The sequence below is a fragment of the Microlunatus capsulatus genome, from assembly GCF_017876495.1.
Classification (GTDB): Bacteria; Actinomycetota; Actinomycetes; order Propionibacteriales; family Propionibacteriaceae; genus Microlunatus; species Microlunatus capsulatus.
The window spans coordinates 3,296,667-3,351,813 of record NZ_JAGIOB010000001.1 but is presented as its reverse complement, the minus strand read 5'-3'; the positions used below and the strand labels follow the sequence as shown (position 1 = coordinate 3,351,813).

Genomic DNA, 55,147 nt, shown 5'->3' with positions numbered 1-55,147 from the left:
CACCGAGGTTGGCCGACTGGGCCGACGAGCGCGGCGACAGCTGGCTGCCCGTGCCGGCCTGGCTGGTGGCCAGCCGGGCGTTCGCCAGGGTGAGCCCGGCGACGGCCAGGTCGACCGCGGCCGCGTCACCGCCGGCGGCCGCGCGCCAGGTCTCGGTGGGGGGCGCCGCGGCGGCGGGCAGAGCCGCGCCGAACAGGGTGCCGATGAGCAGGAGGGCTGAGGCCAGCCACGCGACCACGCGCTTCATGGAGTTTCTCCGAGGTAGAGGAATACGTCCTCAGAAACGCCCCCGAACGTCTCCGATCACCCCCCGGTGGGCAGAACGGTAAGCGGTCGGATGGTCCTGGCAAAGCCGATCCGGTGAACTCCGGAAGGCCTGGACAACGCCGGTTCTTCGCCCTTTTTTGTTCGTTCCTGAGGCGTAAGAATGACGTAGAAACGTGCTCGAGGGGCCGAATCCCGACGACCGCGAGCGCACGCTGGGGAATTGCGCGGACGCAGGAGGAATAGCGCCCGGGTGGTTGCTGTGGCGAGATATCACGGATCACGCAGAAACCGCCCGGTGCCGGAATTCTGCGGAGCGGATCGGGCATGATGGCCGTCGTGGACGAGCTGCGCACCCTGGGCCGCGCCAGCGGTGGCCGCGGCGAGACGCTGCTGCGGGAGCGGCGCCGGGCCGACGGCACGGTGGTGCACGAGCTCGTCGTCAACGGGGTCTTCGCGATGGACAGCACCGAGACGACCAGCGAGCGCGAGCTCGCCGGGTTCGCCCGCGCGGCCCGGGGTGCGGTGCTCGTCGGCGGGCTCGGGCTGGGCTACACCGCGGCGGCCGTGCTGGACCGGCAGCCGGGACCGGAGCGCGTCGACGTCGTCGAGCTCGACCCCCACCTGGTCGGCTGGGCGCGGCAGGAGGTGACGCCCCTGCTGGGGCGCGTGGCGCGCGACCCGCGCACCCGGCTGCACGTCGGCGACGTCGCGGCCGCCCTCACCGGGCACGGCCCCGCTGCCGGCCCGTGGGACGCGGTCCTGCTCGACGTCGACAACGGCCCCGACTTCCTCATCCACAGCGGCAACGCCGGCCTGTACGAGGACGCGACGCTGGCGGCGGCGCAGGCCGCGCTGACGCCGGGCGGTGTGCTGGCCCTGTGGTGCCAGGGCCCGGCGCCGGAGCTGCTGGCGCGGCTGCACCGCCTCGACGGGACCGCCCGGGAGCACCGCTGCGCCGTCGAGCGGGAGGGCCGGCGGTTCTCCTACGTGGTGCTGACCCTCACCCGTCCACCGGTGGCCGCGCCGGGTCCAGGTGGAGGCGGGGCGGCGCGCTAGGCCAGAATGTGCGCATGGCTGAGGACTTCCGGACCGAGCACGACACCATGGGTGAGGTCCGGGTCCCCGCCCGGGCCCTGTGGAAGGCGCAGACCCAGCGCGCGGTGGAGAACTTCCCGATCTCGGGCGTCCCGATCGACCCGGCGCTGATCGCCGCGCTGGGGCAGATCAAGGGGGCGGCGGCGCTGACCAACGCCCGGCTCGGCGTGATCAGCGACGAGCGGGCGGCCGCCATCGTCGAGGCCGCGGCCGCGGTCGCCTCCGGTGCCCACGACGCCGAGTTCCCGATCGACGTCTTCCAGACCGGCTCGGGGACGTCCAGCAACATGAACACCAACGAGGTCATCGCCTCGCTCGCCTCCCCGCAGGTGCCGGACGGCGTGCACCCCAACGACCACGTCAACGCCTCGCAGTCCAGCAACGACGTCTTCCCGAGCGCGATCCACATCGCCGCCACCCAGAGCCTGGTGCAGGACCTCGTCCCCGCGCTGCAGCACCTCGAGCGCTCGCTGGAGGCCAAGGCCACGGAGTTCGCCGAGGTCGTCAAGAGCGGCCGGACGCACCTGATGGACGCCACCCCGGTCACGCTGGGTCAGGAGTTCGGCGGCTACGCCGCGCAGGTCCGCTACGGGGTCGAGCGCGTCCAGGCCGTCCTCCCCCGGGTCGCCGAGCTGCCGCTGGGCGGCACCGCCGTCGGGACCGGGATCAACACCCCGCCCGGCTTCGCGGCGTCGGTGATCGGCATCATCGCCGAGCAGACGGGCCTCCCGCTCACCGAGGCCCGCAACCACTTCGAGGCCCAGGGGGCGCGCGACGCGCTCGTCGAGGCCTCGGGGGCGCTGCGGACCATCGCCGTCGGGCTCAACAAGATCGCCAACGACATCCGCTGGATGGGCTCGGGCCCGCGCGCCGGGCTGGGCGAGATCGCGCTGCCCGACCTGCAGCCGGGGTCCTCGATCATGCCGGGCAAGGTGAACCCCGTGCTGTCGGAGGCGATGACCCAGGTCTGCGCCCAGGTCATCGGCAACGACGCGGCCGTCGCCTTCTCCGGTGCGTCCGGCGCCTTCGAGCTGAACGTCATGCTGCCGGTGATGGCGCGCAACCTGCTCGAGTCGGTCCGCCTGCTGGCCAACGTCAGCCGGCTGTTCGCCGACCGCTGCGTCGACGGCATCACGGCCAACGTCGAGCACTGCCGCTTCCTGGCCGAGTCCTCGCCCTCGATCGTCACGCCGCTGAACAAGTACATCGGCTACGAGAACGCGGCCGCCGTCGCCAAGGCGGCGCTCAAGGAGGGCAAGACGATCCGCGAGGTCGTCCTCGAGCGCGGCTACGTCACCGAGGGCCGGCTCACCGAGGACCAGCTGGACGCCGCCCTCGACGTCCTCTCGATGACGCGGCCGTCGGTCTGAGGCAGCCGCCCGCTCGGGACCGGGCGGGCGGTCAGGCCTTCGGGGTGGCGATGTTGGCCATCCAGTCCACCCCGAAGCGGTCGGTGAGGGCGCCGTAGTGGTCGCCCCACATCTGCTCCTCCAGCGGGGTGGTGACCTGCCCGCCCTCGGCCAGCCCGTGGAAGTAGCCGGTGAGGTCGTCGACGTCGTCGCCGCTGAGGCAGATGGTGATGTTCGAGCCCTCGCTGCCCGGCATGCCCTCGGGGGCGTCGGAGACCATCAGGGTGAACCCCTTCGGCGTGTCCAGCTGCCCGTGCATGACCTGGTCGGCCTGCGGGCCCTCCATCCCGAACTCGCCGAAGGTGGAGACGGCGACCTCCCCGCCGAAGACGCCCTGGTAGAACTCCAGGGCCTCCCGGGCGCGGCCGCGGAGGTTGACGTAGGGGTTGAGCACGGACGACATGGCGGAGCTCCTCTCGACGCCGGCACCGCACCGACGCTGCAACTCAGACCCCCGAAGACCCTCGAAGTGATCGGCTGCTCAGGAACCGCTGACAGCCCGCACCGGGAGCCGGCCATCGCCGACGACCCCTCAGCAGTTGCCGACCCCCGCCGGCCCGCGCGCCTGCGAGGTGAGGAGGAGCCGCGGAGACACGCTCTTCGTCTCCGCGGCGACGAACGAACCTCGGAGGATCAGAGCGCGGGCCGCGCCCGAGCGGAGCGAGGACAGACAACGCAGCGCGGAGCGAGGACAAACAACTCAGTACCAGTTGTTCGCGCTCCAGAAGCCCCAAGCCTGGCAGGGGCTGCCGTAGCGGTCGTCCATGTAGCCGACGGCCCAGATGATCTGGGTCGCGGGGTTGGTCCGCCAGTCGCCGGCGACGCTGGCCATCTTGGAGCCGGGCAGGGCCTGCGCGAGGCCGTAGGCGCCGGAGCTGGCGTTGGTGGCGTCCACCCGCCAGCTGCTCTCGCGCGAGATGATGTTGTCGAAGCAGCTGTACTGGTCGGCGCCGTAGCCGAACCGGTTCTGCAGGATCTGCCGGGCCATCGCGCGGGGGTCGGTGGTGCCCGGCTCGTAGCCCTGCTCCTTGACGCGTTCCCGCCGGGCCTCCTCCGCGGCCTCGGCCTCGGCCTTCTCGCGGGCCGCGTCCGCCTTCTCCTCGGCTCTGGCCTCGGCCTTCGCCGCCGCTCTCGCCTTCTTCTCCGCGCGGGCCGCCTCCGCCTTCGCCTGCGCCTTCTCCGCCTTGCGCTGCGCCGCGGCGGCCGCGCGCTCGGCCGCGAGGGCGGTCTGCTTCTCGGCGACGGCCTGCTGCTGGGCGCTGAGCGTCGCGCTGCGCTGGACGGCCTGCCCGACGGCGGCCTCGAGACGCTGCCGCTCGGCGCTCCGGGTGGCGGCGGCCTCGCGGGTGGCGCGCTCGGAGGCGACGGACGCCGGGTCGGCCGCGGGGGCGGTGACCGGCGCGGGGACCGCGATCGCGGTCCCGCTCACGGCCGGGCTGCCGAGGCCGGCGACGGCCGCGGTGACGGCCAGGGCGGTGCCGGCCACCCCGAGGGCGGCATGTTGGACGAGACGACGCACGGTGGACACCCTGCCACACCACCGTTACCGAGATGAAATGTTCGGCGGTGGGCAGGGTGACCGTTGCCCGACCGTGATCAGACCGGGATGTCCTCCAGCATCTCGGTGACCAGGGCGGCGATCGGCGAGCGCTCGGACCGGTGCAGCGTCACGTGGGCGAACAGCGGGTGGCCCTTGAGCTTCTCGACGACGGCGACCACGCCGTCGTGGCGGCCGACCCGGAGGTTGTCGCGCTGGGCCACGTCGTGGGTGAGGACCACTCGCGAGTCCTGCCCGATCCGGCTGAGCACGGTGAGCAGCACGTTGCGCTCCAGCGACTGGGCCTCGTCGACGATGACGAAGGCGTCGTGCAGGGAGCGGCCGCGGATGTGGGTGAGCGGCAGCACCTCGAGCAGCCCGCGCTCGACGACCTCCTCGACCACCTCCTTCGAGGCGACCGCCCCCAGGGTGTCGAACACGGCCTGGGCCCAGGGCGCCATCTTCTCGCCCTCGCTGCCGGGCAGGTAGCCGAGCTCCTGGCCCCCGACGGCGTAGAGCGGGCGGAAGACGACCACCTTGGCGTGCTGGCGCCGCTCGAGCACCGCCTCCAGCCCGGCGCAGAGCGCCAGGGCCGACTTGCCCGTGCCGGCCCGGCCGCCCAGGGAGACGATCCCGACGGACGGGTCCAGCAGCAGGTCCAGGGCCACCCGCTGCTCGGCGGAGCGGCCGTGCAGGCCGAAGGCGTCGCGGTCCTTGACCAGCCGCAGCTGCTTGCCCGGCGTCACCCGGGCCAGAGCCGACCCGCTGCTGCTCAGCAGCACCACCCCGGTGTGGCAGGGCAGGTCGCGGGCCTCCTCGAGGTCCACGACGCCGGCGTCGTAGAGGTCGGACACCTGGCCGGGCTCGACCTCCACCTCGGTCATCCCGGTCCACTCGGTCGAGACGGCCAGCTCGGCGCGGTACTCCTCGGCCCGCAGGCCGACGGCCGAGGCCTTGACCCGCATCGGCAGGTCCTTGGAGACCAGGGTGACGTCGCGCCCCTCGGCGGCGAAGTTGAGGGCGACCGCCAGGATCCGCGAGTCGTCGTCCCCCAGCCGGAAGCCGTCGGGCAGCGCCCTCGGGTCGGTGTGGTTGAGCTCGACGTGCACCGTGCCGCCGAGGTCGTTGACGGGCAGCGGCGCGTCCAGCCGGCCGGCGCTGAGCCGCAGGTCGTCCAGGTACCGCAGCGCGGTCCGGGCGAAGTAGCCCAGCTCGGCGTGGTGGCGTTTCGCCTCCAGCTCGGTGATCACCACGACGGGGAGGATGACGTCGTGCTCGGCGAAGCGCCGCAGGGCGTGCGGGTCGCTCAGCAGCACGGAGGTGTCCACGACGTAGGTGCGGCGCGAGGTCTCTGACACGGGTCTGCCCTTCTGAGGGCCGCACGCGGGTCCGCGTCCGGCCCCACGGTCACGTGGTGAGCCGGAGCCGTCCCCGGGCCGTGGCCGGCCCGGTCGTCGTGCCCGTCGTGCGACGGTGCATGCATCGCCTCCCGCACGGGCCGCTTCCCCACGGCCCGTACCCGGGACGCTACGACCGGCGCGCACCCCTCCTCCCGCGCCACGCCGCTCCTTCACGTGACCGAAACCTGCCCGACGCCCGCCCGTCGGCGGCCGTCGGCCCGCGCGACGCGCGGGCTCCACCGGCCGCCGGCCGATGAGTTCCCCGGGCGGCCGCGGTCTGAGCGGGCATGGAGCAGACCCGCACCCCTGAGTCCGTGTTCGCCGTCGTCGAGGAGGGCCCCCAGCCCTACGTCGCCGTCACCGGCGAGGTCACCATGGAGACGATCCCGGCCCTCGCCGACCGCTTCGGCGAGGTCGAGGGCTGGCTCGCCGGCCAGGGCGTCGAGCCGGCCGGCCCGCCCTTCTTCCGCTACCGCGTCATCGACATGGACCGCCGGCTGGTGATGGAGGCCGGCGTCCCGACCGCCGACGTGCTCGACGGCGAGGGCGAGGTCCGCCCGGGCGTGCTGCCGGCCGGCCGCTACGTGACGACGACCTACGTCGGCCACCCCGCCGACCTGGTCCGGGTGACGGGTGAGCTGCTGGCCTGGACCGCGGCGCAGGGCCTCGCCTTCGACGTGCGGCCCGGCGAGGACGGCGAGGTGTGGGGCAGCCGGCTGGAGTGGATGGAGACCGACCCCGCCGTCGAGCCCGACATGAGCCGCTGGCAGACCCGGCTGGCCTTCCGGCTCGACGGCTGACCCGGACCCGGGCGACGGGCTCGTCGTCCGGCTCAGGGGCCGCCGCGCCAGTGGTCGATGCGGTGGTGGTCGGGCGTGAAGCCGTGCCCGACGCCCCACAGCACCGCCTGCGTCCGGCTGCCGGCGCCGATCTTGCGGTAGACCGTCCGGATGTAGGACTTCACCGTGTTGGGGCTGAGGTAGGTGAGCGCGGCCACCTCGGCGTTGTTCTTGCCCTGGGTGATCAGCGCGAGGATCTCGGCCTCGCGGTCGGTCAGGCCCTCGGTGCGCCCCGGCCAGTTGAGGCCGCTGACGGCGCGCGCCCGGCCCGGCGCCTCGGTGAACACCTGCTCGCCGGCGTGCACCCGCTCGAGCGCGTCGACGAGCTCGCGGGCCGGCAGGGCCTTCGAGAGGTACCCGTGCACACCCGCCTCCCGCGCGGTCGCGACCAGGTCGGGGTGGAAGTTCCAGGTGTAGACGACCACGTGCCGGGCCCGCGGGTTCGCCACCAGGACCCGGATCTCCTCGTGGTCGGCCTCGGGCTGGGCGAAGGAGTCGTAGAGCACGATGTCGACGTCGTCGTGGAGGCCCTTGTTGGTGTCCAGCTCGGCGATCACCACGCGCCCCCGGTACTGCTCGAGGATGTGCGCGACGCCGATGACGACGACGTCGTAGTCGTCGACCAGGGCGACGGTGATCGGGGCGGGCGGCGGGTTCACGGGCCGACAGTAACCCACCTAGGGGTGTACCGCACCCGCCCCAGGGGTGGTTGATTGAGGAGTGCAGGGCTTCCGCCCCGCCGGCCCGGACCCCCCGGGCCGCCCCGGTACGTGACCCACGTACCCGACAGAAGGGCACATCATGCTGGGACTCATCCTGAGCATCATCGTCGTCGGCCTCATCGCCGGCGCGCTCGCACGCCTGCTGGTGCCCGGCCGGCAGGGCCTCTCGATCCCGATGACGATCCTGCTGGGGATCGTCGGCTCGTTCGTCGGCGGCTTCCTCGGCTACCTGCTCTTCGGCCAGGACTCCGGCAGCGGCCTGCTGCAGCCGGCCGGGATCATCGGCTCGGTCATCGGCGCCGTCATCGTCCTGCTCATCTGGACCCGGGTGGGCGGCCGCCGCAGCGCGCACGCCTGACACGGACCGCGGCCGGGGCCCCCTGAGGCCCCGGCCGCTCCGGCGCGTGGCGGTCCCGAGGCGGGCGGCGGCCGCCACGCCCGCCGGCTCCCCTCCCGGCCGAGCCCCTGGCCCTGGACGGGAAACACCCTTGACCCGCTCCGGGCCCCGGAGGATCGTCGGCCAGGTCCGGCAGGGACGCCGGAGGACCGGGGCGGACATGAGGGTCGGGATCATCGGGGCAGGACCCACCGGGCTGTTCCTCGCCGGCGGGCTCGCCCGCCGCGGGCACGCCGTCACCGTCGTCGACCGGGACACCGGCCCCGGCGCGGACGGCCGCTGGCCCCGCCGCGGGGTCATGCAGTTCCACCACGCCCACGCCTTCCGCGCCCCCTGCCGGACCGCGCTGGAGGCCGAGCTCCCCGGGGCCGCCGCCCGGTGGGACGAGGCCGGGGCCGAGCCCACCTTCGTCACCCTCCCGGACGGCAGCCGGCGGCTGATGACCGTGCTGTCGCGGCGGGAGACCTTCGAGACGGCGCTGCGGGCCGCCGCGCTGGCCGAGCCGGGCGTCGACTTCCGACCCGGGCACGTGGACGCCGTCCTCGTCGAGGACGGCCGGGCCGCGGGCCTCGCCGTCGACGGGACGACCGTCGCCGCTGACCTGGTGCTCGACGCGGCGGGCCGCTCCGGCCGGGCCACCGCAGCCGTCCGCCCGGCCCCGACCGCGGGCGGGGACTGCGGCATCGCCTACGTCGACCGGCAGTACCAGCTGCGTCCGGGAGCCGGCCCGGGGCCGTTGACCAACCCGATGGCCTGGCAGGCCGACCTCGACGGCTACCAGGTGATCCTCTTCCCGCACGAGCGGGGCATCTTCTCGGTGGTGCTGCTGCGCCCGACGGCGACCCGCGCGCTGCTCGGGCTGCGGCACGCGGCCGCGTTCGAGGCGGCGTGCCGGGCGGTCCCCGGCCTCGACACCTGGACCGACCCGGAGCGCTCCCGGCCGCTCACCGACGTGCTGCCCGGCGGCCGGCTGTTCAACCACTACCGGCCGCAGACCCACCCCGACGGCCGGCTGGCGCTCCCCGGCCTGGTGCTGGTGGGCGACGCCGTCGGCACCACCACCCCGAACTTCGGCCGCGGCGTCACGCTGAGCCTGCTGCAGGCCCAGCAGCTGCTCGCCCTCGTCGACGAGCACGGGCGCGACGTCGACGCCCTCGGCCACGCCTTCGACGCCTGGTGCGACGCCCGCGTGCGGCCCTGGGTCGAGGACCACGCGGTGATGGACGACGGCCTGCGCCGCCGGTGGCGCGGCGAGGACGTCGACCTCGACGGTCCGCTGCCCTCGGACCTGGTGATGGCCGCGGCGGCGGTCGACCCGGCCATCGGGGCGGCCGTCGGCCCCTACGCGGCGATGCTGGCCGGGCCCGAGGTGCTCGACCCGGTCCGGGAGCGGGCTCGCGCGGTGTACGCCAGCGGCTGGCGGCCGGCGTTCGACGAGGGCCCGGACGCCGCCGAGCTGGCCGCCGTGGTGGCGGGCGCCCTGACCTGACCGGCCGGCCGGCCGGCCGGTGCGGTGCGGTCGGGCCGCCCTCAGTCGAGCAGGGTGGCGAGCACCTCGCGGACGTAGGTCTTGTTCTTCGCGATCACCCCGAGGCTGTCGCTGCCGTAGTGCTCGCAGAGGAAGGCGCCGCGGAACCCCAGCTCCAGCGCCCGCGCGATGGCCGTCCGGTAGTTGATCAGCCCCATGTCCATCGGCACCGGGAACGTCGTCACCGTGCCGCTGGCCGGGTCCTCGTCGCGCAGGTAGTTCTTCACGTGCCAGTAGTTCGCGTGCGGCAGCACCTTCTCCAGCATCTGCGGGACCGGCTCGATCGGGCGGTGCAGGCGGATGAAGTTGCCGATGTCGGGATTGAGGCCGCACGCCGGGTGGTCGACCTCGGCCAGGAAGGCGACGGCCGAGTCGCAGGTGCCGACGTAGGTGTCCTCGTACATCTCGAGGGTGATCTGCTGCCCGTTGGCCGCCGCGTGCCCGGCGAGCTCGCGGATCCGGGAGGCAGCCAGCGCCCGCACCTCGGGCGACTCGTCGTCCTGCCAGCCCGGCTCCAGCCAGAACCACAGGGCCTTCTCCTGCGCCGGGGTGAAGGCCTGGAAGAAGCCGAAGCTCACGACCGGCACGTCCAGCGCGGCCGCCCGGTCCAGCAGCCGGTGGCTGTAGGCGAGGTATTCCTCGCCGCGCTCGGGGTCCATCACGCTGCGCCGGGAGGTGGAGACCGCGGGGATGGTCAGCCCGGCATCGGCCAGCACGGCGCGGAAGTCCTCCAGCCGGGCGTCGTCCAGGTCGCCCACCCGCACCCACGTGTCGGTCGGGTCCACCTCGGTGAAGCCCATCCGCCGGACCAGCCGGAGCTGGCGCAGCCACTCCTCCGGGTCGGCGTCCTGGATCGGGCCGCCGCGGGAGTCGGTGCCGCCGAAGGCCAGCATCGCGGCCGCGACGGGCCAGGTCTCGGCGGTCCAGGTGGAGGGGTCGGGCGCGCTCGTCATCGGGTCTCCTCGGGGTGGGTCGGGTGGGCCGGGACGGGCCGCGGTCAGCGGGGCGCGGGGCCGAGCTCGCGCAGCAGCTGGCCGAGCCGCGCGTAGGCGCGGTTGCGGTAGGCGACCAGCGGCGCCTGGTCGCCGGCCGGGGTGACGAAGCCGCCGTCCTTCTTGACGCCGTACTTGCCGGCCTCGACGAGCTCGGTGAGCATCGCCGGCGTGGCCAGCCGCTCGCCGTAGTGCTCCGAGAGCGTCTTGAAGCCCGCGGCGTAGACGTCGAGGCCCGCCATGTCGGCGATGGCGAAGGGCCCGAAGAAGGGCAGCCGGTAGCCGAAGGTCGTCCGGACGATCGTGTCGACGTCCTCGGCGGTGGCCACGCCCTCCTCGACGAGGTTGACGGCCTCCCGCAGCAGCACGTACTGCAGCCGGTTGAGCACGAAGCCGGCCTGGTCGCTGACCCGGGCGCTGAGCTTGCCGGTGGCCGCGACGACCTCCTCGGACGCGACGACGGCCGCCTCCTCCGTGCCCGCGTGCGCGATCAGCTCGACGCCCGGGATGAAGGGCGCCGGGTTGGAGAAGTGGACGCCGAGGAACTGGGCCGGCCGGCTGAGGTACGCCGCCAGGCTGCCGATCGGGAGCGTCGAGGTGTTGCTGCCGATGACGGTGCCGGGCCGGGCGACGGCCTCGATGTCGCGGAGCACCGGGCCCTTCACCTCGGTCACCTCGAGGACGGCCTCCTCGACGAAGTCAGCGCCCTCGACGGCGTCGGCCAGGCTGCTCGCGGCCCGCAGGTTGGCCTCGACCAGCGCCGCCGAGCCCGGGTCGAACAGGCCCTCCCGCTCGAACTCGGCCGCCTCGGCGTACAGCCGGTCGCGGTGCCGGAGGGTGGTGTCGGCGTCGGCGTCGGTGATGGCGACCCGGAAACCGGCCATCGCCAGCACCTGGGCGATGCCGCCCCCCATGTAGCCCGCTCCGACGACGGCGACGTCTGTGATGCCCACGGCAGCTCTCCCCCGACCAGGTCGGCGACGGCCTCGGCGCCGGTCGCGGCCGCGCCGGCAGGTGGTCGGTCCGGCCGCGGTCAGGCTCAAGGTAGCGCCCCGGTCCGACGAGCCCACGGGACGGTGCCGCCCCAGGCCGTACGGTGGCGGGCGTGACCGGTGACCAGGCCCTCCGGGCGACGCCCGCCCCGGCGGCGCGCGCCGCCGAGCTCGACGCCGCCGACCCGCTGCGCGCTCACCGGGAGAAGTTCCTCACCGGCCCGGACGACGACGTGCTGGCCTACCTCGACGGCAACTCCCTCGGCCGGCCGCTGGCCGCCTCGGCCGCCCGGCTCGACGACTTCGTCCGCACGCAGTGGGCCGGCCGGCTGATCCGCGGCTGGGACGAGGGCTGGCTCGACCTGCCGCTGCACGTCGGCGACCGGATCGGGCGGACCTGCCTCGGCGCAGCGGCCGGCCAGACCGTCGTCGGGGACTCCACGACCGTGCTGCTCTACAAGCTGGTCCGGGCCGCCGTCGACCTGCGGCCGGGCCGCGACGAGCTCGTCGTCGACACCGACAACTTCCCCACCGACCGCTACGTGGTCGAGGGCGTCGCCGCCGAGCGCGGGCTCACCGTGCGCTGGGTCGAGTCCGACCCGGCCGCCGGGGTGGAGCCGGCCGACCTGGCCCCGGCAATGTCGGAGCGCACCGCCCTGGTGGTGCTCAGCCACGTCGCCTACCGCTCCGGCCACCTCGCCCCGGCCCGGGAGCTGACCCGGCTCGTCCACGACGCCGGCGCCCTGGTGCTGTGGGACCTCTCGCACGCCGTCGCGTCGGTGCCGGTGGAGCTGGACGCCTGGGAGGTCGACCTCGCCGTTGGCTGCACCTACAAGTACCTCAACGGCGGCCCCGGGGCGCCGGCCTTCGCCTACGTCGCCGCCCGGCACCTCGACGCCTTCCGCCAGCCGGTGCAGGGCTGGCTGGGCCGGGCCGACCCGTTCGCGATGGCCGCCGGCTACACCCCGGCGCCGGGCATCCGCCGGGTGCTCAGCGGCACGCCGCCGGTGCTGTCGATGCTGGCCCTGCAGGACATGCTCGACCTGCTGGAGGAGGTGGGGATGCCCGCCGTCCGGACCAAGTCCGCGCTGCTGACCGCCTTCGCGGCCGACCTCGCGCGGGAGCAGCTGGCCCCGCTCGGCGTCGTGCTGGCCAGCCCCGCGGACCCGGCGCGCCGCGGGGCGCACCTGACGCTGGAGCACCCGGCCTTCCGCGCGCTGACGCCGCGGCTGTGGGCGCAGGGCGTCATCCCGGACTTCCGCTCGCCGCAGGGCCTCCGGCTGGGCCTGAGCCCGCTCAGCACCTCCTTCGCCGAGGTGGCGACCGGGGTCGCCGCCGTCCGCGACCTGCTGGCCGAGCAGGCCTGAGCCGGTGCCCGAGGACCCGGCCCGGCCGACGGCGGAGGTGCTGGACACCGGCGGCCCGCGCTGGTCGTCGGGTCCGCGACGGGCCGTGCTGGTCCTCCTGCTGGCCCTCGCCGTCGTCGCCGTCGCCGTGGTCGTGGACCGGACGGCACCGTCCTCGGCCCCGCAGCCCGCGCCCTCGTCCGCGCCCACCGCGCCGGGCGCCACCACCGCCGCGACCCCGGGGCCTCCCGTGGTGCTGCGCACGGCGGGCCCGGTCCCGGCCGGGCTCGGCGGGGGCGCCCTGTTCGCCCGGACCGCCGACACCGTCTTCCGCGTCGACCTGGCCACCGGCCGGGTGACGGCGACCCCGGCCCCGGTGCCGGGCGCGGCGCCGGTCAGCTTCGTGGCGGGGGCCGCCGGCGTCCTCGTCCGGCCCGCCGACGGCAGCACGGGCTGGCTGGTCCCCGACGACGACGCCGCCCGGCCTCTGGACGGCCTGCTGGGCGGCGCGGCCCAGGTGCTGCCCGCGTCGGACGGCCGGATCTGGGTGAGCGAGCTGCTGGACGGCCGCAGCTCCAGCTTCGCCCTCACCTCCTTCGACGGCACGCCGACCGGGACCTCGGTGCGGGAGAACGGCTACTTCCTGGCCGACGGCAGCGGCGGCCTGCTGCTGGTCGACGCCGGCGGCCTCTGGGAGCGGGTCGACGACCGCTGGCGGCGGCTGGCCATCGGCACGGCCCTCGCCACCGGGCCCCACCAGCACCTGCTGGCCACCTGCGCGCGCTTCGACGACTGCGGGGTCGTCACCCTGGTCCGCTACGACCGCGCCCGGCGGACGTCACGGCCGGTGCTGGGGGACACCGACCTCCAGCTGCCCGGGGGCGGGACCGTCTCGGCCGACGGCCGCTACGTCGCCTCCACGGTGAACGGCGACGACGCCCCCGACGGGCAGACCCGGGCGGTGGTGCTGGACCTCGACACCGACCGGGTGGTCAAGCAGATGGTGGTCCGGGCCCCCACGCCCGACGTGTCCGGCGTCGCGGTGTGGGTGCCGGCCCGGGACCGGCTGGTCGGGGTGGACGACGGCCAGCTGTTCGTCCTCGACGCGACGACCGGCACGACGACCCGGCCCGACCTGGGCCTGCCGCCCGGTGCCGCGGTGCTGCAGGTGGCGCTGCGGACCGGCTGAGCGGGGCGGGGTCAGCGCCCGAAGCGTCGCTCGCGCTCGCCGTAGGAGCGCAGGGCGCGGATGAAGTCGACCTTGCGGAAGTCGGGCCACAGGGCCTCGCAGAAGTAGAACTCGCTGTGCGCCGACTGCCACATCAAGAAGCCGGACAGCCGCTGCTCGCCCGAGGTCCGGATGATGAGGTCCGGGTCGGGCTGGCCCTTGGTGTAGAGGTGCTCGGCGATGTGCTCGATGTCGAGGGTGCGGGCCAGCTCCTCGATCGGGGTGCCGTTGCGTGCGTGCTGGGCCAGCAGGGAGCGGACGGCGTCGCGCAGCTCGTGCCGGCCGCCGTAGGAGACGGCGATGTTGACGACCATCCCGGGCAGCTCCGCCGTGCCGCGCTCGGCGGCCCGCAGCAGCTCGGCCGTGCTGTCGGGCAGCAGGTCCAGCGCACCGAAGGGGTGCAGCCGCCAGCGCCCCGTCTCCGCGAGGTCGGTGACCATGCCCTCGATGACCTCGAGCAGCGGCTCCAGCTCCTCGGCGCTGCTGCGGGAGAAGTTGTCGGTGGAGAGCACCCACAGCGTGACGACGGGGATGCCGATCTCGTCGCACCACTCGACGAACTCCTTGAGCTTCTCCGCCCCGGCCCGGTAGCCGGCCACCAGCGGCTGCCCCGGGGCGTTGTCGCGGGCCCACCGGCGGTTGCCGTCGGCGAGGACGGCGACGTGCTGGGGCAGCTGGCTGCGGTCCAGCTCGGCCACCAGCCGGTGCTCGTAGGTGGCGTAGAGGAGGCCGGAGGGGTGCAGCCGGTCCACGAACTCGCGCAACCGGTCCAGGCGAGCCACGCCCGCCAGCGTAACCGCCGCCGCTGTCCGCCCGGGGACGCCCGGCCCGCCGCGTCGCCGGGTCGGCGCGACGGTGGGTCGGGACGCGGCGGCGTCAGGCCGGACGGACGGCCAGCGGAAACCTACGGTTCCGTAACCTGGCGTCGTAGGCTTCCTGCGTGACCTCTGACGCCGGAGGCGGCGCGCGCCGCCTGCACCCGCGCCCGCCCGCCCCGGAGGGCGCCGCCCCTGAGCCCACCGCCCCTGAGCCCGTCGCGCCCGTGCTGGACCAGGTCAAGCCGCGGCTGCGGGGCTGGCTGCACGCCTGCACCGCCCCGCTGGCGCTGGCCGCCGGCGTCGTGCTCGTGGTGCTGGCCCCCACCACGGCCGGCAAGGCCGGCGGCGCGGTGTTCCTCGCGGCGTCGGTGCTGCTGTTCGGCACCAGCGGGCTCTACCACCGGCGCACCTGGGGCGTCCGCGGCGAGGCCGTCATGCGGCGCCTCGACCACGCCAACATCTACGTCTTCATCGCCGCCAGCTACACCCCGATGGCGCTGCTGATGCTGGACGGGGGCTCGCGGGTCCTGCTGCTCGCCCTCATCTGGGGCGCGGCGCTGGGCGGGCTGTTCTTCCGGCTCTTCTGGCTCGACGCCCCGCGCTGGCTCTACACCGCGCTCTACATCGTCATGGGCTGGGCCGCCGTCGGCTGGATGGGCGCGTTCTACGCCTCGGGCGGGCTCACGGTGCTGCTGCTCATCCTGCTGGGCGGGCTGTTCTACACCGGCGGCGCGGTGGTCTACGCCCGCAAGCGCCCCGACCCCTCCCCCGGCTGGTTCGGCTTCCACGAGATCTTCCACGCCGGCACGGTGCTGGGCTTCGCCAGCCACTACGTGGCGATCTCGCTGCTCACCTACGCCGCCCGCTGAGCGGCGCGGCCGCGCTCAGCCCACCAGCTGCGCGCGGAGCTCCTCGGCGCTGGTCACGGGCAGCCGGCACACGAAGTGGCGGCAGACGTAGGCGGTCGGGCGGCCGTCCCGGGCCGTCCGGTCCGCGAGCAGCGCGAAGCCCGCGTCGTCCCCGGTCCCGGCGACCACCACCGAGCCCGCCGGCGCCGCGCGGTGGGCCGTCGTGGCGAGGGCGTCCCGCTCCGGCCCGGCGGGGCCGACGACCGCCACCTGCACCGGCGCGGACCGCAGCCGGGAGACGGCGTCGGCCAGCAGCCAGCCCGCGAACCGGGGCGCCTGCCGCACCAGCCCGCCGGCCGACGCGGCCGCGCGGTCGGCCCGCTCGGCCCAGCGGTCCTCCCCCGTCAGCTCCGCGAACAGCCGCAGGGCGTGCACCGCGGTGCTGAGGCCCGAGGGCGTCGCGTTGTCGGTGGGGTCCTGCGGCCGCGCGAACAGCTGCTCGGCGTCGGCGGCGGTGTCGAAGAAGCCGGCACCCGCGTCGTCGAAGAGCGCCAGCACGTCCTCCAGCAGCTCCCGGGCCCGGTCCAGCCAGGTCGTGTCGCCCAGCGCCGCCGCCAGCCGGGTGGCGGCCAGGGCCAGCGCCGCATAGTCCTCGAGGATGCCCGGCGCCGTCCCGACGACGCCCAGCCGGGAGGTGCGCCGCAGCCGCCCGTCGCGGCGGTGCAGGTCCCAGACCAGCGCGGCCGCCGCCCGGGCGTGCTCCAGCCAGTCCGGCCGGTCGAAGGCCGTGGCCGCCTGGACCAGGGAGTCCACCAGCCAGCCGTTCCAGGCCGCCACCACCTTGTCGTCGCGGCCGGGTCGCGGGCGCTCCTGGCGGGCGGCCAGCAGCGCGGGCCGGACCCGGCCCCAGCGCTCCGGGTCCGGCTCGGCGAGCCGCTGCAGGGTGGACGCGCCGTGCTCGAAGGTGCCCTCGGCGCTCACGCCCAGCGCCTCCGCGGCCCAGCGGCCGTCCTCCTCGCCGAGCACCGCGCGCAGCTCATCCGGGGTCCAGACGTAGTAGGTCCCCTCCTCCATCGCGCCGGACGCGTCGGCGGAGTCGGCGTCCAGGCTGGCCGCGAAGCCGCCCTCGTCGGTCCGCATCTCGCGCACGAGCCAGCCGACGGTCTCCTCGACGACCCGGGCGGCGAGCGCCGAGCCCGTCCGGCGCCAGGCGTGGGTGTAGACGCCCAGCAGCAGGGCGTTGTCGTAGAGCATCTTCTCGAAGTGCGGCACCACCCAGGCGGCGTCGACGCTGTACCGGGCGAAGCCGCCGCCCAGCTGGTCGTAGATCCCGCCGCGGGCCATCGCGTCGAGGGTCTGCCGGACCATCAGCGCTGCGTCCTCGCCGCCCTCGCGCAGCAGCGCCTCCAGCACCATCGACGGCGGGAACTTGGGGGCACCGCCGAAGCCGGCCCGCAGCGGGTCGAAGTCACGCCGCAGCGCGGCCACGGCGTGCTCGAGGTCGTCGGGGCCCACCTCGCCGGGCAGGGCGGTGACGGCGCGCTCGGCCAGCTGCTCGACGATGCTGCCCGCGCTGGTCAGCACCTCGGCCCGCCGCTCCCGCCAGGCCGTCCCCAGGGCCTCCAGCAGCTGCCCGAACGAGGGCAGCCCGTGCCGCGGGGTGGGCGGGAAGTAGGTGCCGGCGTAGAACGGCTGCCGGTCGGGGGTGAGGAAGACCGTCATCGGCCAGCCGCCGTGGCCGGTCAGCGCCTGGGTGGCCTGCATGTAGACGGCGTCGACGTCGGGGCGCTCCTCCCGGTCCACCTTCACCGCGACGAACTGGGCGTTGACCAGGGCGGCGACGTCGGGGTCCTCGAACGACTCGTGGGCCATCACGTGGCACCAGTGGCAGGCCGCGTAGCCGATGCTCAGCAGGATGGGCCGGTCGGTCATCAGCGCCCGGGCGAAGGCCTCCTGCCCCCACTCGAACCAGTCGACGGGGTTGTCGGCGTGCTGGAGGAGGTACGGGCTGGTGGCGTGCTGCAGGCGGTTCATCCGCGGCGCTCCTTCGGTGGGTCGGGCGGGTGGAGCGCTGGTCCCCGAGGGTGGCACCCCGTTCCCCGGGGAGCGCGCACCGGGCTCCTCCCCCACTACCCGGACGGGCCCGCCCTCACCCGCCGGGGGCCGCGGGCGGCGTCGTGCCGGGAAGACCTCGCGTCACGAACACCGGTCGCTGAGATCCGACATGTCGTGACCGCTGGGGCTGCGACACGCCGGTCCTGCGCGCTCCGGGCGTCGACGACGTGTCAGATATCAGCGGTCCGCAGTCACGGCAGCGGGGTTCCTGCAACTCGTCGGCATCCCGTCCCGCTGCGCTGAGCGCGCCCGCGGCTCAGCCGGGCAACGAGTCGGTCAGCTCCGGCGGGCGGGGCCGTCGGGCGGCACGGGGGCGTGGTCCGGTCCGTCCGGCGCCGGGGCGCCGTCGGTGGTCCCGGGAGCGGGCGTGGCGCCCGGCTCCCCGGCCGCGTCCTGCGGCTCGGCGCCGACCGGCGCGGGGGGCTCGGGGAAGTTGTCGTCGACCCGGCGGAACTGGCGGCGCATGCTGCGGAACAGCAGCACCATGACCAGCGCGATGCCGATGATGATCAGCAGCGGCGTCCAGCCGGGCTTGACGACGTTGGGGTCGAGCTCGAGCAGGATCATCACCGGGCTGCTCCCCTCGTCGTCGTCACCCCTGCACTGTACCCGCGGCGGCCGGCACGGCCCCGGCGTCGGCGGCGGGCACGGCGATGCCGGCGAAGAGGTCGTCCTCGGGCAGCTCGGTCGGCACCTCGCTGCGCACCAGCTGCCAGTCCTCGGTCGGCCAGGCCTGCTCGTGCACCGCGAGCGGGACGCTAAACCAGGGCCCCTCCGGGTCGACCTGGGTGGCGTGGGCCAGCAGCGCGCGGTCGCGGACGGCGAAGTACTCCGCGCACGGCACCTTCGTCGTCAGCCGGGCCTCGTGGTCGGGGTCGGGCGTCCACTCCGCGAGCCGCTCCCGGTAGGGCGACTCCAGCCCGCGGGCGGTCATCGCCGCGTCCAGCGCCTCGATCCGCTGCCGGTTGAAGCTCAGCTGGTAGTACAGCTTCTGCACCTGCCAGGCCGGGCCCAGCTCCGGGTGCGCCGTCGGGTCGGCGGCCGTGGTGGCGGCCGCGACGCTGATCTTGTGGCACATGATGTGGTCGGGGTGCGGGTAGCCCCCGTTCTCGTCGTAGGTCGTCAGCACGTGGGGGCGCAGCTCGCGGATGAGCCGGACCAGCGGCAGCGCGGCCTCGTCGACGTCCATCAGGCCGAAGCAGCCCTCGGGCAGCGGCGGCAGCGGGTCGCCCTCGGGCAGGCCCGAGTCGACCCAGCCGAGCCAGACCTGGGTGATGCCGAGGATCGCGCGGGCGCGGTCCATCTCCTCGCGGCGGATGCTGGCGATGTTGGCCAGCACGTCCGGGCGGTCCATGGCGGGGTTGAGGATCGAGCCGCGCTCGCCGCCCGTGCAGGTGGCGACGACGACGTCGACGCCCTCGGCCACGTAGCGGGCGGTGGTGGCGGCACCCTTGCTGGACTCGTCGTCGGGGTGGGCGTGCACGTGCAGCAGGCGCAGGCGCTCGCCGGCCGCGTCCACGCGGAGCGCGGGAGGGGTCATGGCGTCATGCTGCCACGAGCCCGCCGGGCGTCGCGGGGGCGCTCCGGGACCGAGACGACGTCGCCCGGGAGGTGCCGGGCGGGCGGGCATGATGGGTCGGTGACCGACGCCGCCGACCGCCTCGCCCGCCGCTACCCGCCGCCGCGGGTGCCGCGCGGGGTCCTGGTCGGGCTGGTCGCCGCCGGCACCGCCCTGGGGCTCGGCTGGCTGGTCTGGGCCGGCCTGGTGCACGCGACGCCCGCGGTCAGCGCGCAGGTCTCCGCCTTCACCGTCGTCTCCGACACCACCATCCGGGTGACGATGACGGTGCAGCGCGAGGACCCGTCCGTGCCCGCCACCTGCCGGGTGATCGCCCAGTCGCCGGACTTCCAGCCGGTCGCCGAGCAGGAGGTGGCGGTCCCCTCGAGCACCGTCGCGCTGGCCAACATCCCGCTGGAGCTCACCACGCTGCGGCGGGCGACGTCGGCCTCGGTGAGCGGCTGCCAGGTCGGCTGAGGCCGTCGCGGAGCCTGACGCCACGACGTGTCGGTGGCTAGACTGCCGGGATGTCAGAAACCGCGACCCACACGATCTGGTTGACCCAGGAGGCGTACGACAAGCTCCAGGGTGAGCTCGACCACCTCTCGACCGAGGGCCGCGCCGAGGTCTCCCAGAAGATCGCCCGGGCCCGCGAGGAGGGCGACCTGCGCGAGAACGGCGGGTACCACGCCGCCCGCGAGGAGCAGGGGGTCCAGGAGGCCCGGATCCGCCAGCTCACCGACATGCTGCGCCGCGCGCAGGTCGGGGACTCCCCCGGCGACAGCGACGAGGTGGCCCCCGGCACCCAGGTGACCATCGCCTTCGACGGCGACGAGTCCGACACCGACACCTTCGTCCTCGGCTCCCGCGAGCTGCTGGGCCTCGACGACAGCGTCGAGACCAACGTCTACAGCCCGCAGTCCCCGCTGGGCTCGGCCATCCTCGGCAAGAAGACCGGCGAGACCGCGTCCTACGCGGCGCCGAACGGCAGCACCATCGACGTCACCGTCGTCAAGGTGGAGCCCTTCCCCAGCTGAGCCCCGCGCACGACGACGGCCCGCCCCGGATCACCGGGGCGGGCCGTCGTGCGTCCGGGCTCAGAGGTCCGCGAGCAGCGCGGCGGCCTCCTCCGGGCCGAGGGCGCCGCTGGCCACCTCGGCCAGCACCTGCTCCCGGGTCAGCGCGGTGGGCGCTGCTGGCGGCTCGGCGAGGCCGAGCTTCTCCAGCAGCTGGTTGAAGCGCAGCCGGGCCGTCGGGTAGGAGACGCCGAGGTGCTTCTCCAGGTCGCGCAGGTTGCCGCGCGAGGCGAGGAAGACGTTGAGCATCTCGGTCTCCGACGCGTCGAGCGCGCAGAAGGCGCAGGAGGTGAAGACGCCGGCCAGCTCGGTCCCGCACGAGCCGCAGCCCAGCCGGGTGACGGCCAGCCGGTCGCCGCAGACGGGGCAGTCGGCGGGGGCGCGGTGCTCGTGCACGGCGCCCCGACGGGGACGCTCGCTCACGCGCCGGCCCCCTCGGTCACCGTGTCGGAGCCGACGCGCACCTGCGCGTGCCCCATGACGACCTCGACGTCGAGCCGGGCGCTGCCGTTGCCCATGACGACCTCGTCGCCCGCCCCGGTGTGGCCCCCGCTCCAGCTCACCCTGCCCAGCTGGGAGTCGCTGGTCACGGTGACGTTCGAGTCGTCGTGCAGCGTGATCGACAGCGAGCCGGACTCGGCGCGGATCCGGTTGCGGCCGGTCTTGATCGCGCCCTTGATCGTCGCCGAGCCCGCCTGGATCAGCGCGTCGTTGATCTCGGTGACGTCCAGCAGCTTGGCGCCGCCCGCGGTCACCCGCACCTTCCCCAGGTGCGGCACCCGCTCGGTGTTGAGGTTGCCGGCGGTCATCTCGACGTCGACGACGATGGCCGGGTTGACCCGGAGCAGCAGCTCCTTGCCCAGGCCCAGGGCGCGGATGTCCTCCAGGTTGCGGGGGACCCCGCGCAGGATGCTGAAGCCGTCGAGGCTGGCGCCCAGCTCGCCGTCGCTGGAGACCTCCAGGACGGCGCCGTTGCGGCGGAGCACGTGCGGGCCGTCGGCGGCCAGCGTGGCCACCGCCGTCTCGCCGATGATCCGCACCCGGCGGCCGACGGCGCGGACCGAGATCCGCTCGACGCCGCTGGTGTTCACCGGCTTCGGCCCGGTGGGCTCGGCGCGCGGCGGCTCGGGGGCGGGGGGCGGGGTGGGGGCGGCCGGGGCGTCGAAGCGCTCGGTCGCGACGGTGGCGTGCTGGGGGCGGTCCGCGGCCGCCGCCCAGGGCTCGGTGTCGACGCGCGGGTCGGCGGCGAGCTCCTCGTCCGTCGGCTCGGTCCCCGACGTCGGCTCGGGGGCGGGGGCGGGTGCGCTCTTCAGCGCGTCGATCCGGCGGGCCGCCTCGGCGGCGTCGATGCGTCCGGCCGCGAGCTCGGTGAGGATCGCGGTCATGCTCGGTTCGGTCATGAGAAGAATGTAAAGCGGACCTTTCCTCTTCGGAAGGGTCCGCTTTACATCCTCAGGGTCGAGCCGGGGTGTCCACCCGGTTCAGTCCCCCTTGACGTTGACGATCTGCCGCAACGTGTGGCGCACCCGGACCAGCGCTGCCGCGTCGGCCATCACCTGGTCGATGTCCTTGTACGCGGCCGGGATCTCGTCCAGGAAAGCCGCCGAGTCCCGGAACTCGATGCCGGTCATGGCCGCGCGCAGCTGCTCGCGGGTGAACGCCTTCCGGGCGGCGGTCCGCGAGTACGCCCGCCCCGCCCCGTGCGGGGCCGAGCAGAGCGCGACGGGGTCGCCCAGCCCCTCGACAACGTAGGAGGCCGTCCCCATCGAGCCCGGGATGAGTCCCGGCTGGCCCTCGCGCGCCTCGATGGCGCCCTTGCGCGACACCCAGACCGTCTTCCCGAAGTGCCGCTCCTGCACGGTGAAGTTGTGGTGGCAGTTGATCCGCTCCTGCTCCTGCACCGGCGTGCCGACGAACACCTCGAGGCAGCCGACGACCCGATCCATCATCTCCTCGCGGTTGAGCAGGGCGTAGCGCTGCGCCCAGTGCAGGTCGGCGACGTAGGCGTCGAACTCGGGGGTGCCCTCGACGAGGTAGGCGAGGTCGCGGTCGGGCAGCCGCACCCACCAGCGCTCCATCGCCGCGACGGCCACCCGGATGTGGTGCTGGGCCATCTGGTTGCCCACCCCGCGCGAGCCGGAGTGCAGGAACAGCCAGACCCGGTCCTGCTCGTCGAGGCTGACCTCGATGAAGTGGTTCCCCGACCCCAGCGTGCCCAGCTGCTGGCGCCAGGCCCGGTGCCGGGCGTCGGGGTCGACGCCCTCGACGGCCTCCAGCTCGGCGACGCGCGCCTGCGCCGACGCCGTCAGCCGCTCGTTCTGCTGACCGGCCGAGAGCGGCACCGCCGCCTCGACCGCCTCGCGGAGCGGTGCCAGCGGGCGCCCGGCCAGGTCGTCGGCGTGCAGCTGGGTGCGGACGGCGATCATCCCGCAGCCGATGTCGACCCCGACGGCGGCGGGCATCAGGGCCCGCAGCGTCGGGATCACCGAGCCGACGGTCGCGCCCAGGCCCAGGTGGGCGTCGGGCATCAGGGCCACGTGCGGGTGGATGAACGGCATGGTGGAGGTGGTCTCGGCCTGCGCCCGCGTCTTCTCGTCCAGCACCGAGGCCCAGCTCAGCAACCGGCTGTTGATCGTCTCCACGTCGTCCTCTCCTCCGCCGGCGGCGCCGGCCGGTCCCGGGGCGGGACCGCGGACCAGGCTGGCCCGGCAGAAATCCCGGCGCACCCGGTTTCGGAGGGGTTACCCTCCGCGGTCGCCGGCGCGCGCGACCTCAGCCGAGCGCGGCCCGGGCCACGGCCAGCTCGTCGCGCGCCGCGCGCTCCAGGTGCGCGAGGTCACCGCTGACGCAGACGAAGCTGAAGCCCTCGGCCAGCCGCTGCGCGGCCTCCTCCCCCGACGTCGTGAAGATGCCGGCCGCGATGCCGGCCGCCGCGCAGGCCTCCCGGACGGCGACCAGCGCCGCCTCGAGCTGCTCGTCGAAGGCCGGGTCGTCCGGGGTGGGCGCCCCCAGCGCCAGCCGCAGGTCGTTCGGGCCGACGAACAGGCCGTCGAGCCCGGGCGTCGCGGCGGTGGCGTCGACCTCGGCCAACCCGCCGGCGGTCTCGACCATGGTGAGCACGACGACGGCCGCGTTGCTCTGCGCCGGGGCCGGGCCGACCCGCAGGCCCGAGCGCAGCGGGCCGAAGGAGCGGACGCCGTCGGGCGGGTAGCGGGCGGCCCGGACGGCGCCGGCCGCCTCCGCGGCCGAGCTGACCAGGGGGACGATGACGCCGGCCGCCCCCAGGTCGAGGGCCCGGCCGATCGGCGTCGGGTCGTTCGCCGCCACCCGGACGACGCCGACGGCGCCCGGTGCGCCGGGCACGGAGGCGCCGGCGTCGACGGCGGTCAGACCGGCGAGCACCGCCCGGTCGTCGATGAGGCCGTGCTGGGCGTCGAGCACGACGAGGTCGTAGCCGGTGGCGGCCAGCCGCTCGGTGGCGGGCGGGGCGTCGAGGGCCACCCAGTAGCCCAGCACCGCCTCGCGCCCGCGCACCCGCCGGGCGAACTCCGCGGCACTCCCCTGCGACCCAGTCCCCATCGACCACTCCTCACCTCGCGCGACCTGTCCGGTCACCCTGCCACGACGGTCCGGCGGGGTCCGCAGAACCCCGCCGGGCGTTTGCATGCGTCATGCAAGCAGTTATATGCTTGGGTCATGCAAGCAAAAGCCCCGGCCGGTGAGGACAGCACGACGGCCGTCGTCGACTCGGTGCTCGGCGCCCTGATGACGGTGGGCCGCAGCATGCGGCAGCGGGTGGCCGGTGACGACCTCGACCCCGGCCTGTTCTGGCTGCTGAAGAACATCGCCGCCGAGGGGCCCCTCCGGGTCACCGAGCTCGCCGGCTGCACCAACCTCGACACCTCGACGGTCTCCCGGCACGTGGCGCAGCTGCACCGCGCCGGCCTCGTCGAGCGCACCCCGGACCCGGACGACGGCCGGGCCCACCGCCTCCAGCTCACCGACACCGGCCGCAGCCGCCTGCACGACGCCTTCGAGCGCCGCCGCACGCTGCTGCGCCGCGCCCTCGGGAGCTGGGAGGCCGACGACGTCGCCGAGCTGGACCGGCTCCTCGGGCGCTTCGTCTCCGACATCGACGACCTCGCAGCAGAACGGGAGAACGCATGACCCAGCACGTCCCACGCCGGGCGCTGGTGGAGGAGCCCACCGGCCCCCGCCACGCTTTCCGCGACGGGGTGGACGCGGCCGCACCCGCGGCCAGCCTCTCCGCCTCGCCGGACCCCGGCACCGCCCCCGCCGAGGGCGGCGGCTACCTGAGCCACAAGCAGATCCTCGTCGTGATGGGCGGGCTGATGGCGGGCATGTTCCTGGCCGCGCTCGACCAGAGCATCGTCGGCGTCGCGCTGCCCAAGATCACCTCCGAGCTGGGCGGGCTGGACAAGCTGTCCTGGGTCGTCACGGCCTACCTGCTGACCTCGACCGCCGCCACCCCCCTGTGGGGCAAGATCTCCGACCTGCTGGGCCGCCGCCCGATCTTCCAGGCGGCCATCCTCGTCTTCCTGCTGGGCTCGGTGATCTGCGGCTTCGCGTCCCCGATCGCCAGCTGGCTCGACGTCTCCGGCATCGACGTGATGATCGCCGGCCGCGCCGTCCAGGGCCTGGGAGGCGGCGGCCTGATGTCGCTGGCGCTGGCCGTCATCGGCGACGTCATCCCGCCGCGGGAGCGCGGCAAGTACCAGGGCCTCTTCGGCGCCGTCTTCGGCGTCTCGTCGGTGGCCGGTCCCCTGCTGGGCGGGCTGTTCACCGACCACCTCGGGTGGGAGTGGATCTTCTTCATCAACCTGCCGATCGGCATCGCCGCCCTGGTGATCACGTCGATGGCGCTCAAGCTGCACCACGTCCGGCGGCAGGCCTCGGTCGACTACCTGGGGGCCGCGACGATCATCGGCGCCGTCACCAGCGTCATCCTCTACCTGTCCTGGGCCGGCCCCTCCACGGCCGCCGACCTCGGCTGGACCTCGGTGACCGGGCTCGGCCTGCTGGTGGGAGCCGTCGTCCTCGTCGGCGCCTTCATCCTCGTCGAGCAGCGCGCCAGCGAGCCGATCATCCCGCTGGAGCTGTTCCGGCACTGGACCTTCACCGGCAACATCGTCTTCGCGATGATCATGGGGGTCGGCATGTTCGGCGGGCTCATCTACCTGCCGATCTACCTGCAGGCCGTGCAGGGCATGAGCGCCACCCGCTCGGGCCTGGCCATGCTGCCGCTGGTCGCCGGCATCTTCTCGACCTCCATCAGCGGCGGCCGGATCATGTCCTCGACCGGGCGCTACAAGTGGATGCCGATCACCGGCTCGGTGCTGGTGGGGCTGGCCCTGCTGGCCATGTCACGGCTCGCCGTCGACACCCCCTACGTCCTGCTCGCGCTCTACATGTTCGTCTTCGGCGCCGGGCTGGGGCTCACCATGCAGGTCGTGGTCACCGCCGTGCAGAACAGCGTGGACCGGCGGCACATGGGCACCGCCACGGCGTCCGTCGCCTTCTTCCGCTCGATGGGCGGGGCGCTGGGCACGGCGATGTTCGGGGCCATCCTCAACACCCGGCTGCCGCACCACCTGGCCGAGGTCGTCCCGGCGTCCGCGCAGGGCCAGCTCGGGGCGGCGAGCGCCTCGATCAACGACGTCAGCGCCATCTCACGCCTGCCCGAACCCGTCAAGACCTGGGTGCTGACGGCCTTCACCCGCTCGATGGACGACCTGTTCCTGGTCGCCGTGCCCTTCATGGTGGTGGCGCTGGTCGTCGCGCTGGCCATGAAGGAGAAGCCGCTGGCCGGCCGGGCGCCCGAGCCGTCGCCCGAGGCCGAGCCGGCCGCGTCCAGCGGGGCGCCGTCGCCCGCCGCGGCACAGCAGGAGCTGCCCGCCGTGGCACAGTAGGAGAGCCTCGACCTGACCGCCGCCCGCGGTCGCCGGCCCGTCCGGCGACCCGGGTGGTGGCACGCCGAGGACGCGACACGACCCCCCTCCAGATGGCACTGTGGAGGTGCGGGCCGTCGCCGCACCGCACCGGTGGCTCCCGACCGAGGCCAGCCGCCAGGGCCTCGCGGCCCGCACGTCGCCGACCGAAGGAAGCACATGCCGACCAGCACCCGCACCCTGCTGACCGGGCTCGCCGGGACCGTCCTGCTCGCCACCGTCGTGGCCGGCTGCAGCGGGCTCCCGACGAGCCAGGCGGGCGGCACGTCCTCCTCCGGGCCCAGCGCGCCGGCTCCCGCCGCCAGCTCCGCGCCGGCCGACGCCCCCAGCCCCGACCCCACCACCGAGCCCGTGCGGCTGGAGGCGAACGTCGCCGACGACGCCAGCAAGGTGGCCGTCGACACCCGCGTCGAGGTCGAGGCCGCGGCCGGCACCGTCGAGAAGGTGAAGCTCCGCTACCAGGGTGTCGACGCCAAGGGCGCGGCGACCAAGGGCACCGTCGACGGCGAGCTGAGCGAGGACGGCACCACCTGGACCGCGGAGGACCGGCTCGAGCCGTCCGCGACCTACACCCTGTCGATGACCGGCGCCAACGCCGCCGACGAGACCACCACCCGGACCACCACGTTCCGGACGCAGAAGCTCACGCTGGCCGAGCAGACCTTCCCCAGCCTCTACCCGCTGCCGGACAGCAAGGTGGGCATCGGGATGCCCGTGGTGCTGACCTTCGACGTCCCCGTCGAGGACCGCGCGGCGTTCGAGAAGAACCTGCACGTCACCTCCAAGCCGGCGCAGGAGGGCAGCTGGAGCTGGCTCTCCTCCACCCAGGTGCGGTTCCGCCCGGAGGAGTACTGGAAGCCGGGCACCCAGGTGACGGTGCGGGCCGACCTCAACGGCGTCGACGCCGGCGACGGCATCTACGGCCAGCAGTCGGCCTCGACCTCCTTCACGGTCGGCCGCTCGCTGGTCACGAAGGTCGACCTGGCGAAGGACGTGGCCACGGTCTACCGCGACGGCGAGAAGGTGCGGACGATCCCGGTCTCCGGCGGCAAGCCCGGCTGGGAGACCCGCAGCGGCACCAAGCTGATCATGGCCAAGGAGTTCAACAAGAAGATGACCAACGAGATGATCGGGGCCGAGGAGGACTACACCCTGGTCGCCAAGTACGCGTTGCGCATCACGAACTCCGGGGAGTTCCTGCACTCCGCGCCCTGGAACGCCGGCAACCTCGGCCGCCGCAACGCCAGCCACGGCTGCGTGGGGATGAGCACCGCCGACTCGCAGTGGCTCTACGAGAACACCCTGATCGGCGACCCGGTGGTCACCACCGGGACCGACCGGGGCCTCGAGCAGGGCAACGGCTACGCCGACTGGGACATCTCGTACAAGACGTTCGCGAAGGGCTCGGCGCTCTAGCCGGTCCGCCGCCGGCCGGTCCCCCGGGGGTCAGCCGCGCCGCTGGCCCGCCGGCCACCGCAGGGCGCGGGCCAGCTGGGGCTCGTGGGTGCCGTTGAGGTACTCCACGAAGGTCTTGACGAAGGCCAGCATCGGCACCACGAGCAGGGCGCCGACGATGCCCGCCACCACCAGCCCGGCGGCGATGGCCAGCACCACCGCGAGCGGGTGCAGCTTCACCGCCCGGCCCAGGATGAAGGGCTGCAGGATGTGGCCCTCCACCTGCATGACGGCGATGATGATGCCGAGCATGATCAGGGCCTTGACCCAGCCGACGGCCACCAGCGCCACGGCCACGGCGGCGAAGCCCGACACGAACGCCCCGATGATCGGGATGAACGCCCCGAGGAAGACCAGGGCCGCCAGCGCGGGCGCCACCGGGAGGCCGAGGGCCAGCGCGCCGATGAGGATGCCGATGCCGTCGACGAGGGCCACGATCACCGTCGCCCGCACGTAGTGGGAGAGCGCGTGCCAGCCGCGCACGGAGGCCTGGTCGACCCGGTCCCGCGTCTGGGCGGGGAAGAAGCGCAGCAGGAACGTCCAGATGCCGCGGCCGTCGTGCAGGAAGAAGATCAGCGAGAACAGGGCGATGGCCAGCCCGGCCAGGAAGTGCCCCACCTGCGCGCCGATCTCGGCGGCGTAGGTGGCGATGGCGCCCTGGCTGTCGCTGAGGAAGCTCTGCAGCCGGGTGACCAGCTGGTCGTACTGGAAGAAGTCGCTGCTGAGGCCCAGCGGGCTGCGCTCGAGGTAGGCGACGACGCTGTTGAAGCCGGCCACGACCTGGGTGGAGAGCTCCGAGGCCTGGTTGACGATCGAGTTGACGATCAGCGTCAGCCCGCCGGCGATGACGGCGATGCCGCCGAGCACGGTGATGGCCGTGGCCAGACCGCCGGGGACGCCCCAGCGCCGCAGCCGGCGGGCCACCGGGGCCAGCAGCGCGGTGAGCAGGATGGCGATGGCCACCGGGATGACGACCTCGGAGAGGTAGCCGGCGACGCGGCTCAGGAAGTAGACCAGCGCGCCGACGACGATGAGCCGCCAGGCCCAGGACGCCGCCACCTGCAGCCCGCGCGGGACCGCGCGGTCGAAGTCCGCGGTCGTCGTCGTCGCGACCTCGGCCTGCGCCGGCTCGACCACCGGCGGGGCCGGCTCCACCGCCGGCAGCGGTCGGCGGCCGAAGACCGCGTCGACCACCCTGTTCATGCGTCCCACGCGTCGTCTCCTCGTCCGTGCCCGGTGCCGCGCTCACGGTATCCGACCGGTGCCCGCCTCACCGCCGCGTCCGCGGGCCCCCTCGGCGGGCGCCGGCCGCGCCGGTGCGGGCACACTGGGCCGGTGCCTGCCCCGCCCCCGCCCCGGGACCGCCTCCCGGAGCGGCTCCGTTCCCGGTTCCGCGCCTCGGGCGGGCTCCCCCGCGAGGTCTACGTCCTGGGGCTGATCGCCTTCTGCGTCGCCGTCGGGTTCGGGGTGCTCGTGCCCGTGCTGCCCGTGTTCGCCCGCAGCTTCGGCGTCGACAACTTCGCCGTCGGGGCCGTGGTCTCGGCGTTCGCCGCCCTGCGGCTGGTGACCAGCCCCTTCTGCGGCCGGCTGATCGACCGGTTCGGGGAGCGGCTGGTGATGGCGGTCGGCATCTTCATCGTGGCCGCCTCCAGCGGGGTGGCCGGCATCTCCCAGACCTACGAGCAGCTGCTGGTGCTGCGCGGCATCGGCGGCGTCGGCTCGGCGATGTTCACCGTCTCGGCCACCACGCTGCTGCTGACCTCGGTGGAGGCCGGGCTGCGCGGCCGGGCCGCCGGCTTCTTCCAGGGCGGCTTCCTGCTGGGCGGGATGACCGGGCCCGCCATCGGCGGCGTGCTCTCGGCCATCGCCCTGCGGGCACCGTTCTTCTTCTACGCCGGCACCCTGGCCGTGGCCGGCGCGGTCGGCCTGGTCCTGCTGCGGGTCCGGAGCGAGCGCGGGGACGCCCCCGTGCTGCCCGTCGTCCCCTTCCGGCAGGTGCTCCGCGACAAGCGGTACCAGGCGGCCTGCGTGACCAACCTGGCGCAGGGCTGGACCTCGTTCGGGGTCCGCAGCACCCTCGTCCCCGTGCTGGTGGTCGAGGTGCTGCAGCGGCCGACGTCGTGGACCGGCATCGCCTTCGCCGTGGCCGCCGTCGCCCAGACGCTGGCCGTCGGCCCGGCCGGCCGGTTCGTCGACACCGTCGGCCGCCGGCCCGCCATGATCGCCGGTGGCGTGCTCGCCGGGCTGTCCATCCTCGCGGTGCCGTTCGCGCCCGGGATCGGCCTGCTGATCGTGGCGCTGAGCCTGTACGGGGTGGCGGCGGCCTTCCTGGGCACCGCGCCCGCGGCCTCGGTCGGCGACGCGGCGGGCGGCCGCGGTGGCACCGCCGTCGCGGTGTTCTCGATGTGCGCCGACGTCGGCGCGATCGTCGGCCCGCTGGTCGCGGGGCTGCTGGCCGACTCGTTCTCCTACCCGGTGGCCTTCGCCGTCGGGGCGGCGCTGCTGCTGGTCGGCGCGGGCGCCTCGGCGCGGATGCCGCGGACCGCGCCCGTCGAGGAGGACCGTGCCCCCGCCCGCTGACCGCGCGCCCGCTGACCGCCCGCCCGTTGACCGCCCGCCCGCTGGGACCCCGCCCGCTGAACCCCCCGCCCTGGGCCCGGTGCCCGCGCCGGACTGGGCGGCCGCGCTGGCCCCGGCGGACGCCGACCGGGCGCGCGCCGAGCGCTTCCTGGCCGCCGAGGTCGCCGCCGGCCGGTCCTTCCTGCCGGCGCCGGGGCACGTCCTGCGCGCGTTCAGCCGGCCCCTCGCCGACGTGCGGGTGCTCGTCGTCGGCCAGGACCCGTACCCCACGGCCGGCCACCCCGTCGGGCTGTCCTTCGCCGTCGCCCGGGACGTCCGACCGCTCCCCCGCTCGCTGGTCAACGTCTACCGCGAGCTCCAGGACGACCTGGGCCTGCCGCCGGCCGCGCACGGGGACCTGACGCCGTGGTTCGAGCAGGGCGTGCTGCTGCTCAACCGGGTGCTGACGGTGGAGCCGGGCCGTTCGGGCGCGCACCGGCGGCAGGGCTGGGAGCAGGTGACGGAGCGGGCCGTCGACGCCCTGGTCGAGCGCGGCGGGCCGCTGGTCGCCCTGCTCTGGGGCCGCGACGCCCAGGCCCTCGCCCCGCGGCTGGGCGCGGTGCCCGTCGTGGCCAGCGCGCACCCCTCGCCGCTCTCGGCCCGGAACGGGTTCTTCGGCTCCCGGCCCTTCAGCCGGGTCAACGCGCTGCTGGTGGAGCAGGGCGCGGCGCCCGTCGACTGGTCCCTCTGAACCGACTTGTCAGAAGCGGTGGCGGCCCTGGCCCCCGCAGCGTCTGACACCTCGGCGCGGGCTCAGCCCAGGGCCTGCGCGAGGTCGGCGACCAGGTCGTCGGCGTCCTCGATGCCGACGCTCAGCCGCACCAGGTCCGACGGCACCTCCAGCGGCGTCCCCGCGACCGAGGCGTGGGTCATCCGTCCCGGGTGCTCGATGAGGGACTCCACCCCGCCCAGCGACTCGGCCAGGGTGAACACCTCGGTGCGGCCGCAGACGGCGACGGCGGCCTCCTCGCCGTCGGCGACCCGGAAGCTGACCATCCCGCCGGGCCGGCGCATCTGCGCGGCGGCCACCGCGTGGCCGGGGTGGGAGTCGAGGCCCGGGTAGTAGACGTGGCTGACCTTCGGGTGCTCGACGAGGAAGGCGGCCACCTGCGCGGCGTTGTCGCAGTGCCGCTCCATCCGGACGGCCAGGGTGCGCAGGCCGCGCAGCACCAGCCAGGCGTCGAACGGCCCGGCGACGCCGCCGATGGCGTTCTGGAAGTAGCGCAGCCGCTCGGCCAGCTCGGCGTCGGAGGTGAGCAGGGCCCCGCCGACGACGTCGGAGTGCCCGCCGCAGTACTTGGTCGTGGAGTGCACGACGACGTCGGCCCCCAGCGTCAGCGGCTGCTGCAGGTAGGGCGAGGCGAAGGTGTTGTCGACCACCAGCAGCGCGCCCACCTGGTGGGCGAGGTCGGCGATCGCGGCGATGTCGGCGATGCCGAGCAGCGGGTTGGTCGGCGTCTCCACCCAGACGGCGGTGGTCTCGCCGGGCCGGATCGCCGCCCGGACGGCGTCCAGGTCGGTCAGCGCCGCCGGGGTGTACCCCAGTCCCCACGGCTCGTGCACCCGCGCGAAGGTGCGGTAGGTGCCGCCGTAGGCGTCGTCGGGGATGACGACGTGCCCGCCGGGCCGGCCGATCGTCCGCAGCAGGGTGTCCTCGGCGGCCAGCCCGCTGGCGAAGGCGAAGCCGTGGTCGGCCTGCTCCAGCGAGGCCAGGCACTGCTCCAGCGCCGTCCGGGTCGGGTTGGCCGAGCGCGAGTACTCGTAGCCGTCGCGGAGGCCGCCCACGCCGTCCTGGGCGTAGGTGGACGTCGCCCAGATGGCGGGCGCCACCGCCCCGTTGCCGGGGTCGGGACGCTGGCCGGCGTGGATGGCACGGGTGGAGAAGCCCTGGTCGCTCATGCCCCGAGCCTAGGTGCCGCCGGCCTGCCCGACCCTGCCGGTGCCCCGACCCCGCGTGGTCCTGACCGGTCGGAACAAGGGGCGGCCGGGCCGACGTTGAGCAGGAGCGGGCCGCATCCAGCGGTTGTGCAGAGAGGCAGACTGACCCCATGTTGTTCTCCCGGATGAAGACCACCCTGATCGCGCCGGAGCAGGCCCTCGCCGGCCGCGGCCGCTCGGTCCTGGTCGACCCCACCTTCCACGACGTCTTCGGCATCCCCGTGCAGAAGGAGCCGGAGGGCTCCGAGGTGGCCTACCTCGCGCTCGGCTGCTTCTGGGGCGCCGAGAAGCTGTACTGGAACACCCCCGGCGTGGTGAACACCGCCGCCGGCTACGCGGGTGGCTACACCCCGAACCCGACCTACGAGGAGGTCTGCAGCGCGCGGACCGGCCACACCGAGATCGTCAAGGTCGTGTTCGACCCCACGAAGACCAGCTACGAGCAGCTGCTCAAGGTGTTCTTCGAGAACCACAACCCCACCCAGGGCATGCGCCAGGGCAACGACGTCGGCACGCAGTACCGCTCGGCGATCTACACCACCAGCGACGAGCAGCTGGCGGTGGCGCAGCGCGTGCGGGACGACTTCCAGGTGGAGTTCAGCCGGTCCGGCTTCGGCCAGATCACCACCGAGATCAAGCCCCAGCCGGACTTCTTCTACGCCGAGGACTACCACCAGCAGTACCTCGACAAGAACCCGGCGGGCTACTGCCCGGTGCACGCCACGGGCGTGACCTGCGGTTGAGCTGAGGTGACCGGCGCGGCCCGGGCGGGAATGATCCCGCCCGGGCCGTGTTGCGTCCAGCATGGACGCCCCCACCCCTGACCCCACCGACCGCTCCGCCCTGGTCGTCGGCGCCACCGGCATCGCCGGCGCCGCGATCGTCGACCAGCTGCTGGCGCAGGGCTGGCCCGTCACCGGCCTGGCCCGCCGCCCCGGCGCCGAGCGACCCGGTCTGCGCTGGGTCGCCGCGGACCTCACCTCCGCCGACGCCCTGGCCACCGCCCTCGCCGACGAGCGCCCCACCCACGTCTACTTCACGGCCTGGCTGCGGCAGCCGACCGAGGCGGAGAACATCGCCGTCAACGGCGGCATGGTGCGCGACCTGCTCGCGGCGCTGCGGCCCGCCCCGCTGGTCCACGCCGCCCTGATGACCGGGCTCAAGCACTACCTCGGCCCGTTCGAGGCCTACGGCCAGGGTGCGATGCCCGACACCCCGTTCCACGAGGACGAGCCACGGCTGGACGCGCCGAACTTCTACTACGCGCAGGAGGACGCCCTGTTCGCCGCGGCGGCCGAGGCCGGCTTCACCTGGTCGGTGCACCGCTCGCACACCGTCCTCGGGTACGCCGTCGGCAACGCCATGAACATGGGGCTGACGCTGGCCGCGCAGGCGGCGATCTGCCGTCACACCGGTCGGCCGTTCGTCTTCCCGGGCAGCGAGACCCAGTGGAACGGCCTGACCGACGTCACCGACGCGACGGTGCTCGCCGAGCAGATGGTCTGGGCCTCCACCACCGCGGCCGGCGCGGACGAGGCCTTCAACACCGTCAACGGCGACGTCTTCCGGTGGCGCTGGATGTGGCCGCGGCTCGCGGCGCACCTGGGCGTCGAGCCCGTCGGCTTCGAGGGCGCCCCGCGCCCGCTGGAGCAGCAGATGGCCGACGCCGGGCCGGTCTGGGCCGAGATCGTGGCCGCGCACGACCTCGTCGAGCCGGACCTGGCGCGGGTGGCGTCGTGGTGGCACACCGACGCCGACCTCGGCCGCGACATCGAGGTGGTCACCGACATGAGCAAGAGCCGGCTGGCGGGCTTCACCACCCACCACCGCACGCTCGACTCCTTCCTCGCCCTGTTCGACCGCTACGCCGACGAGCGGCTGGTCCCGCGGGTGGGCTGAGCCCCCGCCCCCCCCCCGGATGAGACCACCCTCATGGGCGTCTCACCGGGGGCTCACGGGGCTGACGTGGAGTGGTCCCCATGCGCACCTCACGAACGACCTCCGCCCTGCTCGCCGGCACCGCCGCGGCCGCCCTGCTGCTGTCCGCCTGCGGCGACGACGCCGAGCCCGCCGCCCCCGCCCCCGAGGCACCGGCCACCTCCGCCGCCGCCCCCTCCGCCGAGACCACCAGCGCCGCCCCCTCCGCCGACCCGACCACCGCCAGCCCCAGCGCCAGCGCCAGCCCCAGCAGCGCGCCCAGCGCCTCCGGCGGTCCGACCGTCGACGACGACCGGGCCGAGCTCGACGTCGAGGACCAGAGCGGCGACGGCCGCAGCGTCGCCGTCGAGGAGGTCCGGCTGACCTCGGGCACCGGCTTCGTCGCCGTCTACACCCGGGACGGCCAGCTGCTGGGCTCGGCCGAGGTGGGCAGCGGCCGCGGCCTGACCGTCGACCTCGACGAGCGCATCCCCGCCACCGGGGAGTACCGGGCCGTGCTGTTCGGCGACGACGGCGACGGCCGCTTCGACGCCGACGCTGACCCGCGCGTGGTGGAGCCCGACGACGACGCCGACGAGGCCGCCGACCCGGTCGACGACGACTTCGACTACCGGGTCCGCTGAGCCGCCGCACCGACGACCGCGGGCGGACCGCCCGAGCGGCCCGCCCCGCTCCCGCCGGCGCGGACCCGGCTGGTTACATGGGGGCATGACCTCCCTGACGTCCCGGGTCCCCCTCCTCCTCGGCACGGCCGCCGCCGCGCTGGTGCTCGCCGCGTGCGGCGCCAACGAGGTCGGCGAGCCCGAGGGAGCGGGCTCGGAGACCCCGCTGTCCCCCGTCGTCACCGCGCAGCCCAGCCCCTCGAGCACCGGCAGCGCCACCACGAGCACCTCGCCGTCGGCCGACCCCAGCGCCTCCACCTCCGGCGGCCCGTCGGCCGGTGAGGCCTCCAGCGGGACCGGCGACGAGCTGGAGGTCGAGGACCAGAGCGGCGACGGCCGCACGGTCGCCGTCGCCACGGCCAGCACCCCCGACGGCAACGGCTTCGTCGCCGTCTACCGCGGCGACCAGCTGCTGGGCTCGGCCCCGCTGGGTCCCGGCCCCCTGACCGTGACGCTCGACACCCCGGTGCCGGCGACCGGCGAGCTGCAGGTCGTGCTCTTCGCCGACGACGGGGACACCCGGTTCGACGCGGCGAAGGACACCCGGCTGGACGACGAGAACCTCGACTACACGCTGTCCTGACGACCCCGGAGCGGACCGCCGGCCCGTCCCGGACCCCGGGTCAGCGCAGGGCGTCGCGGGCGAAGGTGTCGCAGCGGGCCGGGTCGCCGGTGTCGAACCCGCGCTGCAGCCACTGCTGCCGCTGGGCGGCCGATCCGTGCGTCCACGACTCCGGCGTGACCTGGCCCCGGGCCTTCTCCTGGATCCGGTCGTCACCCACCGCCGCGGCGGCGTCGACAGCGCGGTCCAGGTCGTCCTGGCTGACCTCGCTGATGGCGTCGTCGGGGTCGTCGACGGCGTGGTGGAACCAGACACCGGCGTAGCAGTCGGCCTGGAGCTCCAGCCGGACGCCCGCCGACGTCGGGCCGGTCCCCTGCCCGCTGCCCTGCACCTCCGCCATCGTGCCGTCGAGGTTCTGCACGTGGTGGCCGAACTCGTGGGCCAGCACGTAGGCCTCGGCCGCGTCGCCGCCGCGGGCCCCCAGCTGGGTGGTCAGCTGGTCGAAGAAGCCGAGGTCCAGGTACACCGTCGTGTCGGCCGGGCAGTAGAACGGCCCGACCTCCGACGTCGCCGCGCCGCAGCCGGTGCTGACGCTGCCCTCGAAGGTGTCGACGTCGATCTCCTGGTAGCCGGGGTCGGCGCCGGCCCAGTAGGCCTGGATCGAGTTGGTGAAGGCCACGAACCGGCAGTCGCGGTCCCGACCGATGTCGGCGCCGCTCGTGCACTGGGCGAAGGGCGTGCTGGTGGCCGGTCCCGGTGCGGGTCCCGCCCCGCCCTGCAGCACCTGCCCCGGGTCGACCCCGAAGAGCAGGGCGATGACGATCACCACGATCGCGCCGGCCCCGCCGCCGAGGGCGAGTGCGGGGCTGGGGCGTCGGCTGCCGCCACCCATCTGCGAGGGGTCGAGCCCGGCCCGGTCGTCGTACTTCATCTCCGCCTCCCACCGGCGCGGTGGTCCGCGCGCTGGGCTGAGCGTAACGACGGAATAGCGGGGACCGGTCACCCGTTGGACGGGTCAGATAGTTGAACGCTAAACTATCTACGACACCAGAGGAGCGCACCATGCAGTTCGGGATCTTCACCGTCGGCGACGTGACCACCGACCCGACGACCGGTCGGACCCCCACCGAGGCCGAGCGGATCAAGGCGATGGTGACCATCGCCCAGCACGCCGAGGAGGTGGGCCTGGACGTCTTCGCCACCGGTGAGCACCACAACCCCCCGTTCGTGCCGTCCTCCCCCACCACGATGCTCGGCTACGTCGCCGCCACCACGGAGCGGATCATCCTGTCGACGTCGACGACGCTGATCACCACGAACGACCCGGTGAAGATCGCCGAGGACTTCGCGATGCTCCAGCACCTCGCCGACGGCCGCGTCGACCTCATGATGGGCCGCGGCAACACCGGCCCCGTCTACCCCTGGTTCGGCCAGGACGTCCGCGACGGGATCGCCCTCGCCGTCGAGAACTACGACCTGGTGCACCGGCTCTGGCGCGAGGACGTCGTCAGCTGGCAGGGCGAGTTCCGCACCCCGCTGCAGGGCTTCACCTCCACCCCGCGGCCGCTCGACGGGCTGCCGCCGTTCGTCTGGCACGGCTCGATCCGCAGTCCCGAGATCGCCGAGCAGGCCGCGTTCTACGGCGACGGCTTCTTCGCCAACCACATCTTCTGGCCGACGCACCACTTCCAGCAGCTGGTCGCCCTGTACCGGCAGCGCTTCGAGCACTACGGCCACGGCCGCGCCGACCAGGCCGTCGTCGGGCTGGGCGGGCAGGTCTTCATGGCCCGCAGCTCGCAGGAGGCCGTCCGCCAGTTCCGGCCCTACTTCGACCGCGCCCCGGTCTACGGCCACGGGCCCTCGCTGGAGGAGTTCACCAGCCAGACCCCGCTGACGGTCGGCAGCCCGCAGGAGGTCATCGAGAAGACGCTGACCTTCCGCCAGCACTTCGGGAACTACCAGCGCCAGCTGTTCCTCGCCGACCACGCTGGCCTGCCCCTCAAGACGGTCCTCGAGCAGCTCGACCTGCTGGGCGAGGTCGTCCCGGTGCTGCGCCGCGAGATGGACGCCCTGCGCCCCGCCGACGTCCCGGACGGCCCCACCCACGCCGCCCGGCTCGCCGCGCTGCGGGCGGGCACGCTCCGCGAGGGCGTCCCGGCCGACGACGGCTCCGAGGCCCTCGACGGATCCGACGTCGACGCCGAGCTCGTCGGCGCGGGCAGCGCGGCGGTGGCCCGGTGACCCGGGTCGTCGTGGTGACCGCGGGGCTCAGCCAGCCCTCGTCGACGCGGCTGCTGGCCGACCGGCTGGCCGCCGCCGTGCAGGCGGCGGCCGGCACCCGCGGCGGGGCGGTCGAGCTCGAGGTCGTCGAGGTGCGCGAGCACGCCCGCGAGCTCACGAACCAGCTGCTGACGGGGTTCGCCACCGAGGCCCTGGCCGGTGTGCAGGAGCGGGTGCAGCAGGCCGACGCCCTCGTGGTGGTGACGCCGATCTTCAGCGCCTCCTACAGCGGGCTCTTCAAGACGTTCTTCGACGTGCTGCCGCCGGAGTCGCTGGCCGGGAAGCCGGTGCTGGTCGCGGCCACGGCCGGCTCGGCGCGGCACGCGCTGGCCCTCGACCACGCGCTGCGGCCGCTGTTCGCGCACCTGCGGGCCGTGGTCGTGCCGACGGGCGTCTTCGCGGCCACCGAGGACTGGGCCGACGGCGGGGCGCTCGACGCGCGCGTCGCCCGCGCCGCCGGCGAGCTGGTCGACCTGCTGCGCCCCGCGCCGCGGGCGCCGGAGCCCGTCGACGGGGCTGCGCCCGAGGCCGTGGTGCCCTTCGCCCGCCTGCTGGCCCGCAGCCGCGGCTGAGGTCCGCCCGGTGGCAGAGTGGCGCCATGACTGCAGCTGAGGTGCACGACGAACCGGAGCGCTCGCGGTTCACGGCGCGGGTGGAGGGCCGGCTCGCCGGCGTGGCCGCCTACGAGCTCGCCGATGGGGTCATCACCTTCACCCACACCGTCGTCGGCGACGACTTCGAGGGCCAGGGCGTCGGCAGCGCCCTGGCCCGGACGGCGCTGGACGCCGCCCGGGAGCGCGGCCTCGCCGTCGTCCCCCGCTGCCCCTTCATCGCCGGCTGGATCGAGCACCACCCCGACTACGCCGACCTGGTGCGGGACGCGTGAGCTTCCCCGTCGTCCCCACCCCTGACCCCGGCGTCCGGCTGGCGGCGGAGCCGTCGTGGGACGAGTCGACCCGGCCGACCGGCCCGGCGCCCGACCCGGACCGCACCTACAGCCCGCGGGCCCTCTCCTCGGGCCAGCACCTCGTCGACATCCACGACCACCTGCGTGACGAGCTGGAGCAGGTGCGCGGCCTCGTCGACCAGGTCCTCGACGGCTCCGCCGACGCGGTGGCCGCCCGGTCGCGGATCAACGAGATGACGATGCGGCAGAACAGCTGGACCCTCGGCGCCTACTGCGCCGCCTACTGCCGGGTGGTGACCACCCACCACACCATCGAGGACCAGGCGATGTTCCCCCGGCTCCGCGCCGCCGACCCGCGGCTCGCCCCCGTCGTCGACCGGCTGGAGCTGGAGCACGGCGTCATCCACGACGTCCTGGAGCGGGTCGACCGGGCGCTGGTCGCCTTCGTCGGACCGGCCGCCGACGCCGACGGGCTGCAGCGGGCCGTCGACGAGCTCACCGACACCCTGCTCTCCCACCTGTCCTACGAGGAGCGCGAGCTGGTCGAGCCCCTCGCCCGGCTGGGCGTGCTGGTCTGAGCGGGAGCGAGTGCTGACAAACCGTCGCTGTCGGGCCCGAGAGACGACGGCTTCTCAGCACTCGCGTCAGGCCGCGACGGGGCGCGGGCGCGTGTGGCGGAGCCAGAGCAGGCCGAGCACGGGCAGCACCAGGGGGACGAAGGCGTAGCCGATGCCGTAGGTGGACCACACCGTCGCCCGCGGGAAGGCCTCGGGGTCGAGGACGCTGAGGGTGCCGACGGTCAGCACCCCGACCAGCTCCAGGACGATCGCGACGGTGGCCACCCGGCGGGACGCGCGGTCGCCGCGGGCCAGGGTCACCGTGGCCACGACGTAGATGACGCCCGCGACGGCCGAGAGCAGGTAGGCCAGCGGCGCCTCGGAGAACTGGGTGGCCAGCTGCACCGCGGCCCGGGCGGTGGCCGAGAGCGCGAAGAGCCCGTAGACGGCGACGAGCGCCCGGCCCGGTCCGCTGCTGGTGCGGGCGGGAGCGGCGTCCGGGGCGGGCTCGGGGCCGCTCACACCGCCACCTGCGTCCAGAGCTGGAGCAGCCGCAGCGTCATGGCGAGCACCGACAAGGCGGCGACGGCGAGGACGACGCCCGACCAGCGGGTGCGCTCGGTGTTGGCCCAGAACCAGGCCAGCGGGATGAGGACGAGGATCGCCAGCAGGTAGCCGATCGTCGTCGCGGTCTCGACCGGCCGGTAGCCGCCCGCCACCCGCACCAGGCCGATGACCGACTGGACGGCCGTGACGACCCAGACCCCGGCGGCGAAGAGCAGCTGGGCCTTGCCCGGCGGCTTGTCCAGCACCGCCGTCAGCAGGCCCCACACCCCGGCCGCCCCGGCCAGCGCCACCAGCCCGTAGGCCAGCGCGGGGATCACCGGCGCACCGGCCCGCGTCGTCTGCTCACGAGGAGCCACGCTACCCGTTCCGCGGCGGTGCACCTGGGAGACTGGGAGCCCCGGGCGCGCGTCCGCCCGGGCGGTCGAGCCGGAGGTGGTGCGTCGTGCGGGTGGTCGGTCTGAGCGGGGACGACGACATGTCGGGCACCGTCGTCCTGGACCGGCCGCTGGTGCACGGGGTCGACCCGGCCGTCCTGGTCCACGACGCCGGCTGGACCCTCGTCCGGCCGCTGTCCGCCGTCCGCGACGACGACGGCGAGATCGTCCTCACCCTCCGCGTCCGGGCCCTGGCCGGGGAGCCGCGGCCGCACGACCCGGGCCGCGGCCGCGACGCCGGCCTGGAGCTGCCGCCCGACGCCGAGCTGGAGGTGCGGCAGCGGGTCGCCGCCTACGCCGTCGTGCTGTCGGGCCGAGGGCTGCTGGCCACCGAGTACTCCGACCGGACGGCGGTGCCCGGGCGCTGGGGCATGCCGGGCGGCGGGATCGACGAGGGCGAGCAGCCGGCCGACGCCGTGCTCCGCGAGGTCGCGGAGGAGACCGACCAGGCCGTCCTCCTGGACGAGCTGGTCTCGGTGCAGACTTCCCACTGGGTCGGCCGCAGCCCGCGCGGCACCCTGGAGGACTTCCAGGCGGTCCGCCTGGTCTACCGCGCGACCTGCCCGGCACCGGCCGAGCCGCGGGTGCTCGACGTCGGCGGGACCACCGAGTCCGCGCGCTGGGTCCCGCTGGACGCGTGGCCGCAGGTGCCGTGGACCCACAACTGGGAGCTCCTGCTGGCGGAGCTGCTGCCGTGACGCCGGACCACCTCCCCCGCTCCCTCCACCCGTTTCGGCCGCGCCGCCGCGGGAACTCCACCGGTGCGGGCGCCGCGGTGGCGCCCCGGAGGAGGCAGGGGACCATGAGCCGCCGGACGGACTGGCACGCCGTCGGGCACGAGCGGTCGACGCTCGCGGACCTGCTCGAGGGGCTCGCGCCCTCGGAGTGGGCCGTGCACTCGCTCTGCCCGGGCTGGCGGGTGCGGGACGTGGCCGCGCACCTGACCACCACGACGCGACGGGTGCGGCCGCCCGGGCTCCTCGACGAGCCGTCCGCCCGGCTGCCCGCCGCTCCCCCGCCGCCCCCGCCGGACGAGCGGTCGACCGAGCAGCTCGTCGCCGACCTGCGCCGTCCGGTGCCGGGGGCGCACGTCCGACCCGGTGCGGGGGCGCGGGACGCCCTCGTCGAGGTGCTGGTGCACGGCCAGGACATCGCCCGGCCGCTGGGCCTCGAGCGTCACGTCCCGCCGCCGCTGGCCGTTCTGGCCGCCGAGCGGGTCTGGGCGGCCAAGCCGTTCCGGGCCGCCGTCCGCTACCCCGGCGTCCGGTTCGAGGCCGACGACGCCGACCTCGTGCTGGGCGACGGGACGACCGTCACCGGACCCGCGCTCGCGGTGCTGCTGGCCCTGACCGGCCGGTCCGTCGCCCTCGAGGAGCTGTCCGGGCACGGCACCGGGCTGCTGCAGCGGGCGTTCAGCCGGCTGGGCTGAGCCGGCTCAGCGCACGTCGCCGAGCAGGTCCTGCCGGGTCAGGACGCCGACGGGGTGCCCGTCGTCGAGGACCAGCAGGGCGTCGGCGTCCACCAGCAGGGCCACGGCGCCGTCGACGGCCTCGGTGGCCCCGAGGGTGGGCAGCGGCTGCTCCATGACCGTGGCGACCGGGTCGGCGGGGCCGGCCCGGTGGCTGAACAGCGCCCCGAGCAGGCCGCGCTCGCTGACCGAGCCGACGACCTCGGCCGCCATCACCGGCGGCTCGGCCTTGACCACGGGCATCTGCGAGACGCCGTACTCGCGCAGGATGGCGACGGCCTCGGCGATGGTCTCGTTGGGGTGGGTGTGCACCAGCGAGGGCAGGTCGCCCGACTTCTCGCGCAGCACGTCGCCGACGACGCGCACCGAGCCGGCCGGGCGCGGGGCGAACCCGTAGCGGGCCAGCCAGTCGTCGTTGAAGATCTTGGTGAGGTAGCCGCGGCCGGAGTCGGGCAGCAGCACGACGACGACGGCGTCCGGGTCCTCGATCTCGGCGGCCAGCCGGACGGCGGCCGCGGTCGCCATCCCGCAGGAGCCGCCCACCAGCAGGGCCTCCTCGCGGGCCAGCCGCCGGGTCATGGCGAAGGAGTCGGCGTCGGAGACCTCGATCACCCGGTCGGCGATGGTGGCGTCGTAGGTGGAGGGCCAGAAGTCCTCGCCCACCCCCTCGACGAGGTAGGGCCGGCCCGAGCCGCCCGAGTACACCGAGCCGCTGGGGTCCGCGCCGATCACCTGGACGCGACCGCCGGAGACCTCCTTGAGGTAGCGCCCGGCGCCGCTGATGGTGCCGCCCGTCCCCATCCCGGCGACGAAGTGGGTGATCCGGCCCTCGGTCTGGGCCCAGATCTCGGGCCCGGTCGTCTCGTAGTGGCTCAGCGGGTTGTTCGGGTTGCTGTACTGGTCGGGCTTCCAGGCGCCCGGGATCTCGCGCACCAGGCGGTCCGACGTCGAGTAGTAGGAGTCGGGGTGGTCGGGCTCGACCGCGGTCGGGCAGACGACGACGCGGGCGCCGTAGGCGGCCAGCACGTTCCGCTTGTCCTCGCTCACCTTGTCCGGGCAGACGAAGACGCAGGAGTAGCCCCGGCCCTGGGCGGCGATGGCCAGCCCGACGCCGGTGTTGCCGCTGGTGGGCTCGACGATGGTGCCGCCGGGCTGCAGGGAGCCGTCGCGCTCGGCCGCCTCGATCATCCGGACCGCGATCCGGTCCTTCACCGAGCCGCCGGGGTTGAGGTACTCGACCTTGGCCAGCACCAGGGGGGCCACGTCACCGGTCACGCGCGAGAGCTTGACCAGCGGGGTGTTGCCGATCAGCTCGGTCAGGGAGTTCACGTACTGCACGGGGCGAGCCTAGTGCGACGACGCCCCGCCGACCGCCCGCTCGGGCTCGCGCCCTGGTGGCGGAGGGCCCGGGACGCACGAGGGCCGCGCCACCCTGGCGGGGTGGAGCGGCCCTCGTGGTCGGGTCGGTGCGGCCGGGGGTTACCGGCGGAGGTAGGACAGCAGGCGCAGCATCTCGACGTAGAGCCAGACCATGGTGACGGTCAGGCCGAACGCCCCGCGCCACGACTCACGGGCCGGGGCGCCCATGGCGACACCCTTCTCGATGTAGTCGAAGTCGAGCACCAGGTTGAGCACCGCGAGCACGATGGCGATGGCCGAGATGCCCAGGGCCAGCGGGCCGACGGGGCCGGTGATGCCACCGCGGAGACCGCCGGTGCCGCTCACCAGGCTGAAGACGAAGTTCACGAGCATCAGCGCTGCGAAGGCGATCGTCGAGAGGACCACGATCTTCTGGAACTTGGCGGTGACCCGGATGTTGAAGAACTTGTAGGCCGCCAGGGTGACGCCGGCCGCGAAGAAGGTCGCCACCACGGCCTGGGCCACGATGCCGGGGTAGTACCCCTCGAAGACCTTGCTGATCATGCCGATGAAGACACCCTCGACGGCGGCGTAGAACAGCACGAGGCCCGGGTTCACCACCCGGCGGAGCGAGACGATCATGACGGCGACGAAGCCGACGAGACCCGAGAGGACCATCGCCGGGAAGTACAGCGCCGCGGGCACCAGGTACCAGGCGAGCCCGGCCGCGATGGCCAGCACGCCGAGGGTGACGGCGGTCTTGGTGACGACGTCGTCGAAGGTCATCCGACCTTCGGGGGCCTGCTGCACCGGCGCCGGCTGGCCGTAGGCCTCCGGCGGGTACTGCTGGTACGGCGAACGACCGTAGGAGTTCTGGCCGTACTGCGGTGCTGCGGGCGTGAACGCGTCCTGCTTGGAGAGGATCGGGTTCGAACTGCGCAACATGGTGATGTCCTCCTGAGCGAGCGCCAGGGGCGGCGCTACCCGCCAAGTCTACGAACGCGTCCCGCACGCGCGCGTCCTGCACACCATGAATCCGCTAAGAAGGGCCGGCCGCGCCCACGCCGGCGTCGTGCCCCCGGTGGGACTCGAACCCACACTGCGGCGGGTTTAAGCCGCCTGCCTCTGCCGTTGGGCTACGGGGGCCCGGGCCCGCGATCCTAGTGCCGGCCCGAGCACCCCGACCGGCCGCGCACCCCGACGCCGCGCTCAGCCGGTCGGCGTCGCCGTGGGCGAGGGGCTGGCCCCGCCGAGCCGGGCGCGCGTCTCCTCGGGGAGCGCGTCGAGGTCCCCCGTCGCCGTGGGCGCGTCGATGACGACGTCCGCCTCGGGCGTGAAGTGCACCGCCTGCACCCCGGTGATGAGCCCGGTGGCGTCGTCGCGGAAGTAGAAGTAGACGTCGGCGGTCTTCAGCGGCGGCGAGAACGGCGTGCTGAACGAGGTGATCGTGGGCTGGCGCACGCCGCCGGCGGTGCCCTGCTGCATGCCGACGGTCCACGAGCCGTCGCCGTGGGTGACGACGGTGGGCCCGGACTCGCTGTGGAAGTGCCCCCAGGTGATGAGCCGGGCGCCGGGGTCGGTCGCCGACATCAGCACCACCGACGCCGCCGGCTGGTGGACCATGAGGACGTCGACGGGGCGGGTCGCGGCCGCCTGCAGCATCCGGGTCCCCAGCTGCTCCTCGGTCTCGGGGCGGTCCAGCGTCCGGTCCTGGCTGAACGGCACGTTGTGCTCGGGGTCGTCGTCGCCGAGCACCCGCAGCCCGGCCGCGTCGACGGTGCTGCCGTCGAGCACCACCATCCCCTCGGCCCGCTGCTGGGTCTCGGTGACGTCGGAGTCGTGGTTGCCGCTGGCCACCACCAGCGGGACCTGGGCGCCGGCCGCGATGCCGGCCTCGCGGCGGATGCACGTCTTCTCCACCGCCGTGCCGTTGACGGTGTCGTCGCCCGAGCTCAGCACCACCCGCGGCCGGGTGGCCTGGGCCAGCCGGGTGATCAGCTCGGTCATCGCCTGGTTGCAGTGCAGGTCGCTGAAACCCAGCAGCATCGTCTCGCCGGGACCGGGCTGCGGCAGCCGGTCGAGCTGGGCGGACAGGTCGTCGACCGCGGTGTCGATGTAGGTCTGGACGGCGGCCTGCTGGCGCCCGCTCAGCAGGGTGACCCCGCGGATGCCGCGGTCGAGCAGGTCGGCGAGCACCCGGCTGTCGACGGTCACCGAGGCGAACCGGCTGCCCGCGGCGATGGTCACCGGGATGCGGGTGCCGGCCGGCGTGCTGGGCGCCAGCACCGAGCCGAGCACCAGGACGAGGACGGCGACGTAGACCGCGCCCGTCCGGCGGCGGGTGACCGTCCGGGCCACCCACGGGCTGAGCAGCTGGCTGCGCAGCCGCCAGACGGCGAAGGCCAGCAGCAGGACGGCCTCGGCCTTCGCGCCCTGCAGCAGGGCGTCCACCTGGAGCTCGTCGACGATGGCCTCGACGACCACCTCCGGCTCCTCGTAGAGGCTGGTGTAGGCGGCGAGCGTCTCGGAGGAGAACAGCGAGTTCAGCGTGGACGCGGCCGTCCCGACGCTGCCGACGGTCGCCGTCACCCCGACGGGGGCGACCGGGCTGGGCAGGAACGCCTTGCCGATCGGCCCCAGGTCGACGGCGATCTCGCCGGAGAAGCTGGTGGCGAAGGTGACCCGGTGCGGGCCGACGTAGTCCTCGACCTCGGCGTGGCCGAGGCCCCAGGCCGCCGCGAACGGCAGCGCGAGCAGGGCGGCCAGCAGGGTGGTGCCCAGCGCCCGCAGCACCCCGGCCCAGAGCGCGCGGCGCGAGCGCACCGCCGCGGCGTGGCGCGCCAGCACGGTGACGAGGCTGCGGCGTCGGGGGATCCCGGTCAGCCCGCGTCGCGTCCGTCCGGCGTCGGGCCGGAACGGGCGCCCCGTCGAACCGGCCCGGGACGACCGGCGCCCGGGGGGAGGGCCGTCCATAGGACGTCGAGACTACCGTCCGGCGCCGGGCGGTCCGCCGGCCGCGTCAGCGCGGACCGGTCGGGTCCGTCCGGCGGAGCAGGTCCAGCGCCGTGCCGTCGAGGATGTCGGACTCGCTGACCAGCCAGCCGTCGACGCGCAGCCGCTCGGCCACCCGGACGGCGATCAGGGTGCCCGCGGTGACGACGTCGGCCCGGCCGGGGTGCATGGAGGGCAGCGCGCGGATCTGCTCGACGGTGGAGCCGAGCAGCCGGCCGAACAGCTCCCGCAGGTCGGGCAGCGCGATCACCGAGCCGTGCACCCGCTCGCGGTCGTAGTGCTCCAGGCCGAGGTGGACCCCGGCCAGGGTGGTGGCGGTGCCGGCCACCCCGATCCAGGTGCCGACCGCCGCGAAGTCGATGCCGGTGGTGTCGAGCAGGGCGTCGACGTGCGCGGTCGCCGCGGCGACGGCGTCGGCTGCCGGCGGGTGCGCCGAGAGGAAGCGCTCGGTCAGCCGGACCGAGCCGATGTCGAGGGAGATCGCCGACGTGACCGCGCCGGCGGCGCTGCCCACGATGAGCTCGGTGGACCCGCCGCCGATGTCGACGACCAGCACCGGCTCGGCGGCCGGGGCGACCCGGCTGAGGGCGCCGACGAAGGACAGCTGCGCCTCGGTGTCGCCGCTGATCACCTCCGGGGTGACCCCGAGCCGCTCGCGGATGCCGGCGAAGAACACCTCGCGGTTGCGGGCGTCGCGGGAGGCGGAGGTGGCGACGAAGCGGATCCGGCTGCTGGGCACCCCGGCGTCGCGGATCAGGGCGGCGTAGGCGTCGGTGGCGGCGAAGGTCCGGGCGAGGGCGTCGGGGTGGAACTCCCCCGTCGCGTCCACGCCCTGCCCCAGCCGGACGACCTCGGTCCGCCGGTCCAGCTCGGCCAGCCCGCCGTCGGGACCGGGCTCGGCGATCAGCAGCCGGATGGAGTTGGTGCCGCAGTCGACGGCCGCGACGCGGTTCACCGGTGCTCCCCGGTCGTCGCCGGTGCGGAGCCGTCGGCCGAGGGGTCGCCCCCGTCGTCGGGCAGGCAGGGTCGGCGCCAGAACTCGCCCACCGCGGCCAGGGCCTCGTCGCCCAGCGGGTTGACGCCCGGCCCCGCGGCCAGGCTGTGCGCGACCAGGACGTGCAGGCACTTGACCCGGTCGGGCATCCCGCCGGCGCTGACGCCGGCGATCTCGGGCACCTCGCCCAGCTCGGCGCGGTCGCGCAGGTACGCCTCGTGGGCGGACCGGTAGGCCGCGGCCAGCGCCTCGTCCTCCTGCAGCCGCGCGGTCATCGTCGCCATCACGCCCTGGGACTCCAGGGTCGAGCAGGCCGACGTCGCCCGCGGGCAGGTCAGGTAGTAGGTGGTGGGGAACGGGGTGCCATCGGCGAGCCGCGGCACGGTGGCCACCACCGACGGCTTGCCGCAGGGGCAGCGGGCCGCCACCCCGGCCACGCCGCGCGGGGGCCGCTGCAGCTGGGCCGTCACCGTCGTCTCGTCCTCCGCCGTCAGGGGTTCGCGCACCCGGACAGTCTCTCAGGCTCCCGACCGGCCGGGCCCGACCCCGGTGCCGGTGCCGGTGCCGGTGCCGGGCCGAGGCGCGTGAGGCCGGTCGGCGCTCCACTAGGGTGCGGCGGGTGATCACGGTCGCCGCGCTCAGCCCGTCCCTCGACCTGACCTACCTGCTCGACTCCTACCGGCTGGGCCGGATGCACCGCGTCCCCGGGCCCGTCGCCGTCGCCGGCGGCAAGGCGCTGAACATGGCGCGGGCCGCCAGCGCCGTCGGGGCCGAGGTGGTCGTCGTCGTGCTGCTGGGCGGCCCCACCGGGGTGCGGGTCTCCCGGATCGCCCGCGCGGAGGGGCTCGACCTCGTCGTCGTCGGAGCCGACGCCGAGACCCGGACCTGCGTGTCGGTCGCCGCGGCCGACACCGGTGAGCTGACCGAGATCTACGAGGACCCCCCCGCCGTCCCGCCCGCGGTGCTCACCCGGCTGGAGGGGGTGCTGGCCGCCGAGCTCGGCCGCCGGCCGGGCTGGCTGTCGATCTCGGGCCGCGGACCCGTCGGCTCCGCCGACGCCGTGCCGGACCTGGTGCGGCTGGGTGCGGCGCACGGGGCGCGGGTCGCCGTCGACACCCACGGCGAGTCGCTGCCCGGGGCCGTCGCCGCCCGACCGGCCCTGCTGAAGATCAACCGGGCCGAGGCGGCCGAGGTGCTGGGCGTGCCCGAGGGCGGCGACCTGGCCGCGATGGCCGCCGCGCTGCACGAGCGCAGCGGGGCGGCGGTGGTGCTCACCGACTCGACCGCCGGGGCGGTGACGGCCGGGACCGACGGGGTCTGGGCGGTCGGCCCCTCCGCGCGCCGGGGCCGCTACGCCGTCGGCAGCGGCGACAGCTTCCTGGGCGGGCTGCTGGCCGGCCTGGACGCCGGGGACCCGCTGGCCGAGGCCGTCCGGCTGGGCACGGGCTGCGCCGTCGCGAACGCCCTGGTCCCCGGCCAGGGGCACTTCGACGTGGCGGTGGCAAGGGCGGTGGCCGCCGAGGTGGTGCTCAGCCGGCTCGGCTGAGACTCCTGGGTCCGCCGGGACGGACGGTCGTCAGCGGGTGCCGTCGGCCGTCTCGGTCTTGGTCGTGATGGTCTTCTCCTTGGGCTTGGCCGGCGCCGGCTGGTCGGCCGCCTCCACCGAGCCCCAGAGCTTCGCCCACCAGGCGTCCTGCGGCTCGGCGACCGTGCTGCCCGACGACTCGATCTCCGCGCCCCCGCCCAGCGGGTTCCCCTGGGCGTCGACGACCTGGTAGCCCGTCTCCCCGGGGACGACCCAGCCGAGCCGCTGGCGGGCCTGGGTGCGGACGTAGTCGGCGTCGCCCCAGCGGCCCAGCTGGCCCTGGAGGTCGGCGATCCGCTCCTGGCGCTCGCTGATCTCGGCGCGGGTGGAGGCGATCTCGTGCGACTGCGCGAAGTAGATGCGGAGCGACGAGGCGTAGGAGATGGTCAGCACCAGCAGCACGACGACGAGCGCGACGGCCCGGGTGGTGAGGCTGGCGCCGAACCGCGACGCGCGGCGGGCGGGGCCGACGGGGCTCGCACCCGCCCCGGAGATCACCGGCTCCGGCGTGCTCGGCGAGCCGGGCGACGACGGCGAGGACGCCGACCGCACGGGAGCCGCGGCCCCCGGGCGGAGCGGCGGCCGCGCGCGGGTCTTGCCCCGGCCCGGACCGGAGCCCGGGCGTGCCGGCGGACGGGGTCCGCTCGGCACGCTCAGGCCCTCCGGCCGGGACGGGTGGTGCTCATGGGTCCCAGCATGCCTGGGTTCAGGCCTGGAACCGCGGGAACGCGCCGACGCCGGCGTAGCGGGCCGCGTCGTCGAGGTCCTCCTCGATGCGCAGCAGCTGGTTGTACTTGGCCACCCGGTCGGTGCGCGCGGGCGCCCCGGACTTGATCTGCCCGCAGTTCGTGGCCACGGCCAGGTCGGCGATCGTCGTGTCCTCGGTCTCGCCCGAGCGGTGGCTCATCATGCAGCGGAAGCCGGCGCGGTGGGCGAGGTCGACGGCGTCGAGGGTCTCGGTCAGCGAGCCGATCTGGTTGACCTTCACCAGCAGCGCGGACGCCGCCTTCTCGGTGATGCCGCGCTGCAGGCGGGTCACGTTGGTGACGAAGAGGTCGTCGCCCACGACCTGGACGCGGTCGCCGATGCGGGCGTTCAGCGCGGTCCAGCCGGCCCAGTCGTCCTCGGCCAGCGGGTCCTCGATGGACACGATCGGGAAGTCGCGGACCCACTGCTCGTAGATCGCGGTCATCTCGTCGGCGGACTTGGTACCGCCCTCCCAGTGGTAGACCCCGTCGCGGAAGAACTCGCTGGCGGCGACGTCCAGGGCCAGCGCGATGTCGGTGCCCAGCTTCAGGCCGGTCGACTCGACGGCGGTGGAGATCAGCTCGAGCGCGGCGACGTTGGCCGGCAGGTTCGGGGCGAAGCCGCCCTCGTCGCCGAGGCCGGTCGAGAGGCCCTGCTTCTTCAGCACCGACTTCAGCGCGTGGTAGACCGACGCGCCCTGCTCGAGGGCGTCGCGGAAGGTGGTCGCGCCGATCGGGGCGATCATGAACTCCTGCACGTCGACGTCGGAGTCGGCGTGCGAGCCGCCGTTGACGATGTTCATCATCGGCACCGGCAGGGTGTGGGCGTTCGGGCCGCCGACATAGCGGTAGAGCGGCAGGTCCGCGGAGTTGGCGGCGGCGTGGGCCACGGCCAGCGAGACGCCGAGGATGGCGTTCGCGCCCAGCTTGGACTTGTTGTCGGTGCCGTCGAGGTCCAGCATCGCCTGGTCGACGAGGCGCTGCTCGCTGGCCTCGTAGCCGACGAGCTCGGGCCCGAGCTGGTCGATGACGCCGAGGACGGCCTTGCTGACGCCCTTGCCGCCGTAGCGGGCGTCGCCGTCACGCAGCTCCACCGCCTCGAACGCGCCGGTGGAGGCGCCGGAGGGGACCGCGGCCCGGCCCTCGGAGCCGTCGTCGAGGATGACCTCGACCTCGACCGTGGGGTTGCCGCGGGAATCCAGGATTTCGCGTGCGCCGACGAACTCGATACTCGCCACGAGTGCTGCCTTTCGGTGGTGCCCCGGCTCTCCAGCGACCCCGGGGCTCAGGAGACTTTGCCGGTCTCACCCTAGCGGCGGAGCGCTCCCCGGGGCACCGCGGCGCCCCGGGGCGGACGGCTCAGCGGCGGCGGCGGTGGCCCAGGCGGTGCGCGACGTTGACGCCGACGATGCCCGCCCAGGACACGGCGATCCCCAGCAGGCCGGGCTCGACGTTCATGGCGCTGATCGCGGTGATCGGCACCCCGACGCCGAGGGAGATGATGCCCAGCACGAACCCCTGGCGCTGCGCGGTGCGCTCCAGCTCGAGGTCGTGGTCGGCGGCGGTGCCGCGGTGCCGCAGCTCCGCGGTGCGGTAGGCCACCAGCTCCTCGACGCGGTCGGCGAGGCCCGAGGCGATGTCCTCCTCGTACTCCGCGCCCAGCTCGCGGCGGGCCTCCCAGGCGGCGGCCACGTCGGTGCGGGTGCCGACGTCGCGGCCGGCGGGCCGGCGCGGCGGCTGGGGCCGGCGCTGCTCGGGCCGGTACGCGGGCTCCCGGTAGGAGGGCTCGGGCCGGTAGGAGGGGTCGGACATGCCAGCAGGTTAGTGCTCGGCGGGCTCCGGGGGAACGGACTCGGCCGCCAGCACGCGGCGCTCCAGGGCGCGGACGGCGTCGCGCACCGCCTGCTCGGGGTCGACGCCGCTGGCGTGCGCCCGGGCGACGAGGTCGAGCACCGCCGTCCCCACCTCGTCCGCGGTGACCGGGGCGTCGGGCAGCTCCACGGGCACCTGGCGCGAGCGCGAGCGGGCCACGACCTTGTGCCCCCGCGCCAGCGCCGACATCTGCTCGGGGATCCCCTGCAGCGCCGAGGTCCGGCCCTTCTCGACGGCCTTGCGCTGCTCCCACGTCCGGTGCAGGTCGGCCGGCACCGCGTCGGGCACCCCCGAGCCGCCGGCCGGGGCGAAGACGTGCGGGTGCCGGCGGACCAGCTTGTCGGCGATGCCGCGGGCGACGTCCTCGAGGTCGAAGGCCGACGCGATCTCGGCGTGGAAGACGACCTGCAGGAGCAGGTCGCCCAGCTCCTCGCGCAGGTGCGCCTCGTCGCCGGACTCGATGGCCTCGACGGTCTCCGAGGCCTCCTCCAGCAGGTACTGCACCAGGGTGCGGTGGGTCTGCTCGGCGTCCCACGGGCAGCGCCGGCGCAGCACCTCCATCACCTCGACGAGGCGGACGGTCTGCGGCAGCCCGGGCCCGGGGTCGGCGACCGGCGCGTCGGTCACCGGGGGCTCACGGGGCCGGCGCGGGCTCGACCGGCTCCGAGAGGGAACCCGTCCGCCCGGACACGACGGTCTTCTGCGCGGGGTCGAGGACGCCGTAGCGCGGGTTGAGCGTGACGTCGCGCTCCGCCAGCTCGGCCAGGAAGGCGTCGGCGCCCAGCTTCTGGGCGACGATCTGGGAGTCGGCGACGTCGTTCACGACCTCGCGCGCCTCGGGCACCTTCGTCAGCGGGGCCAGCTCGCTCTGCGCCAGCACGGCCTCGCGGTCGGCGTCGGTGAGGGCGATGCCCTGCTCGGCGGCGATCTGCTCGGCCAGCTCGCCCTGGATCATGGCGTTGACGACGGCCTCGCTGGAGACCGTCTGGCCCTCCTGCAGCGTCGTGCTGAGCCCGTCGACGGCCTGTTCCAGCTGGGTCTGGGTGATCTTCTCACCGCCGACGTAGGCCACCACCGACGGCGACGCGCCGCTGCAGCCGGTCAGGGCCGCCGTGGCCGTCAGCACGAGTGCGGCGGCGGCCGCGCGACGCAGCCGCGGTGCGGGGAGGAGCTTCATCGACCGTCCTCGGGGTGGGTGCGGGGTGGTGCGGGTGGAGCGGGTGGCGCCGATCCTACGGGTCCGGTCCTGCTCAGCCGAGGAACACGTCCTGGATCACCTTGCCGCACCAGGCCAGCAGCGCGGTGTCGGTGACCGGCGGGCCGCCGATGGTCGAGCTGACCGGCCGCGGCACCAGGATGATGTTCGCGGTCTCCTTGACCAGCGTGCGCGGGTAGAGCCGCTGCAGCCGGAGCTTCTTGGAGTCGGGCAGGTCGGCCGGGCCGAAGCGGATGTGGTTGCCCTGGCTGACCACCTCGCTGATGCCCGCGGTACGGGCCAGGAGCCGGAACCGCGCCACCTCCATGAGGGTGAGCACGGGCGCCGGCGGGGCGCCGTAGCGGTCGTGCAGCTCGGCCTCGACGGCCTTGAGGTCGGCCTCGGCGCGCACCTCGGCCAGCCGCTTGTACATCTCCAGCCGCAGCCGCTCGGACTCGACGTAGTCGGTCGGCAGGTGGGCGTCGACCGGCAGCTCGATGCGGACCTCGGGCTCGGGCTCGGTGTCGACGCCGCGGTACTCGGCGACGGCCTCCCCCACCAGCCGGATGTAGAGGTCGAAGCCCACGTCGGCGATGTGCCCGCTCTGCTCCCCGCCCAGCATGTTGCCGGCGCCGCGGATCTCAAGATCCTTCATGGCGATGGCCATGCCGGCGCCGAGGTCGGTGTGCGCGGCGATGGTGGCGAGCCGGTCGTGCGCGGTCTCGGTCAGCGGCTTGTCCGGCGGGTACAGGAAGTAGGCGTAGCCGCGCTCGCGGCCGCGGCCCACCCGGCCGCGCAGCTGGTGCAGCTGGGACAGGCCCAGCAGGTCCGAGCGCTCGATGAGCAGCGTGTTGGCGCTGGAGATGTCCAGGCCGGCCTCCACGATCGTCGTGGCGACCAGAACGTCGGCCCGGCGCTCCCAGAAGTCGACCATCACCTGCTCCAGGCGCTGCTCGCCCATCTGGCCGTGGGCGGTGACGACCCGGGCCTCGGGCACCAGCTCGCTGATCCGCCGGGCGACCTTGTCGATGCTCTGCACCCGGTTGTGCACGTAGAACACCTGGCCCTCGCGCATCAGCTCGCGCCGGATGGCCGCGGTCACCTGGGCCTCCTCGTAGGGACCGGCGAAGGTCAGCACGGGGTGCCGTTCCTCCGGCGGGGTGGCGATCGTGCTCATCTCCCGGATGCCGGTGACGGCCATCTCCAGGGTGCGCGGGATCGGCGTCGCCGACATGGCCAGCACGTCGACGTGGGTCCGGAGCCGCTTCAGCTGCTCCTTGTGCTCGACGCCGAAGCGCTGCTCCTCGTCGATGATGACGAGCCCGAGGTCCTTGAACTTGACCTCACCGCCCAGCAGGCGGTGGGTGCCGACGACGACGTCGACCTTGCCGTCCGCGACGCCCTCCATGGTCGCGCGGACCTCGGCGTCGGACTGGAAGCGGCTGAGCGGCGCGACGTTGACCGGGAACCCGGCGTAGCGGTCGGCGAAGGTGGCGTGGTGCTGCTGGACCAGCAGCGTCGTGGGCACCAGGACCGCGACCTGCTTGCCGTCCTGGACGGCCTTGAACGCGGCCCGGACGGCGATCTCGGTCTTGCCGTAGCCGACGTCGCCGCAGATCAGCCGGTCCATCGGGACGATCTGCTCCATGTCCCGCTTGACCTCGTCGATGGCGGCCAGCTGGTCGGGCGTCTCCACGAAGTTGAAGGCGTCCTCCAGCTCGCGCTGCCAGGTCGTGTCCGGGGAGAAGGCGTGCCCGCGGGTGGCCTGCCGCGCGGCGTAGAGCTTGATGAGCTCGGCGGCGATCTCGCGGACGGCCTTGCGGGCCCGGCCCTTGCGCTTGGCCCAGTCGGCGCCGCCCATCTTGTCCAGCGTCGGGCTCTCCCCGCCGACGTAGCGGGTGACCTGGTCCAGCTGGTCCATGGGCACGAACAGCCGGTCGCCCGGCTGGCCCCGCTTGGAGGGCGCGTACTCGATGAGCAGGTACTCCCGCGTCGCGTCCTGCACCGTGCGCTGGACCATCTCGACGTAGCGGCCGACGCCGTGCTGGGCGTGCACGACCGGGTCGCCCGGGGTGAGCTCCAGCGGGTTGATCTGGTTCTTGCGCCGGCCGGGCATCTTGCGCGCCGACTTGTCCGGCGGCCGCTGGCCCGAGAGGTCGGAGGTGGTGAACAGCGCCAGCTTGAGGCTGTCGGCCACGAAGCCCGTGCGCAGCTCGCCGGTGACGATGGTGACCATGCCCTCGGCGGGGGTCTCGGTGAGGTCGTCGCGCTCCCGGACGGCCAGCTCGCGCTCGGCGGCGACCTCGGCGTAGCGCTTGCTCGTGCCCTTGCCCTCGGCCACCAGCACCACGCGCCAGCCCTCGCGGGCCCGGCGGGCGATGTCGGCGATCGCGGCCTCGGTGTCGCCGCGGTGGCTCTCGGCCAGGTGGCCGGCGATGGTGCGGGACTCGACCCCGGCCGCGCTGACGCTGGTCCGGAGGTCCACGACCTCGCCGTCGTCGGTCCGGACGAGACCAGCGGGACCGTCGTCGGCGCCCGGGCCGGAGCTGAACGGCGACAGCGTCCACCAGGCGAGGCCGCGGGCCATCGCGACGGAGCGGACGTCGGCCAGCGGGCGGTAGGAGGAGGCCCCGAGGTCGACGGGCGCCTTGCCGCCGCCGGCGGCCGCCGCCCAGGAGGCGTGCAGGAACTCGTCGCTGGTCTTGACCAGGTCGACGGCGCGGCTGCGCACCAGCTCGGGGTCGCAGACCAGCACGTGGGTCTCCGGCGGCAGCAGCTCGACGAGCAGCTCCATGCCGTCGACGAGCACCGGGGACAGCGCCTCCATGCCGTCGACGGCGTGGCCCTGGGCGATCCGCTCG

57 protein-coding genes and 1 tRNA gene (2 of these 58 only partly in view) are annotated in these 55,147 nt (G+C 74.6%); 26 read left to right on the top strand and 32 right to left on the bottom strand.

Going from position 1 to position 55,147, the window contains the following annotated elements:
• Positions 1-247 carry the 5' end (the start) of an Ig-like domain-containing protein gene (locus JOF54_RS15520; RefSeq protein ID WP_210057457.1) on the bottom strand. 7,388 nt of this gene lie to the left of the window's left edge, so only the first 247 of its 7,635 coding nucleotides appear in the window; its start codon is at positions 245-247; its stop codon lies off the left edge, out of view.
• 344 nt (positions 248-591) lie between these two features.
• Between JOF54_RS15520 and JOF54_RS15515 the strand changes: the two genes are divergently transcribed.
• A complete protein-coding gene (locus JOF54_RS15515; RefSeq protein WP_210057455.1) occupies positions 592-1,323 on the top strand; it encodes a polyamine aminopropyltransferase in 732 nt (243 codons plus the stop codon).
• A 14-nt stretch (positions 1,324-1,337) separates the two neighbouring features.
• Positions 1,338-2,732 (top strand): class II fumarate hydratase, encoded by a 1,395-nt coding sequence (locus tag JOF54_RS15510; RefSeq protein WP_210057453.1) that lies wholly within the window; start codon positions 1,338-1,340, stop codon positions 2,730-2,732.
• 31 nt (positions 2,733-2,763) lie between these two features.
• Here the strand turns inward: JOF54_RS15510 and JOF54_RS15505 are convergent, their stop codons facing one another.
• From JOF54_RS15505 to phoH2, 3 genes are all read right to left on the bottom strand, one after another.
• Positions 2,764-3,174, bottom strand: a complete 411-nt coding sequence (locus JOF54_RS15505) for a VOC family protein (protein WP_210057451.1) — start codon at positions 3,172-3,174, stop codon at positions 2,764-2,766.
• 297 nt (positions 3,175-3,471) lie between these two features.
• Complete coding sequence (locus tag JOF54_RS15500) at positions 3,472-4,290, bottom strand: aggregation-promoting factor C-terminal-like domain-containing protein (RefSeq protein ID WP_307804234.1); 819 nt, start codon at positions 4,288-4,290, stop codon at positions 3,472-3,474.
• Between the two features lie 77 nt (positions 4,291-4,367).
• Positions 4,368-5,666: an RNA 5'-3' helicase PhoH2 gene (gene phoH2, locus JOF54_RS15495; RefSeq protein ID WP_210057449.1), complete on the bottom strand. Its 1,299-nt coding sequence runs from the start codon at positions 5,664-5,666 to the stop codon at positions 4,368-4,370.
• Between the two features lie 329 nt (positions 5,667-5,995).
• Here phoH2 and JOF54_RS15490 point away from each other — a divergent pair, with 329 nt between their 5' ends.
• Positions 5,996-6,508 (top strand): GyrI-like domain-containing protein, encoded by a 513-nt coding sequence (locus JOF54_RS15490; protein ID WP_210057447.1) that lies wholly within the window; start codon positions 5,996-5,998, stop codon positions 6,506-6,508.
• A gap of 32 nt (positions 6,509-6,540) precedes the next feature.
• Here JOF54_RS15490 and JOF54_RS15485 read toward each other — a convergent pair whose 3' ends face one another.
• Complete coding sequence (locus JOF54_RS15485) at positions 6,541-7,206, bottom strand: response regulator transcription factor (RefSeq protein ID WP_210057444.1); 666 nt, start codon at positions 7,204-7,206, stop codon at positions 6,541-6,543.
• Between the two features lie 142 nt (positions 7,207-7,348).
• On the opposite strand from JOF54_RS15485, the gene JOF54_RS15480 reads away from it, so the two are divergent.
• Entirely contained in the window at positions 7,349-7,627 is a 279-nt protein-coding gene (locus tag JOF54_RS15480) for a GlsB/YeaQ/YmgE family stress response membrane protein (protein WP_210057441.1), read from the top strand.
• 199 nt (positions 7,628-7,826) lie between these two features.
• Positions 7,827-9,155 carry an FAD-dependent oxidoreductase gene (locus tag JOF54_RS15475; RefSeq protein ID WP_210057438.1) on the top strand — a complete coding sequence of 443 codons (1,329 nt, stop codon included), beginning with the start codon at positions 7,827-7,829 and terminating at the stop codon, positions 9,153-9,155.
• Positions 9,156-9,196: 41 nt separating this feature from the next.
• Here the strand turns inward: JOF54_RS15475 and JOF54_RS15470 are convergent, their stop codons facing one another.
• Both JOF54_RS15470 and JOF54_RS15465 read right to left on the bottom strand, forming a co-directional pair.
• A complete protein-coding gene (locus JOF54_RS15470) occupies positions 9,197-10,147 on the bottom strand; it encodes a sugar phosphate isomerase/epimerase family protein (protein WP_210057436.1) in 951 nt (316 codons plus the stop codon).
• A 44-nt stretch (positions 10,148-10,191) separates the two neighbouring features.
• Entirely contained in the window at positions 10,192-11,139 is a 948-nt protein-coding gene (locus tag JOF54_RS15465) for a 3-hydroxyacyl-CoA dehydrogenase family protein (protein ID WP_307804233.1), read from the bottom strand.
• Between the two features lie 152 nt (positions 11,140-11,291).
• Between JOF54_RS15465 and JOF54_RS15460 the strand changes: the two genes are divergently transcribed.
• Entirely contained in the window at positions 11,292-12,545 is a 1,254-nt protein-coding gene (locus JOF54_RS15460; protein WP_210057434.1) for a kynureninase, read from the top strand.
• A 4-nt stretch (positions 12,546-12,549) separates the two neighbouring features.
• Positions 12,550-13,713, top strand: coding sequence for an NHL repeat-containing protein (locus JOF54_RS15455; RefSeq protein ID WP_210057432.1), 1,164 nt, complete (start codon positions 12,550-12,552; stop codon positions 13,711-13,713).
• Positions 13,714-13,724: 11 nt separating this feature from the next.
• Here the strand turns inward: JOF54_RS15455 and JOF54_RS15450 are convergent, their stop codons facing one another.
• On the bottom strand, positions 13,725-14,534 hold the full coding sequence (locus JOF54_RS15450) for an isoprenyl transferase (protein WP_372443494.1): 810 nt from the start codon (positions 14,532-14,534) through the stop codon (positions 13,725-13,727).
• 158 nt (positions 14,535-14,692) lie between these two features.
• Here JOF54_RS15450 and trhA point away from each other — a divergent pair, with 158 nt between their 5' ends.
• Positions 14,693-15,439, top strand: a complete 747-nt coding sequence (trhA, locus tag JOF54_RS15445; RefSeq protein ID WP_307804232.1) for a PAQR family membrane homeostasis protein TrhA — start codon at positions 14,693-14,695, stop codon at positions 15,437-15,439.
• Between the two features lie 15 nt (positions 15,440-15,454).
• Here the strand turns inward: trhA and JOF54_RS15440 are convergent, their stop codons facing one another.
• From JOF54_RS15440 to mca, 3 genes are all read right to left on the bottom strand, one after another.
• Complete coding sequence (locus JOF54_RS15440) at positions 15,455-17,452, bottom strand: thioredoxin domain-containing protein (RefSeq protein WP_210057430.1); 1,998 nt, start codon at positions 17,450-17,452, stop codon at positions 15,455-15,457.
• A gap of 357 nt (positions 17,453-17,809) precedes the next feature.
• A complete protein-coding gene (locus tag JOF54_RS15435) occupies positions 17,810-18,100 on the bottom strand; it encodes a hypothetical protein (protein ID WP_210057428.1) in 291 nt (96 codons plus the stop codon).
• A 25-nt stretch (positions 18,101-18,125) separates the two neighbouring features.
• Positions 18,126-19,073: a mycothiol conjugate amidase Mca gene (gene mca, locus JOF54_RS15430; protein ID WP_210057426.1), complete on the bottom strand. Its 948-nt coding sequence runs from the start codon at positions 19,071-19,073 to the stop codon at positions 18,126-18,128.
• 99 nt (positions 19,074-19,172) lie between these two features.
• Here mca and JOF54_RS15425 point away from each other — a divergent pair, with 99 nt between their 5' ends.
• Together JOF54_RS15425 and greA are read left to right on the top strand one after the other, a co-directional pair.
• On the top strand, positions 19,173-19,568 hold the full coding sequence (locus JOF54_RS15425; protein ID WP_210057424.1) for a DUF4307 domain-containing protein: 396 nt from the start codon (positions 19,173-19,175) through the stop codon (positions 19,566-19,568).
• A 50-nt stretch (positions 19,569-19,618) separates the two neighbouring features.
• On the top strand, positions 19,619-20,128 hold the full coding sequence (gene greA, locus JOF54_RS15420) for a transcription elongation factor GreA (protein ID WP_210057422.1): 510 nt from the start codon (positions 19,619-19,621) through the stop codon (positions 20,126-20,128).
• Between the two features lie 60 nt (positions 20,129-20,188).
• Here greA and JOF54_RS15415 read toward each other — a convergent pair whose 3' ends face one another.
• From JOF54_RS15415 to JOF54_RS15400, 4 genes are all read right to left on the bottom strand, one after another.
• Positions 20,189-20,590, bottom strand: coding sequence for a DUF2089 domain-containing protein (locus JOF54_RS15415; RefSeq protein WP_210057420.1), 402 nt, complete (start codon positions 20,588-20,590; stop codon positions 20,189-20,191).
• Entirely contained in the window at positions 20,587-21,567 is a 981-nt protein-coding gene (locus tag JOF54_RS15410) for a hypothetical protein (protein ID WP_245358140.1), read from the bottom strand. Before JOF54_RS15410 ends, JOF54_RS15415 begins: the two co-directional genes overlap by 4 nt.
• 81 nt (positions 21,568-21,648) lie before the next feature.
• Entirely contained in the window at positions 21,649-22,809 is a 1,161-nt protein-coding gene (locus JOF54_RS15405; protein WP_210057418.1) for an RtcB family protein, read from the bottom strand.
• A 130-nt stretch (positions 22,810-22,939) separates the two neighbouring features.
• The gene (locus JOF54_RS15400; protein WP_210057410.1) at positions 22,940-23,746 is read right to left on the bottom strand and encodes an HpcH/HpaI aldolase family protein; all 807 of its coding nucleotides are present in this window, start codon (positions 23,744-23,746) and stop codon (positions 22,940-22,942) included.
• A 117-nt stretch (positions 23,747-23,863) separates the two neighbouring features.
• Here JOF54_RS15400 and JOF54_RS15395 point away from each other — a divergent pair, with 117 nt between their 5' ends.
• From JOF54_RS15395 to JOF54_RS15385, 3 genes are all read left to right on the top strand, one after another.
• Positions 23,864-24,334, top strand: coding sequence for a MarR family winged helix-turn-helix transcriptional regulator (locus JOF54_RS15395; RefSeq protein ID WP_210057408.1), 471 nt, complete (start codon positions 23,864-23,866; stop codon positions 24,332-24,334).
• A complete protein-coding gene (locus JOF54_RS15390; protein ID WP_210057406.1) occupies positions 24,331-26,097 on the top strand; it encodes an MDR family MFS transporter in 1,767 nt (588 codons plus the stop codon). The genes JOF54_RS15395 and JOF54_RS15390 overlap by 4 nt, the downstream gene beginning before the upstream one ends.
• Before the next feature lie 198 nt (positions 26,098-26,295).
• Complete coding sequence (locus JOF54_RS15385) at positions 26,296-27,552, top strand: L,D-transpeptidase (RefSeq protein WP_210057404.1); 1,257 nt, start codon at positions 26,296-26,298, stop codon at positions 27,550-27,552.
• Between the two features lie 30 nt (positions 27,553-27,582).
• Here JOF54_RS15385 and JOF54_RS15380 read toward each other — a convergent pair whose 3' ends face one another.
• Complete coding sequence (locus JOF54_RS15380; protein ID WP_245360286.1) at positions 27,583-28,794, bottom strand: AI-2E family transporter; 1,212 nt, start codon at positions 28,792-28,794, stop codon at positions 27,583-27,585.
• 132 nt (positions 28,795-28,926) lie between these two features.
• Between JOF54_RS15380 and JOF54_RS15375 the strand changes: the two genes are divergently transcribed.
• Positions 28,927-30,171, top strand: a complete 1,245-nt coding sequence (locus JOF54_RS15375; RefSeq protein WP_210057400.1) for an MFS transporter — start codon at positions 28,927-28,929, stop codon at positions 30,169-30,171.
• Between the two features lie 70 nt (positions 30,172-30,241).
• On the top strand, positions 30,242-30,901 hold the full coding sequence (locus JOF54_RS15370) for a uracil-DNA glycosylase (protein ID WP_210059603.1): 660 nt from the start codon (positions 30,242-30,244) through the stop codon (positions 30,899-30,901).
• 62 nt (positions 30,902-30,963) lie between these two features.
• On the opposite strand, the gene JOF54_RS15365 is transcribed toward JOF54_RS15370, so the two are convergent.
• The gene (locus tag JOF54_RS15365) at positions 30,964-32,109 is read right to left on the bottom strand and encodes a cystathionine gamma-synthase (RefSeq protein ID WP_210057397.1); all 1,146 of its coding nucleotides are present in this window, start codon (positions 32,107-32,109) and stop codon (positions 30,964-30,966) included.
• A gap of 149 nt (positions 32,110-32,258) precedes the next feature.
• On the opposite strand from JOF54_RS15365, the gene msrA reads away from it, so the two are divergent.
• The 4 genes from msrA (at position 32,259) to JOF54_RS15345 (ending at position 35,331) form a co-directional block, all read left to right on the top strand.
• Positions 32,259-32,891 (top strand): peptide-methionine (S)-S-oxide reductase MsrA, encoded by a 633-nt coding sequence (msrA, locus tag JOF54_RS15360; protein WP_210057395.1) that lies wholly within the window; start codon positions 32,259-32,261, stop codon positions 32,889-32,891.
• 61 nt (positions 32,892-32,952) lie between these two features.
• The gene (locus tag JOF54_RS15355; protein WP_210057394.1) at positions 32,953-34,047 is read left to right on the top strand and encodes an SDR family oxidoreductase; all 1,095 of its coding nucleotides are present in this window, start codon (positions 32,953-32,955) and stop codon (positions 34,045-34,047) included.
• Positions 34,048-34,127: 80 nt separating this feature from the next.
• Positions 34,128-34,709: a DUF7282 domain-containing protein gene (locus tag JOF54_RS15350; RefSeq protein WP_210057391.1), complete on the top strand. Its 582-nt coding sequence runs from the start codon at positions 34,128-34,130 to the stop codon at positions 34,707-34,709.
• An 85-nt stretch (positions 34,710-34,794) separates the two neighbouring features.
• Positions 34,795-35,331, top strand: a complete 537-nt coding sequence (locus JOF54_RS15345; protein WP_210057389.1) for a DUF7282 domain-containing protein — start codon at positions 34,795-34,797, stop codon at positions 35,329-35,331.
• Between the two features lie 40 nt (positions 35,332-35,371).
• Here JOF54_RS15345 and ypfJ read toward each other — a convergent pair whose 3' ends face one another.
• Positions 35,372-36,241, bottom strand: a complete 870-nt coding sequence (ypfJ, locus tag JOF54_RS15340) for a KPN_02809 family neutral zinc metallopeptidase (RefSeq protein WP_210057387.1) — start codon at positions 36,239-36,241, stop codon at positions 35,372-35,374.
• A 131-nt stretch (positions 36,242-36,372) separates the two neighbouring features.
• Here ypfJ and JOF54_RS15335 point away from each other — a divergent pair, with 131 nt between their 5' ends.
• Genes JOF54_RS15335 through JOF54_RS21175 form a run of 4 tightly spaced genes read left to right on the top strand, consistent with a single transcriptional unit; the run spans position 36,373 to position 39,075 of the window.
• Positions 36,373-37,551 carry an LLM class flavin-dependent oxidoreductase gene (locus tag JOF54_RS15335; protein ID WP_210057385.1) on the top strand — a complete coding sequence of 393 codons (1,179 nt, stop codon included), beginning with the start codon at positions 36,373-36,375 and terminating at the stop codon, positions 37,549-37,551.
• Complete coding sequence (locus tag JOF54_RS15330; protein WP_210057383.1) at positions 37,548-38,162, top strand: CE1759 family FMN reductase; 615 nt, start codon at positions 37,548-37,550, stop codon at positions 38,160-38,162. The genes JOF54_RS15335 and JOF54_RS15330 overlap by 4 nt, the downstream gene beginning before the upstream one ends.
• 26 nt (positions 38,163-38,188) lie before the next feature.
• A complete protein-coding gene (locus JOF54_RS15325) occupies positions 38,189-38,476 on the top strand; it encodes a GNAT family N-acetyltransferase (RefSeq protein ID WP_210057374.1) in 288 nt (95 codons plus the stop codon).
• Positions 38,473-39,075: a hemerythrin domain-containing protein gene (locus JOF54_RS21175; protein ID WP_307804226.1), complete on the top strand. Its 603-nt coding sequence runs from the start codon at positions 38,473-38,475 to the stop codon at positions 39,073-39,075. The genes JOF54_RS15325 and JOF54_RS21175 overlap by 4 nt, the downstream gene beginning before the upstream one ends.
• 66 nt (positions 39,076-39,141) lie before the next feature.
• On the opposite strand, the gene JOF54_RS15315 is transcribed toward JOF54_RS21175, so the two are convergent.
• A complete protein-coding gene (locus JOF54_RS15315) occupies positions 39,142-39,576 on the bottom strand; it encodes a hypothetical protein (protein ID WP_210057372.1) in 435 nt (144 codons plus the stop codon).
• Positions 39,573-39,977: a hypothetical protein gene (locus JOF54_RS15310; RefSeq protein WP_210057369.1), complete on the bottom strand. Its 405-nt coding sequence runs from the start codon at positions 39,975-39,977 to the stop codon at positions 39,573-39,575. Before JOF54_RS15310 ends, JOF54_RS15315 begins: the two co-directional genes overlap by 4 nt.
• Positions 39,978-40,096: 119 nt before the next feature.
• Here JOF54_RS15310 and JOF54_RS15305 point away from each other — a divergent pair, with 119 nt between their 5' ends.
• Together JOF54_RS15305 and JOF54_RS15300 are read left to right on the top strand one after the other, a co-directional pair.
• Entirely contained in the window at positions 40,097-40,753 is a 657-nt protein-coding gene (locus tag JOF54_RS15305; RefSeq protein WP_210059601.1) for an NUDIX hydrolase, read from the top strand.
• A gap of 104 nt (positions 40,754-40,857) precedes the next feature.
• On the top strand, positions 40,858-41,484 hold the full coding sequence (locus tag JOF54_RS15300) for a maleylpyruvate isomerase family mycothiol-dependent enzyme (protein WP_210057368.1): 627 nt from the start codon (positions 40,858-40,860) through the stop codon (positions 41,482-41,484).
• 6 nt (positions 41,485-41,490) lie between these two features.
• Here JOF54_RS15300 and JOF54_RS15295 read toward each other — a convergent pair whose 3' ends face one another.
• From JOF54_RS15295 to JOF54_RS15270, 6 genes are all read right to left on the bottom strand, one after another.
• Positions 41,491-42,861, bottom strand: a complete 1,371-nt coding sequence (locus JOF54_RS15295) for a cystathionine beta-synthase (RefSeq protein WP_210057365.1) — start codon at positions 42,859-42,861, stop codon at positions 41,491-41,493.
• A 141-nt stretch (positions 42,862-43,002) separates the two neighbouring features.
• Entirely contained in the window at positions 43,003-43,827 is an 825-nt protein-coding gene (locus tag JOF54_RS15290; RefSeq protein ID WP_210057364.1) for a Bax inhibitor-1/YccA family protein, read from the bottom strand.
• Between the two features lie 128 nt (positions 43,828-43,955).
• Positions 43,956-44,028: transfer RNA gene (locus tag JOF54_RS15285), tRNA-Leu, on the bottom strand.
• A 63-nt stretch (positions 44,029-44,091) separates the two neighbouring features.
• Positions 44,092-45,729, bottom strand: a complete 1,638-nt coding sequence (locus tag JOF54_RS15280; protein ID WP_210057362.1) for a metallophosphoesterase family protein — start codon at positions 45,727-45,729, stop codon at positions 44,092-44,094.
• A 172-nt stretch (positions 45,730-45,901) separates the two neighbouring features.
• Positions 45,902-46,849 carry a Ppx/GppA phosphatase family protein gene (locus JOF54_RS15275; protein ID WP_210057359.1) on the bottom strand — a complete coding sequence of 316 codons (948 nt, stop codon included), beginning with the start codon at positions 46,847-46,849 and terminating at the stop codon, positions 45,902-45,904.
• Positions 46,846-47,394, bottom strand: coding sequence for a DUF501 domain-containing protein (locus JOF54_RS15270; RefSeq protein ID WP_210057357.1), 549 nt, complete (start codon positions 47,392-47,394; stop codon positions 46,846-46,848). Before JOF54_RS15270 ends, JOF54_RS15275 begins: the two co-directional genes overlap by 4 nt.
• Positions 47,395-47,507: 113 nt before the next feature.
• Here JOF54_RS15270 and JOF54_RS15265 point away from each other — a divergent pair, with 113 nt between their 5' ends.
• Complete coding sequence (locus tag JOF54_RS15265) at positions 47,508-48,434, top strand: 1-phosphofructokinase family hexose kinase (RefSeq protein WP_210057355.1); 927 nt, start codon at positions 47,508-47,510, stop codon at positions 48,432-48,434.
• A 30-nt stretch (positions 48,435-48,464) separates the two neighbouring features.
• Here the strand turns inward: JOF54_RS15265 and JOF54_RS15260 are convergent, their stop codons facing one another.
• The 6 genes from JOF54_RS15260 to mfd all read right to left on the bottom strand — a co-directional run.
• Positions 48,465-48,971, bottom strand: coding sequence for an FtsB family cell division protein (locus JOF54_RS15260; protein ID WP_210057353.1), 507 nt, complete (start codon positions 48,969-48,971; stop codon positions 48,465-48,467).
• A gap of 208 nt (positions 48,972-49,179) precedes the next feature.
• The gene (eno, locus tag JOF54_RS15255; protein WP_210057351.1) at positions 49,180-50,457 is read right to left on the bottom strand and encodes a phosphopyruvate hydratase; all 1,278 of its coding nucleotides are present in this window, start codon (positions 50,455-50,457) and stop codon (positions 49,180-49,182) included.
• Between the two features lie 121 nt (positions 50,458-50,578).
• Positions 50,579-51,031, bottom strand: a complete 453-nt coding sequence (locus tag JOF54_RS15250; RefSeq protein WP_210057349.1) for a hypothetical protein — start codon at positions 51,029-51,031, stop codon at positions 50,579-50,581.
• Positions 51,032-51,040: 9 nt separating this feature from the next.
• The gene (locus tag JOF54_RS15245; RefSeq protein ID WP_210059600.1) at positions 51,041-51,652 is read right to left on the bottom strand and encodes a nucleoside triphosphate pyrophosphohydrolase; all 612 of its coding nucleotides are present in this window, start codon (positions 51,650-51,652) and stop codon (positions 51,041-51,043) included.
• A gap of 73 nt (positions 51,653-51,725) precedes the next feature.
• On the bottom strand, positions 51,726-52,268 hold the full coding sequence (locus JOF54_RS15240; RefSeq protein WP_210057348.1) for a SurA N-terminal domain-containing protein: 543 nt from the start codon (positions 52,266-52,268) through the stop codon (positions 51,726-51,728).
• Between the two features lie 73 nt (positions 52,269-52,341).
• Positions 52,342-55,147, bottom strand: the 3' portion of a protein-coding gene (gene mfd / locus JOF54_RS15235; protein ID WP_307804221.1) for a transcription-repair coupling factor. 791 nt of this gene lie beyond the right edge of the window; only the last 2,806 of its 3,597 coding nucleotides appear in the window; its start codon lies off the right edge, out of view — the gene reads right to left on this strand; the stop codon is at positions 52,342-52,344.

What these genes read in the sequence shown, in the direction of transcription:
- JOF54_RS15515 (WP_210057455.1), top strand. Translation starts at nt 592, where the DNA reads ATGATGGCCGTCGTGGACGAGCTGCGCACCCTGGGCCGCGCCAGCGGT.
- JOF54_RS15510 (WP_210057453.1), top strand. Translation starts at nt 1,338, where the DNA reads ATGGCTGAGGACTTCCGGACCGAGCACGACACCATGGGTGAGGTCCGG.
- JOF54_RS15505 (WP_210057451.1), bottom strand. Translation starts at nt 3,174, where the DNA reads ATGTCGTCCGTGCTCAACCCCTACGTCAACCTCCGCGGCCGCGCCCGG.
- JOF54_RS15490 (WP_210057447.1), top strand. Translation starts at nt 5,996, where the DNA reads ATGGAGCAGACCCGCACCCCTGAGTCCGTGTTCGCCGTCGTCGAGGAG.
- JOF54_RS15480 (WP_210057441.1), top strand. Translation starts at nt 7,349, where the DNA reads ATGCTGGGACTCATCCTGAGCATCATCGTCGTCGGCCTCATCGCCGGC.
- JOF54_RS15475 (WP_210057438.1), top strand. Translation starts at nt 7,827, where the DNA reads ATGAGGGTCGGGATCATCGGGGCAGGACCCACCGGGCTGTTCCTCGCC.
- JOF54_RS15470 (WP_210057436.1), bottom strand. Translation starts at nt 10,147, where the DNA reads ATGACGAGCGCGCCCGACCCCTCCACCTGGACCGCCGAGACCTGGCCC.
- JOF54_RS15440 (WP_210057430.1), bottom strand. Translation starts at nt 17,452, where the DNA reads ATGAACCGCCTGCAGCACGCCACCAGCCCGTACCTCCTCCAGCACGCC.
- JOF54_RS15435 (WP_210057428.1), bottom strand. Translation starts at nt 18,100, where the DNA reads ATGATCCTGCTCGAGCTCGACCCCAACGTCGTCAAGCCCGGCTGGACG.
- mca (WP_210057426.1), bottom strand. Translation starts at nt 19,073, where the DNA reads ATGACCCCTCCCGCGCTCCGCGTGGACGCGGCCGGCGAGCGCCTGCGC.
- greA (WP_210057422.1), top strand. Translation starts at nt 19,619, where the DNA reads ATGTCAGAAACCGCGACCCACACGATCTGGTTGACCCAGGAGGCGTAC.
- JOF54_RS15410 (WP_245358140.1), bottom strand. Translation starts at nt 21,567, where the DNA reads ATGACCGAACCGAGCATGACCGCGATCCTCACCGAGCTCGCGGCCGGA.
- JOF54_RS15400 (WP_210057410.1), bottom strand. Translation starts at nt 23,746, where the DNA reads ATGGGGACTGGGTCGCAGGGGAGTGCCGCGGAGTTCGCCCGGCGGGTG.
- JOF54_RS15395 (WP_210057408.1), top strand. Translation starts at nt 23,864, where the DNA reads ATGCAAGCAAAAGCCCCGGCCGGTGAGGACAGCACGACGGCCGTCGTC.
- JOF54_RS15390 (WP_210057406.1), top strand. Translation starts at nt 24,331, where the DNA reads ATGACCCAGCACGTCCCACGCCGGGCGCTGGTGGAGGAGCCCACCGGC.
- JOF54_RS15385 (WP_210057404.1), top strand. Translation starts at nt 26,296, where the DNA reads ATGCCGACCAGCACCCGCACCCTGCTGACCGGGCTCGCCGGGACCGTC.
- JOF54_RS15380 (WP_245360286.1), bottom strand. Translation starts at nt 28,794, where the DNA reads ATGAACAGGGTGGTCGACGCGGTCTTCGGCCGCCGACCGCTGCCGGCG.
- JOF54_RS15365 (WP_210057397.1), bottom strand. Translation starts at nt 32,109, where the DNA reads ATGAGCGACCAGGGCTTCTCCACCCGTGCCATCCACGCCGGCCAGCGT.
- msrA (WP_210057395.1), top strand. Translation starts at nt 32,259, where the DNA reads ATGTTGTTCTCCCGGATGAAGACCACCCTGATCGCGCCGGAGCAGGCC.
- JOF54_RS15355 (WP_210057394.1), top strand. Translation starts at nt 32,953, where the DNA reads ATGGACGCCCCCACCCCTGACCCCACCGACCGCTCCGCCCTGGTCGTC.
- JOF54_RS15350 (WP_210057391.1), top strand. Translation starts at nt 34,128, where the DNA reads ATGCGCACCTCACGAACGACCTCCGCCCTGCTCGCCGGCACCGCCGCG.
- JOF54_RS15345 (WP_210057389.1), top strand. Translation starts at nt 34,795, where the DNA reads ATGACCTCCCTGACGTCCCGGGTCCCCCTCCTCCTCGGCACGGCCGCC.
- ypfJ (WP_210057387.1), bottom strand. Translation starts at nt 36,241, where the DNA reads ATGAAGTACGACGACCGGGCCGGGCTCGACCCCTCGCAGATGGGTGGC.
- JOF54_RS15335 (WP_210057385.1), top strand. Translation starts at nt 36,373, where the DNA reads ATGCAGTTCGGGATCTTCACCGTCGGCGACGTGACCACCGACCCGACG.
- JOF54_RS15325 (WP_210057374.1), top strand. Translation starts at nt 38,189, where the DNA reads ATGACTGCAGCTGAGGTGCACGACGAACCGGAGCGCTCGCGGTTCACG.
- JOF54_RS15305 (WP_210059601.1), top strand. Translation starts at nt 40,097, where the DNA reads ATGTCGGGCACCGTCGTCCTGGACCGGCCGCTGGTGCACGGGGTCGAC.
- JOF54_RS15300 (WP_210057368.1), top strand. Translation starts at nt 40,858, where the DNA reads ATGAGCCGCCGGACGGACTGGCACGCCGTCGGGCACGAGCGGTCGACG.
- JOF54_RS15290 (WP_210057364.1), bottom strand. Translation starts at nt 43,827, where the DNA reads ATGTTGCGCAGTTCGAACCCGATCCTCTCCAAGCAGGACGCGTTCACG.
- JOF54_RS15250 (WP_210057349.1), bottom strand. Translation starts at nt 51,031, where the DNA reads ATGTCCGACCCCTCCTACCGGCCCGAGCCCTCCTACCGGGAGCCCGCG.
- JOF54_RS15245 (WP_210059600.1), bottom strand. Translation starts at nt 51,652, where the DNA reads ATGGAGGTGCTGCGCCGGCGCTGCCCGTGGGACGCCGAGCAGACCCAC.
- JOF54_RS15240 (WP_210057348.1), bottom strand. Translation starts at nt 52,268, where the DNA reads ATGAAGCTCCTCCCCGCACCGCGGCTGCGTCGCGCGGCCGCCGCCGCA.